Origin of the sequence: Burkholderia cenocepacia, assembly GCF_900446215.1 — a bacterium.
GTDB lineage: Bacteria > Pseudomonadota > Gammaproteobacteria > Burkholderiales > Burkholderiaceae > Burkholderia > Burkholderia cenocepacia.
The window spans coordinates 1-55510 of record NZ_UAQZ01000004.1 but is presented as its reverse complement, the minus strand read 5'-3'; the positions used below and the strand labels follow the sequence as shown (position 1 = coordinate 55510).

Sequence of the window (55510 nt, the reverse complement as noted above, 5' to 3'; positions counted from 1 at the left end):
CGTGCGCGACGTCCCGATCGAGTACGAAGAGGCGGCGTGCATCGACGGCGCGGGGCTCGCGCGGCGGCTCGTGCAGATCGTGCTGCCGCTGTGCGCGCCGGGGCTGATCGCGACCGCGATCTTCGTGTTCATCGCGGCCTGGAACGAATTCCTGATCGCGCTGCTGTTCGTGTCGACGCCGAGCCGCTTCACGCTGCCGCTCGCGATCGCCGGCTACGTGACGGAGAACGGGATCGACTGGGGCGACCTGATGAGCGCGGGGCTGATGGCGTCGCTGCCCACGCTCGCCGTGGCCGGTTACGTGCAGCGCTACCTGTTGCGCGGGTTCGCGGGCGGATTGAAGTGACGCGCGAGGTGACCGCGCCCGGTCCTGCGTCGTCACGCGCAGCTGTTTCGCACCACCTGCGTGACCGGCACGACTCGCGTGCGCGACGGGCCGTCGAACGTCTGCAGCCGGTCCGCAAGCAGGTCGATCGCCGCGAGGGCGAGGCCGCGCGTGTCCTGCCGCAGTGTCGTCAGCCGATAGGCGTCGTACTCGGCGGCGGGGATGTCGTCGAAGCCGATCACGCGCAGGTCGTCCGGTACGCGCAAGCCGAATTCTCGGCGTGCGACGTCGATCACGCCGAGCGCGAGCAGGTCGGACGAGCAGAACACGCCGTCGGGCCGCTCGCCCGTCGCGAACAGTTGCCGCGCCGCGTCGATCCCGCCGGCGTGGGTGTCGGACGGCGTGTCGAGCACGCGGACGAGCGTCGCGTCGAATGCGTCGCGTTGCGCGAGCGCCTGTTCGAACGCCGCGGCGCGCGACCGCGCGCTGTAGCTCGTGCCGCGCGGGCCGACGAACGCGAGCCGGCGCGCGCCGGCCCGCACGAGCCGCTGCGCGGCGTGGACCGCGCCCGCCGCGTTGTCGCTGACGACCACGTCCGCGCCCGGCAGGTTCGCTTCGCGGTTGATCATCACGACCGGAATCCGGTGTTCGAGATACTGCTGCGCGACCGACAGCGGCGGCGACGCGGACGTCATCACGAGGCCCGCGATCCGATAGCTGAGCAGTTGTTCGAGCGATTGCCGGATCTGGCGCGGGTCTTCCGCATTGGTCACGAGCGGCGTGAGCGCGCGCTGCCCGAGCGTGGCCATCAGGTCCGACAGCAGCCGCGCGCGAAACGGGTTCTCGAATCCGGCCGTCACGACGCCGATCATGCTGCTGCGCTGCGTGATCATGTCGCGCGCGATCAGGTTGACCTGGTAGCCCAGCGCCCGCGCGGCGACCATCACGCGTTCGCGTGTTTGCGGCGCGATGCTTGCCGTCGGCGAGAACGCGCGCGACACTGCGGAGCGTGAGACGCCGGCCCGCGCCGCGACATCCGACGCCGTGACCCACGGTTTTCTTTCCTTGTCATTCATCGATTCATGATCCCTTCGAGCCACGATACGTGCGTGCCGCCTGCCGACTGGATGTCGGCGCTCGACGACGCGCGGCCGCTGCATACGCTGACCCTACCGGGCAGCCATGACACCTGTGCGTATACGGTCGACGATTTGCTCGTGCGCACGCAGCGCGCGCCGCTCGAGGCGCAGCTCGCGCATGGCGTGCGGCTGCTCGACATCCGCTGCCGGCACGTGCGCGATGCGTTCGACATCCATCACGGCGGCATCGCGCTCGGCATGACGTTCGACGACGTGCTGGCAACCTGTACGCGCTTTCTCGATGCGCATCCGCGCGAATGCATCGTGATGTCGGTGAAGGACGAATGGCCGGCGCGTGCGTGCACGCGCGGTTTCGATGCGACGTTCGACGCGCATCGCGCGCGGCATCCGCGGCTGCGCTGGCATGCCGGCGGCACGCTGCCGACGCTCGGCGACGTGCGCGGCGCGGTCGTGCTGTTGCGGCGCTTTCGCAGCGGCCGGCCGCTCGGCATCGACCTGACCGCGTGGCCCGACAACGCGACGTTCACGATCGACCATCCGGACGGCGCGTTCGTGATTCAGGACGAGTATCGCGTGCCGGTGGCCGCATCGATCGCATGGAAGTGGCGTGCGATCGACGCGTTGCTGACGCATCTGCCGCTGCCGGACAGCGGCCGCTGGGCGCTCAATTTCTGCAGCGGAACGGGGATGGGCGCGAATCCGTCGGTGGTCGCACACGGCGATGGCCGCGTGCCGGGCATTCATGCGCGACTGGCGGTGCGCTTGCGCGAACAGCGCGGCCCGTACGGCGCGATGCTGCTCGATTTCTGCGATGACGACGACTGGGCGCTGGTGCGCGCGCTGATCGAATGCAACGCTCGCACGCCGGAGCAGGGCGTCTGGCGCAAGGCGTTTCGCTGTTAGCGGGCGGCGGGTCGCCGGGGCTGCCGCAGCTGGCGAACCCCGTGGATCGGGCGTTCGAAACGATACGTATGAGGTTTCGATTATAGTGACGGCCGTCCCGGACTGCCTGCCCGAATTGCCGTCATGCCTGCATCGATCCTGATTCGCCCCGCCACGCGGGAAGACGCGGCCGCGATGGCCGCCGTGGAAGTGGCCGCCGCGCAGCGGTTTCGCGAGGTCGGCATGGCCGACATCGCCGACGGCGAGCCGACCGATGCGGCTGCCGTGCTCATGCGGATCGACGACGGTCGCGCGTACGTCGCGGTCGATTCGCAAGGCACGTGCGTCGGGTTCGCGTTCTACCGGCTGCTCGATGCGCAGCGGCTGTATCTGGAGGAACTGGATGTCGCGCCGTCGCATGCGGGGCAGCGGATCGGCGCGCGCCTGATCGAGCGGATCATGGCGCGCGCCGCGCAAGACGGCATCGTCGAGGTCGTGCTGTCGACGTTCCGCGACGCGCCGTGGAACGCCCCTTATTACGCGCGCCTCGGTTTCCACATCATCGACGACGCATCTCTCGACGACGCGCTGCGCGCGATCCGCGCGCACCACGTCGCGCTCGGTCTCGACGAAACGCAGCGCGTGTTCATGCGTGCCGACGTGCGCGCCTGAACCCGCGCCGTCCTACCGTCAGGCCGCGTCGCTCAGCGCAGGGTAGTCGGTGTAGCCCGTTTCGCCTTCCGCGTAGAACGTCTCCGGCACCGGCTTGTTGAGCGGCGCGCCGATTTCGAGGCGGCGCGGCAGGTCCGGGTTCGCGATGAACAGCTTGCCCCAGGCGATCGCGTCGGCGCTGCCGTTCGCGAGCGCGGCCTGCGCGGTGTCGAGCGTGAACTGCTCGTTCGCGATCAGCGGGCCGCCGAATGCTTCCTTCAGGCGCGGGCTCAACTGGTCGCCCGAATACGATTCGCGCGTGAAGATGAACGCGATCTTGCGGCGACCGAGTTCGCGCGCGACGTAACCGAACGTGGCCGCCGGATCGGAATCGCCCATCGTATGGGCGTCGCCGCGCGGTGCGAGATGCACGCCAACCCGGCCCGCGCCCCACACGTCGATCGCCGCGTCGACCACTTCGAGCAGCAGGCGCGCGCGATTCTCGATCGGGCCGCCGTACGCATCGGTGCGGCGATTGGTGCTGTCCTGCAGGAACTGGTCGAGCAGGTAGCCGTTCGCGCCGTGAATTTCCACGCCGTCGAAGCCCGCTGCCTTCGCATTCTCGGCGCCCTTGCGGTACGCGGCGACGATGCCCGGAATTTCGTCGAGTTCGAGGGCGCGCGGCGTCACGAACGGGCGCGGCGGACGCACGAGGCTCACGTGGCCGCCCGCGGCGATCGCGCTCGGCGCGACAGGCAGGTCGCCGTTCAGGAACATCGGATCGGAAATCCGGCCGACGTGCCAGAGTTGCAGCACGATGCGCCCGCCGGCCGCATGCACGGCCTGCGTGATCTGCTTCCAGCCTTCGACCTGTTCGTCGGACCAGATGCCCGGCGTGTCGGCATAGCCGACGCCTTGCGGCGTGACCGACGTCGCTTCGGTAATGATCAGGCCGGCCGATGCGCGCTCGGCGTAGTAGCGCGCCATCAGCGCGTTCGGCACACGCGTCGCGCCCGCACGGGAGCGGGTGAGCGGCGCCATCACGATGCGGTTCGGCAGGGTCAGGTCGCCGAGGGTAACGGGATCGAACAGCGTGGGCATGACAGATAACCTCTTCACGAAAGGCGGGAAGCCGTCGCGTCGTGTGCGATGGCGCCCCGCATGGCCGGTTCGGCCGTTGGCTAGAGTTCGCGGCGCAGGGCGTCGTGAAATGCGTCGATGACGGCCTCGTTGCGCTGGAAGAACGCCCATTGGCCGATCCGCGTCGACGTCACGAGCCCCGCGCGCTGCAACGTCGCGAGGTGCGCGGAGACGGTCGACTGCGACAGCCCGCAGCGCGCGTCGATCTGGCCCGCGCAGACGCCGTGTTCGTACGGCAGCGTCTGCTGCGGGAAATGCTCGCCGGGCGTTTTCAGCCAGACGAGAATCTCCCGGCGCACAGGGTTCGAGAGCGCTTTCAGGATCGCGTCGATGTCGAGTTCGGTCGGCATGGAAAGGCTGGGTGTTTCGGTCAGGCTGACGGGTATCGTCGATGGGCGAATCATATATCGTGTTTTGACGATATGTTTGTAAGCACTACCGGCAATGGGGTTGATAGCGTGCGACAATCTTGGGGGCGGATCAACGCCGGACGACGCGCCTTCAACGCGGCCGCCCGGATTCAGGTCATCCCGTCGGCGATCTCATCCCGCCGCACGCGTAACATACGTGGCATCGCGCTTTACTTACGGAGTTCTTTCATGTCGGTTCGGGCCGTCATATTCGATTTCGACCTGACGCTGGCGGATTCGTCCGCCGCGATCATCGAATGCACCCGGTACGCGCTGGATCAACTCGACGCCGCCGGCCCGACACCCGCGCAGATCGGCGCCGTGATCGGACTGCCGCTGCCGGACATGTTCCGTTCGTTGACGGGCGAGACCGTGGCGGCGCGGGCCGATGCGTTCGCGCGGCACTTCGTCGCGCGCGCCGACGAGATCATGGTGCCCGGCACCCGCATCTATCCCGAAGTGCCGCCGCTGCTCGCGGCGTTGCGCGAGCAAGGACTTGCCGTCGCGATCGTGTCGTCGAAGTTTCGCTACCGGATCGACGCGATTCTCGAACGCAACGGCTTGCAATCGATGGTCGACGTGTTGATCGGCGGGGAGGACGTGCAACGCCACAAGCCGGACCCGGAAGGGCTCGTGCAGGCACTGGCGCGGCTCGGTTTGCCCGCCGCCGCCGCGATCTACGTCGGTGACCATGCAGTGGACGCGCAGGCGGCCGAGCGGGCCGGCGTGCCGTTCGTCGGCGCGGTGAGCGGGATGACGTCGTTCGACGCGTGGGCGCGCGCCGGCAAGCAGGCGGTAGCGACGCATATCGGCGAACTGCTCGGCATCGTGCAGCAGCTGCAGCGTCGAGCGGGCGAAGCGTGCGCCGACGCCGAACCGGGTGCGCAGCCGGCCGGCTGACCCGTTTTCGGCAACGGGCCGGCAGCGCGCGACGGATTCTGCGACCATCGCCGTTCAAGTCATATTCGCCACCCGAGCCGCCGCCATGTCCGCCATTTCCGCCGCCTTTGCCCGCCTCCGACGCTTGCGTGCGTTGCCGCTCGCCCGAGCCCTGTCGTTCGCCGTTCCGCTCGCGGTCGCCGCCGTCGGCATGCCGGGCGGCGCGCAGGCCGAAGCCGCCACGCCCACGCAGCGCGAACGTCTCGAAGCGCCGGTCAAGGCCGTCGCCGACCAGCGCTTGGCCGTCGACACGCCGCGGGATCGCGCGGAGCTGCCCGTCTACGCGGACCGTCCGCTCGACCAAGCCGCACCCGACGTCACGCGCGTGTTCATCGTGATTCACGGCACGCTCCGTAACGCCGACGCGTATTACGCATCGGGGCGCAAGGTCGTCGAAAAGGCCGGGGCGGCCGGCGCGGGCACGATGGTGGTCGCACCGCAGTTCCTGACCCGTGCCGACGCGCGCGCCTTTTCGTTGTCCGCATCGACGCTCGCGTGGACGCAGGAAGGATGGAAAGGCGGCGAACCGGCGCGCGAGCCGGGCCCGGTCAGCTCGTTCGCGGCGCTCGACGCATTGCTCGCGCATTTCGCCGATCGCGGCCTGTACCCGTCGTTGTCGACGGTCGTCGTGATCGGTCATTCCGCCGGTGCACAGTTGCTGCAGCGTTATGCGGTGGCCGGGCGCGAAGGCGACGCACTGGCGCGTGCCGGCATTGCCGTGCGTTACGTGGTCGCGAATCCGTCGAGCTACCTGTATTTCGACGATGAACGGCCGAATGCCGACGCGCTTGCCGGCGGCGCCTGTCCGCGCGCGACCGAATGGAAGTACGGGTTGAAATCGGCGCCGCCTTATGTCGCGTCGCAGGACGTGCGCGATCTCGAAACGCGCTACGTCGCACGCCATGTCGTGTACCTGCTCGGGCAGGCGGACACGAATCCAACCACGCATTTCATCGACCGCTCGTGCGCGGCGATGGCGCAGGGGCCGTACCGGCTGGCGCGCGGGCTCGCGTATTTCGATTACCTGAAGAAGCGGCATCCGGACGATCTCGCGCAGCAGGTGGTCGAAGTGCCGGGTGTCGGGCACGACGGCGTCGGCATGTTCACGTCCGCTTGCGGGCTGGCCGTGTTGTTCGGGCATGCGCTGCCTCGATCGTGTCCGGTCGTCGCCGGCACCGCGCCGGCGCTGCGCGCGGCGGGGCAGTGAGCCTGCATGCGACGCGCGTGAGCGACGGAAACAGATCGATCAGAAAAATGCAGGAATCCGCACGTTAAATTCATTTCCCGGTTCGGCGCTCGCGGTTCAGGATGACGGTGTTCACAGGAGCGCCCCCATGAACATCACGATCCTCGACGATCATTTCGACACGCTGTGTGCGCGGCCGAGCTTTCGCAAGCCGGATGCGCAGCCGATCCACGTAGTCCACCCGAAGGCGTCCGAGCGCGAAGCGGCGTCGCTCGAGCCGTTGATCGACGACCTGCTCGAATGGATCGGGCCCGCCGCGCGGCCGTACGATGAGGTGATCGATGCGTGGCGCACGTCGTGCCCGCGCCTGCCGGTGTGGGAGGAAGCCTGCGCGCGCGGCTACGTGGTCCGGCGTCATACACCTGGCGGCGTGGCGGAAGTGGCGGTGACCCCGGCCGGCCGCGCGCGCCTGCGGGCCCGGCGGGCGTGACCGACGCGCAGGTGTCACGCGTCCGGGTACGGCGTGCCGTCCTTGTGCAGAAACCGGCCGTCGCGGCTCGGGCTCATCATGTCGATGTCCGGGCACGTGATCACGTCGTCCGGCGAGCGCGAGCCGACCTCGAGATAGACGGCGACCGCATCCGACCGGTTGACCAGATGATGGCCGTTACCCGAATTTTTCGGAAACGCCGCGCAGTCGCCCGCGCGCAGCACGGTTTCACCACCGTCCTCGATCATCACGAGCTCGCCTGCGAGCACGTAGACGAATTCGTCCTCGTCGGAATGCCAGTGGCGCTGCGACGACCAGCCGCCTGGCGGCACGCGCATCAGGTTGACGCCGAAATCGCGCAGGCCGCCGGCGTCGCCGAGACGCTGGCGGATGCGCTGCGCGCACGGCGCATCGAACGGCCGCGGATAGCCGCTGCCGCGGCGTTCGGGCACGGTACCGAGATCGATCCTTGGCATGGACGGCTCCGTCTGCCTCGCGGGCGAAGGGGACGACAGTCATTGTAGGCGGCCGCCCGTCGTTCGCCTGCGGTGCGTGGCGGGCCGCGTCATTCGACGGTGATCGTCTCCTTCATGTACGGATGAATACCGCAGAACACCTTGTAGACACCCGGCTTGTCGAAGCGGAACGAATACGTCTCGTCCTGGTCGAGCGCCTTCGAATGAAAGATGCCGGCGTCGTTGACGACGGTATGCGGCTCCGCGTCGAGGTTCTTCCACGTGATGGTCGTGCCGGCCTTGATCGTGGTCGACATCGGCGAAAACATGAAATTGCGGATCGTCACGAGCGGGCCGTTCGGGCCCTGCGCGAACGCGGCGGGCGGCGTGCAGGCAGCGGCGCCGCACAGGATCAGCACGGCGACGATTCGGTGGCGTTGGAAGCGGATCATGCCGTTCTCCTTATATCGATCACGCGAGCGTCGCATCGTGCAGCGACGACGCGACCGGATGGCCGGCAAACTCGACGGTCGTCACGCCGAGCATCGACGGCAGCCGGTCGTGCGGCACCGTGAGCGGCACGGGGCCCGGGCCGTTGCCGGCCGTCGGCTGCGGGAACGCGGTCGAGCGGGCGGTGTGGAACGTCACGTTGCCCTCGACCTTCGACACGATCTGATGGATGTGCCCGTTCAGGACGGTGACCGAGCCGAAGCGGCGCAGCAATGCCATCGTCTGCGGCGCGTCGCCGGTGCCCCAGCCCCACGGTTCGTAGATGGTCCACATCGGCATGTGCGAGAACACGACGATCGGCGTGCTCGACGAGCGGCCTTTCAGGTCTTGCGCGAGCCACGCGAGCTGCTCGTCGCCGAAGCTGCCGAGCCCGTTCGGCTTGAAGTGCATCACGTTGACGAGGCCGATGAAGTGCACGCCCGCGTGGTCGAAGCTGTAATAGCCGCGGTTGTCCGACGCCTTGCCGAACCGGCCGAAATATTCGGCGCCCGATCCGTCGGTGACGTCGTGTTCGCCGGGCACCGTATGCAGTTCCGTCACGCGCAGCGCGGACAGCAACTGCGACGCGTGATCGAATTCCTCGGGCTTGGACAGGTGCGTGATGTCGCCGGTGTGGATCGTCAGCGCCGGCAGCGCGGGCATCCCGTTGACGAGGTCGATCGTCTGCTTCAGCGTGGCCGACACGTCCGGATTCGCGTCCTTGTTGAAGCCGATGTGCGTATCGCTGATCTGCACGAACAGCGGCCGGCCCGCGTCGGCCGGGCGCGCATCGCCGGCTTGCGCAAGCGCGAGGTCGAACGGCGTGAGGATGCCGCCCGACAACGTGAACAGCGTACCGAGGCCGCCGAAGGCCATGCATTGCAGGGCCTTGCGGCGCGACGGGCGGATGGGGTTCGATGAAGACATGTGAGCCTCGCATTCGTGTGACGAAACCGGACGGCCGGATCGTCCTGGAATAAGCCGGCGCATTCGCGTGCGATACCGGCGAAGCGGCGGATTTATTCCCGCCCGTTACGAGGTTGAACACTCGCATTGACGGCCGACGGGGCGATGCACGATTCCGCCCGGATGAGCCGTCAATGTCCTGTAAGTGACACGTCACATTTGCGTCACGGCCGCCCGATAGCCTCCCACTCCGAACCCCTCTCCGGAGCCCTTCATGCCGAACCTCGCGGCAACGGAAACGGGCGGTGCGGTCGCTCACCGCACACGCGCCCTCGGCCTCGCGCCGCTTTTTCTGATCGTTGCCTGCGGCATCGTCGGTGTCGGCATTCATCCCGGTGCCGGTCTCCGTTTCGTCAAGGATGGTGCGGTGCGGCCGTTCGCGCTGCCGGCCACCTCATACCGGGCACTGCACGGGCTGTTCTGATTCGCACCGCGAGTGCGACGCCCGGCTGCGCGACAGGCGGCCGACCCCATCGATTTTCAATTCCACACAAGACGCTACCGATGGATATCCGTTTCTTCGATCCGAATCGCACTGCCAACGCGTCGGCGTGGCGCGTGCTACCCAACCGCTGGGATGCGGTCGCGTTTCCGCTGATCATTTGCGTGCTGGCGATGGCGATCGTCGGTTTTCACGAGACGATGGCGCCGATCGGCGTACTGCAGACGCAGAAGATCTCGCTCGATCCGTCGAACCTGCCCGAATACGCGCTGCGCACCACGCTGCGGATGCTCGCCGCGATGATCGCGTCGCTCGTGTTCACGCTCGTCTATGGCACGCTCGCGGCCAAGAGCCGCCGCGCGGGCATGGTGCTGATCCCGATCCTCGACATCCTGCAGTCGGTGCCGGTGCTCGGCTACATCTCGTTTACCGTCACGTTCTTCCTCGCGCTGTTTCCGGGCCGCGTGCTCGGCGCCGAGCTGGCCGCGATCTTCGCGATCTTCACGAGCCAGGCGTGGAACATGACGTTCAGCTTCTACCAGTCGCTGCGCACGGTGCCGCGCGACCTGAGCGAAGTGTCGCGCGGCTTTCACCTGACGCCGTGGCAGCGCTTCTGGAAGCTCGAGGTGCCGTTCTCGATGCCCGGCCTGATCTGGAACATGATGATGTCGATGTCGGGCGGCTGGTTCTTCGTCGTCGCATCCGAGGCGATCACCGTCGGCAACCAGACGATCACGCTGCCGGGCATCGGTGCGTATCTCGCGCAGGCGATCGCGGACAAGAATCTCGGCGCGGTCGGCTGGGTGATCGTCGCGATGTCGGTCGTGATCCTCGCGTACGATCAGTTCCTGTTCCGTCCGCTCGTCGCGTGGGCCGACAAGTTCCGGATGGAGAACACCGCGTCGGGCGATGCGCCGCAATCGTGGCTGCTCGACATGATGCGTCGCACGCACCTGATCCATCAGTTGCTCGTGCCGGCCGGCTGGCTGCTGTCGCAGGCCGCGCGGATTCCGCTGCGCGTGCCGTCGCTGGCGGGTACGCGCGTGCGCGGCGCATCATCGCGCCGTTCGTCGCGCATCGGCGACATCGTATGGGGCGCGTTCGTGATCGCGCTGACGCTGTACGTCGTGTGGCGCGTCGTCAGTTTCGTCGCGACCGGCGTGACGATGGGCGAGGTGGGCCACGTGCTCGTGCTCGGGCTGATCACGCTGCTGCGCGTGCTGGTGCTGATCGCGATCGCGTCGGTGATCTGGGTGCCGCTCGGCGTGCTGATCGGGCTGCGCCCGAAGCTCGCCGAGAAGATCCAGCCGCTCGCGCAATTCCTCGCCGCGTTTCCGGCGAACCTGCTGTTCCCGGTGTTCGTGATCGTCATCGTCCATTTCCACCTGAACGCGGACATCTGGCTGTCGCCGCTGATCGTGCTCGGCACGCAGTGGTACATCCTGTTCAACGTGATCGCCGGCGCGATGTCCTATCCGAACGACTACAAGGAAGCGACGAAGAATTTCCGCATCCGCGGCTGGCAGTGGTGGCGCCAGGCGATGCTGCCCGGCATCTTCCCGTACTACGTGACCGGCGCGATCACCGCGTCGGGCGGCGCTTGGAACGCGAGCATCGTGTCCGAGTTCGTGCAATGGGGCGATACGAAGGTCGTCGCGCACGGCCTGGGCTCGTATATCGCGCAAACGACCGCCGCCGGCGATTTCCCGAAGATCATCCTCGGCATCGCCGTGATGTCCCTGTTCGTTACCTTGTTCAACCGCCTGCTGTGGCGTCCGATGTACGCCTATGCGGAATCCCGGCTCCGTCTCGATTGAGAGTAAGCGCGATGCAAAATTCGACCGTTATCAACGCCCCCGTCAAGACGTCCCAGCCGCTGCAGCCGCCGCGGCTCGGTGAAGAAATCCTGCGTGTCGAGCACGTGAACCGCGGCTTCAACAAGACGCAGGGCGAGCTGCTCGTGCTCGACGACGCGAACCTGTCGCTGCGCGAAGGCGAGATCGTCGGCCTGCTGGGCCGGTCGGGATCGGGCAAATCGACGCTGTTGCGCATCATCGCCGGCCTGATCGAGCCGACCGGCGGCGAAGTGACCTACCTCGGCAAGCCGCTGCGCGGCCCGGCCGAAGGCGTCGCGATGGTGTTCCAGACCTTCGCGCTGTTCCCGTGGCTGACCGTGTTGCAGAACGTGGAAGCCGGGCTGGAGGCGCTCGGCGTCGGCGCGCGCGAGCGGCGCGAACGTGCGCTCGCCGCGATCGACCTGATCGGTCTCGACGGTTTCGAGAACGCGTATCCGCGCGAGCTGTCGGGCGGGATGCGCCAGCGCGTCGGTTTTGCGCGCGCGCTCGTCGTCGACCCGACCATTCTGCTGATGGACGAGCCGTTTTCCGCGCTCGATGTGCTGACGGCTGAAACGCTGCGCACCGATCTGCTCGATCTGTGGACGCAAGGCCGGATGCCGATCAAGTCGGTGCTGATCGTCACGCACAACATCGAGGAAGCGGTGTTCATGTGCGACCGGATTCTCGTGCTGTCGTCGAATCCGGGCCGCGTGATCGCCGAGATCAAGGTGCCGTTCAAGCATCCGCGTAACCGGCTCGATGCCGATTTCCGCAAGCTCGTCGACGACATCTACGCGAAGATGACCGCGCGCCAGACCGGCGAGGCGACGAAGAAGGGGCTCGAGCTGGGTAGCTGGATGCCGCGCGTGTCGACCAACCTGACGGCCGGCCTGATCGAAACGCTCGCGATGGCGCCGTACCATGGCCGCGCCGACATGCCGGAAATCGCGCGCACGCTGCATCTGGAGGTCGATGAACTGTTCCCGATCGCGGAAGTGCTGCAGCACCTCGGCTTCGCGGACGTGCGCGAAGGCGACGTGTTCCTGACGCCGCCCGCCCGCGTGTTCGCGGAATTCGGCACGCAGGAGCGCAAGCTGATGTTCGCCGATCACCTGCTGAAGCACGTGCCGCTCGCGGCGCGGATCAGGAAGGTGCTGAACGAGCGTCCGGGCCATCGTGCGCCGCGCGTGCGCTTCGAGCAGGAGCTGGAGGATTTTCTGTCCGACGAGGCGGCGGAGGAAACGCTCGATGCGGTGATCGACTGGGGGCGGTATGGGGAGGTCTTTTCGTATAACGACAAGACGGAAGTGTTCAGTCTGGAGGATGTCGAGAGCTGACCCCTGCCGGCGGAGGGTGACGCGTCGTCACTCCGGCAAATCCCGCCGGCTCACATCCCACTCGATCCCGCCCGCATTGAGCTGCTCGATCTTCTCCATCCGCTGCCGCGCCAGTTCCGGCAGCCGGTTCGTCACACCGATCACCAGCGCTTCGGCGAGCGCCAGCGCCGGCACGTTGGTCTGCAGCATCGCGAAAGGGCGGCCCTGGATGCGCAGCACGATCTCCGCGAACTCGCCGATCGGCGAGCGCCATTCGTCGGTGATCAGCAGGATTCGCGCGCCGAGTTGGTGCGCGGCCTGCGCGAAGCGGATGCTGTCCTTCTGGTAACGGCGAAAATCGAAGATCACGAGTACGTCGTTGCGCCCCATGTCGGCCAGCGCGACGGACGCGAGATTCACGTTCGGCTCGACGTACTGCACGTGCGGCCGCGCATAGGCCAGCGTGAACGAGAACAGCGACGCAAGCGGCGCCGTATAGCGCCCGCCGCCGCAGAAGACGCGCACGTCCGGATCGGCCAGCACCGCCACGGCTGCGTCGAACGCGGCCGCGTCGAGCCCGTCGATCGTCGTCGCGAGCGATTCGGACAGCCGCTGGAAAATCGCCGCGTGACTGTCGCGCATGCCCGTTTCCGAGTGGAACGCATCCATCCGCGCGAGCGGTGAATTCATCGCGGTGTCGATCTCGTCGTGCAGCGCCTGCTGGAACGACGAGTAGTTCGGAAAACCGATCCGGACGACGAAGCGGAACACGGTCGGGTCGCTGACTTCCGCCTGCTTCGCAACCTGCGCGATGGGGCCCAGCCCCAGACTGGGATAGCGATCCAGCAACGCCTGCGCGACCTTCTGTTCCGACGGCGTGAAGCTATCCATTTGGGATAACAGCAACGCCCTGATGCTCGTCCCCATCGGCACTCCGGCTCTCTATCTGAATTGAATGACCCAATGAAACGGCAGACGGGCGTCTGCCGGCAACTGCACGCATGTTAGCCGATCGAGGGGCGGCAGGCCGCGTGCGGTTTCAAATTAGAGGGACGGATCACCTGCCCAGACGATATGTTCATATATGTAATAAATCAAACATACGCCACCCGATGTATCTCGGATGCTTCGTTTTAAATTCAGTGGTTACCCTAGGTTTTGGTACAAAAAAGCGAATGATATGATCGCGGCCTCATTGAAATGTATCGTTTATTACATGTCGAATCGGCAGCGTCGACCAACCAATTGCGCGGTCGACGCATCCCGGCATGGCCCGGTTTATTCGTCTGGAGGATTCCGTCATGAGGCGGCTCGTAGTACTCACCCTGTTGTCGGCGATGAGCGTGTGCGCGTTCGCCGCGTCGGACCCGGCGGTCGAAGCGAAGAACGGCATGGTCGTGTCGTCGCAGCACTTCGCATCGCAGATCGGCGTCGACATCCTGAAGGCAGGCGGCAATGCGGTGGACGCGGCAGTGGCCGTCGGCTATGCGCAGGCCGTGACCAACTCGTGCTGCGGCAACATCGGCGGCGGCGGCTTCATGACGATCCACCTGGCCGACGGTCGCGACCGCTTCATCAATTTCCGCGAGACCGCGCCGGCCGCGGCGTCCGCGAACATGTATCTCGATGCGGCGGGCAACGTGATTCCGGACCAGAGCCTGTACGGCTACCGTGCGGTCGGCGTGCCGGGCACGGTGGCCGGCCTCGATCTCGCGCAGCGCAAATACGGGAAGCTGACGCGCCGGCAGGTGATGGCGCCGGCGATCCGGCTCGCGCGCGACGGCTTCGTGCTGACGCGCGGCGATACCGACATCCTCGACACGACGGTCGAGCGCTTCAGGAAGGATCCGGAAGCCGCGCGCATCTTCCTGCGCCCGGACGGCACGGCGCTGCAGCCGGGCGATCGCCTGGTGCAGAAGGATCTGGCGCGCACGCTCGAGCGCATCGCGGAGCAGGGGCCCGACGCGTTCTATCACGGCGAGATCCCGAAGATCGTGGAAGCGGCGGCCAAGCGCGGCGGCGGCGTGATCACGGCGGCCGATTTCGCGTCCTATCGCGCGCAGGACATGGCGCCGCTGACATGCACGTATCGCGGCTACGAGTTCGTGTCGGCGCCGCCGCCGAGCTCGGGCGGCGTGACGATGTGCGAGACGCTGAACATCCTCGAAGGATATGATCTGCGCAAGCTCGGCTACCACTCGGCCGCGGCGGTGCACTACATGACCGAGGCGATGCGCCATGCGTACGAAGATCGCAACACGCTGCTCGGCGATCCGGACTTCATCGACAACCCGATCGCGAAGCTGACGAGCAAGGAGTACGCGGCGCAGATCCGCAAGAGCATCCATGCCGATACGGCGACGCCGTCGGTCGACGTGCAGCCCGGTGTCGGCGTGCACGAGAAGCCGGAAACGACGCATTACTCGATCGTCGACCACGACGGCAATGCGGTGTCGACGACCTACACGGTCAACGGCCGCTTCGGCGCCGTGGTCATCGCGCCGGGCACGGGCTTCTTCCTGAACGACGAGATGGACGACTTCACCGTGAAGGTCGGCGCGCAGAACCTGTTCGGCCTCGTGCAGGGCACGCGCAACTCGATCGCGCCGGGCAAGCGTCCGCTGTCGTCGATGGCGCCGACCATCGTGAAGAAGGACGGCAAGGTGTTCATGGTGGTCGGTTCGCCCGGCGGCTCGCGCATCATCACGATCACGCTGCAGACCGTGCTGAACGTGATCGACTACGGGATGACGCCGCAGGACGCGGTCGCCGCGCCGCGCATCCATCACCAGTGGCTGCCCGACGCGGTCTATTACGAAACCTACGGCCTGTCGCCGGACACGCTCGCGATCCTGCGCAACATGGGCTACAAGATGGTCGAGCAGACGCCGTGGGGCGCCGCCGAGCTGATCATGGTCGGCCTGCCGGGCACCGAAGCGGTGAGCCGCCAGAGTTCCGGGAACGATTCGTCGGTGTCCGGCAACGTGCGCGTCGGCTTCATCTACGGCTACAACGACCCGCGCCGTCCGGCCGGCTCGGCGATCGGCTACTGACGCGATCGCTTCAAGTTGAATCGCTGCCGCCGGCGTTCGCGTTGCCGCGAATGCCGGTGCGGCGGCAAGCGTGTCCGTCAGCGGGCATCCGGCAGCCGCAGCGGCGCGCCCGGTGCGCACCGAGGCACGGCGCGCGCAGCTTTCTTCCGTCAACTCCATCGCCATGCGGCGAATCCCGTCATGAACAAACGAATGTCTGCAGCAGGGTGGATCCTGCTCGCGATGGCAGCCGGCATCCTGATCGGCTACCTGATCTTTACGCAGCTTCCCGACAAGCAATCGGCCGCGGAAATCGCCGGCTACATCTCGCTCGTGTCCGACGTGTTCCTGCGGCTGATCAAGATGGTGATCGGCCCGCTGGTGTTCTCGACGCTCGTCGTCGGCATCGCGCACATGGGCGATGCGTCGTCGGTCGGGCGCGTGTTCGTGAAGGCGCTCGGCTGGTTCGTCACCGCGTCGCTGATCTCGTTGCTGCTGGGGCTGCTGATGGCGAACCTGCTGCGACCCGGCGAGAACCTCGGGCTGCCGCTGCCGGACATCGGCGCGTCCGCGCATCTCGCGACGTCCAAGTTCACGCTGAAGGATTTCGTCGGCCACATGGTGCCGAAGTCGATCGCCGAGGCGATGGCGAACAACGAGATCCTGCAGATCGTCGTGTTCTCGATGTTCTTCGGCGTCGCGCTCGCCGCACTCGGCGAGCGCGGCAAGATCCTGGTCGCCGCGATCGACCAGCTCGCGCACGTGATGCTGAAGATCACCGGCTACGTGATGAAGCTCGCGCCGCTCGCGGTGATGGCCGCGATGGCGTCGACCGTCGCGATCAACGGGTTGTCGATCCTGCTGAAGTTCGCGGTGTTCATGGGCGACTTCTACGCGAGCCTCGTGCTGCTGTGGGCCACGCTCGTCACGGCCGGGCTGCTGTTCCTCGGTCGCCGCGTGTTCAAGCTGCTCGTGCTGATCAAGGAAGCGTTCATGCTGTCGTTCGCGACCGCGAGCTCGGAAGCCGCGTATCCGAAGATCCTCGACGCGCTCGACCGGTTCGGCGTGCGCCGCAAGATCTCGAGCTTCGTGATGCCGATGGGCTATTCGTTCAACCTCGACGGCTCGATGATGTACTGCACGTTCGCGACGCTGTTCATCGCGCAGGCGTACGACATCCACCTGTCGCTCGGCACGCAGGTCACGATGCTGCTGATCCTGATGCTGACGTCGAAGGGGATGGCCGGCGTGCCGCGCGCGTCGCTCGTCGTGATCGCGGCGACGCTGCACCAGTTCAACATCCCGGAAGCCGGGCTGCTGCTGATTCTCGGTGTCGACACGTTCCTCGACATGGGCCGCTCGGCCACCAATGCGGTGGGCAACTCGATCGCCAGCGCGGTGGTCGCGAAGTGGGAAGGCGAGCTGATGTCGGAGTCGGAAGCGCACGCGCATGCCGCGCATCTCGATGCCGAACTCGAACGGCAGAACGGCGACCCGGCCTATGGCGCCGGTCAGGCCACGTCGACCTGACGGTCAGGCCGCGAGCGCTTCGTCGATGCACGCCGCGAGCACCATCGCGGCGGCGTTGCCCGGCGTCGAGCCGAGCAGTTGCGGCGCGTAGACGCTGTCGCCGATCTCGATCGCGCGCCCCGACAGCGCGCACACGCCGCGCTTGCGCGTCGTGAACAGGCGCCACTTCTGGTAGCCGTAATGCCCGGTGCATGCATCGCACCACGAAATCATCACTGACCCTAGCCCACAAAACTGTCCCATTTGAAAGTGGAAAATTCCGGCATGACGTTGTCATCGAGACCAGGAGGTCATGCCGTGAAGAAGAGCAAGTTCACCGAAGAGCAGATCGCATACGCGCTGAAGCAGGCCGAGCTGGGTACGCCTGTCGCGGAGGTCTGCCGCAAGATGGGGATCAGCGACGCGACGTTTTACAACTGGCGGACGAAGTACGGCGGGCTGTCACCCTCGGAACTGCGCCGGCTGAAGCAGCTTGAGGAAGAGAACGCGAAGCTCAAGCGGCTCGTGGCCGATCTGTCGCTGGACAAGGCCATGCTGCAGGATGTGCTGTCAAAAAAGCTCTGAAGCCTTCCCGGCGCCGTGATCTGGTCACGGACTTGATGCAGCGTTTCGGCGCGAGCCAGCGGCAAACCTGCGCATTGTTGCAGTTGTCCCGCACGGTCTACCGTTACGAATCGGTCGCGCGGGATCAAAGCGCGCTGGAGATGCGCATCAAGGAGATCACGGAAGTGCGGGTGCATTATGGTGCGCCCCGCGTGTACGTGATGCTTCGCCGGGAAGGCTGGCGAGACAACCATAAACGCGTCGAACGCGTGTATCGGGAACTGGGGCTTTCGTTGCGCCACAAACGACCTCGACGGAACAAGTCGGCCCGGCGCCGGCAGCCAAAGCAGTCAGTGAGCGCAATCAACGAAATCTGGAGTATGGATTTTGTCGCTGACGCGCTGTTTGATGGTCGACGCTTGCGCACGCTCACGATCGTGGACAACTACACGAGAGAATGCCTAGCGATTGAAGTCGACGGTTCATTGCGTGGCGAGCACGTTGTCGCCGCGCTGACCCGGCTTGCGCAGCATCGTCCGCTTCCCCGCTATATCAAGGCAGACAATGGCAGCGAGTTCATTTCGAAGACGCTCGACAAATGGGCGTACGAGAACGGCGTGGAGATTGACTTCTCGCGTCCTGGCAAGCCGACCGACAACGCGAAGAATGAATCATTCAACGGACGCTTTCGGGAGGAATGCCTCAACGCACATTGGTTCTTGTCGCTCGAGGACGCCAGACGCAAAATCGAGGTCTGGCGCGAGTACTATAACGAGGCGCGCCCTCATTCTGCGCTGCAGTGGATGACACCGGCGGAATTCGCCCGCCAGTGCACCGATCGGGCCGATCCGGCCCGCCCCGAAGAGCCGGAATTTTCCAACTAAGACCGGGACGGAAATTGGGCCAGCCTCAGCCGAACCGATGTTCGACGCGCTGCGTGCGTTGCGCACGTCGCCGCTGCCGCATCGCGACCGCGTGCGGCGCGCGCTCGAGCTGTGCGTCGATCACGAATTCGCGGAACCGGATATCGGCATGTTCTTCTCGACCGCGGCGACGGAGGAAGGCGGGCGGCTCGATCGGCTGCAGGAACGGATCGTGCGCCCGTATCACGACGCGATGTTTCCGCTGCTGGCGGACGCGGTCGAGGCCGGCACGATCCGGCCGGTCGATCCGAACGTGCTGTTCTTCATGATCGCGAGCGCGATCGGCACGACGGTGTCGTACAGCCACATGATGCTGGAGTTCACGTCGTTGCCGACGCGGCCGGAGGCGTTCCGGCAGGCCGTGCTCGGCGTCGCGTTCAACCTCATCGGCGACTGAGCGCCGCGCGCGACGCGCGCGGTCACGTCGCGGCGACCAGCCCGAGTTCGCGCACCGCGTTGCGCGCGCTCTCGCGCAGCGCGTCGACGAGCGGCGACGGCGTGCGGTACGCGAGCGCCAGTTCGTATGCGAGCGGGCTGCCCGCATCCTTCAGTTCGCAGAACGTAATGCCTTGCGGCTGCATCGGCACGAACAGGCGCGGCATCAGCGCGACGCCGATGCCGCCCGCGACGAGCCCGGCCGTCGTCTGCATCTGGCGCGGCTGCTGGACCACCCGCGGCGCGAAGCCCGCCTGCGCGCACGCCGTCACGATCAGCGCATGCATGCCGGGCCCGTGGTGCGCGGCGAACATGACCCACGGTTCGTCCGCCAGCTCGGCCAGCGCGATGCGGCGGCGGCGCGCGAGCCGGTGGCCGTCGGGCAGCGCGGCGACCATCCGGTCGCGCAGCAGCGGTTCGACGTGCACGTCGCCGGCATCGGCTACCGGCAGCACGACGAGGCCGGCGTCGGTGCGGTCCTGACGCAGCGCGAGCACCTGCTCGGCGGTCGTGCCTTCGTCGAGCTGGAAATCGACGTTTGGATGCCGTTCCTGGAATGCCCGCAGGATCAGCGGCAACAGCGCGTTGACGGTGCTGTCGACGAAGCGCAGCCGCAGCGTGCCGCCGAGGCCGGCGCCCGCGCGGCGCGCCACGGCCACCGCGCGCTCGGCCTGTTCGAGCGTGCGCCGTGCTTCGAGCAGGAAGGCTTCGCCGGCCGGCGTGAGCCGCGAGCCGCGGTTGTCGCGTTCGAGCAACGCGACGCCCACTTCGTCCTCGAGCTTGCGGATCGCCGCGCTGAGCGGCGGCTGGGCCATGTGCAGCCGCTCGGCCGCGCGCCGGAAACTGAGCGTTTCGGCGACCGCGATGAATTGCCGGAATTGGCGCAGATCGATCATGCGATACCTTCCATGTATCAGTAGATCATCGAATTCGTATTTTACCTATCACCCTGCGTTACCGAGAATGGGGTTGTCATCCACCATCGAGATTCGGGAGGGCAGGTCATGACCGGCAATCAACAGCAGCGAACGGCGATCGTCACGGGCGGGTCGAGCGGGATCGGCTTCGCGATCGCGCACCGGCTGGTGCAGGACGGGTATCGCGTCGCGATCGTCGGGCGCGACGGGGCGCGGCTGGCGGCGGCCGTCGCGCGTCTCGGCGGCGCGGCGATCGGGCAGGCCGGCGACCTCGGCGTGCGGCGCGAAGCGGAAGCGGCGGTCGCTGCGATCGTCGCGCGCTGGCCGCGCATCGACGTGCTGGTCAACAACGCGGGGCTGACCGGGCGCGTCGGCGCGGATACCGAAGCGGCCGAGGCCGAGTCCGTCTGGGACGCGGTGCTCGACGCGAACCTGAAAAGCCTGTTCCTGACGACGATGGCCGTGCTGCCGCACCTGGCCGAGCACGCGGCGCGCATCGTCAACATCGGCTCGATCGCGGCGCGCGCCGGCAGCCTGTTGCCGGGCGGCCTTGCGTATGCGGCCGCGAAGGCCGGCGTCGAAGGCTTCACCGTCGCGCTGGCACGCGAACTCGGGCCGCGCGGCGCGACGGTCAATACGGTCGCGCCCGGCTATATCGCGGATACGCGTTTCTTCGGCGACGGCGGGGTCGCGCCGGCCATCGCGGCGACGATCCGCGAGCAGACGCCGGTCGGCCGCGCGGGGCAGCCGGACGACATCGCGGACGCGGTCGCGTGGCTCGCCGGGCCGCGCGCGTCGTTCGTCACGGGCGCGACGATCGCGGTGAACGGCGGCTGGCGCGTCGGGTGATGCAGCGCGTGCCCGGCCGGCGCGTCATTCGCAATCGGTCGGCGGCTTGTCGCCGAGCCAGCGCCGCGCGCCGGGCCCGTTGCGGCCCGCGCGGTCTTCCGGGTTGGTCAGCTTGCAGCGTTTCAGCGACAGGCAGCCGCAGCCGATGCATTCGTCGAGGTTGATGTAGAGTCGCTGCAGTTCCTCGATCCGGCTCGCGACGCGCTGCTTCCAGCCGCGCGACAGCCGCTGCCAGTCCTTGTTGCTCGGCGCGGTGTCCTCGGGCAGGCTGACGAGCTGCTCGGCGATTTCGTCGAGCGAATAGCCGATCTTCTGCGCGAACACGATGAACGCGATCAGCCGCAGCACCGCGCGCGAATAGTGGCGATGGCTCGAGCCGTTGCGGTGCGACTTGATCAACCCGCGCGTCTCGTAGAAACGCAGCGTCGACGCCGGCACGCCGCTGCGCGCGGCCACTTCGCGGATCGACATCAGCGGCCATTGCGGGGTTTCCTGGATACCCATGACGCCCTCCGGGAAAGCTTGACTTGAAGTTAACTTCAACTTTTATGCTACGCGGCAGTTTAACCCGTCGCGAGGCATCATGCTCTCCTTTTCCCTACGCAGGACGTCGCCTTTGGGCGCGGCTTGCGCCCTGTTGCTGGCGTTGTCGGGCTGTCACGACGGCAAAGGCACATCGTCGGCTCATCCCCTTCCCGAAGTCGGCGTCGCCACCGTTGCGCCACGCACCATCCGCCTCGCGGACGAATTTAACGGGCGCGTCGAAGCGGTCGACGCGGTCGAACTGCGGCCGCGCGTCAGCGGCTATCTGCAGCGCGTCGCGTACAAGGAGGGCGATGTGGTCGCGCAGGGCGCGCTGCTGTTCGAGATCGATCCGCGCCCGTACCGGATCGCGCTCGATCGCGCGAATGCGCAGCAGCAGCGCGCGCGTGCGGCCGCGAGCCTCGCGAACGTGCAGCTCAAGCGCGTGCAGACGCTGATCGATGCGCATGCGACGTCGCAGGAAGAACTCGACAACGCGCGCGCCGCCGCCGAGCAGGCGCGCGCCGATCTGCAGGCGGCCGATGCGGCCGTGGCCGACGCGAAGCTCAATCTCGGCTTCACCGAAGTGCGCGCGCCGATCGCGGGCCGTGTCGGCCGCGCGGTCGCGACCGTCGGCAACCTCGCACGCGCGGACGACACGCTGCTGACGACCGTCGTGTCGCAGGACCCCGTCTACGTGTATTTCGATTGCGACGAGCAGAGCTACCTGCGCTACAACGCGCGGCGCGCCGATCCGAAGCATCGCGCGATCGGCGCCGATCCGGTGCGCGTCGGCCTCGCGAACGAAACGGGCTTTCCGCATGCGGGCACCGTCGATTTCCTCGACAACCGGCTCGATCCGCAAACCGGCACGATCCGCGCCCGCGTGCGGCTGCCGAATGCGGACCATACGTTTACGCCGGGCCTGTATGCGCGCGTGCAGCTCGTCAGCGGCCGCGACCAGGATGCATTGCTGGTCGACGACAAGGCCGTGCTGACCGACCAGGACCGCAAGTACGTCTACGTGATCGGCCCCGGCGACAAGGCGTTGCGCCGTGACGTGACGATCGGCCGCGAGTTCGACGGCGAGCGGATCGTCGAGAAGGGGCTGCAGTCGGGCGACCGCGTGGTGGTCGACGGCGTGCAGCGCATCTACTATCCGGGCGCGCAGGTCAAGCCGAAGGCGCTGCCCGCGCGCGCCGACGCGGGCAACGCCACGCAGGCGGTCGCCGATGCCGGCGCGCCTGCCGCGCAATGACGGGAGCGAGACGATGGATTTCTCCCGTTTCTTCATCGACCGGCCGATCTTCGCGGTCGTGCTCTCGATCGTCATCTTCGCGCTCGGCCTGATCTCGATTCCGATGCTGCCGGCCGGCGAATACCCGGAAGTCGTGCCGCCGAGCGTCGTCGTGCGTGCCACGTACCCCGGCGCGAACCCGAAGGAAATCGCCGAGTCGGTCGCCGAACCGCTGGAAGAGGCGATCAACGGCGTCGAAGGCATCATGTACATGAAGTCGGTCGCCGGGTCGGACGGCAGCCTGCAGGTCGTCGTCACGTTCCTGCAGGGCGTCGATCCCGACACGGCCGCCGTGCGCGTGCAGAACCGCGTGAGCCAGGCGCTGTCGCGCCTGCCCGACGAGGTGCGGCAGTACGGCGTGACCACGCAGAAGCAGTCGCCCACGCCGCTGATGTACGTGAGCCTCTATTCGCCGGACAACAGCCGCGATTCGCTGTACCTGCGTAATTACCTGACGCTGCACGTGAAGGACGAGCTGTCGCGGCTCACCGGCATCGGCGACGTCGGCGTGTACGGCTCCGGCAACTACGCGATGCGGCTGTGGCTCGACCCGAACCGGCTCGCGTCGCGCGGGTTGACCGCGAGCGACGTGATCGCGGCCGTGCGCGAGCAGAACGTGCAGGTGTCGGCCGGCCAGCTCGGCGCGGAGCCGTCGCCGAAGAAAAACGACTTCCTCGTGTCGATCAACGTGCGCGGCCGCCTGCGCACGGTGCAGGAATTCGGCGACATCGTGCTGCGCAACGGCGACGACGGCCAGGTGGTGAAGCTGTCCGACGTCGCGCGCATCGAGCTCGGCGCGGGCGACTACACGCTGCGCTCGTATTTCAACGACAAGCATTCGGCCGTGGTCGGCATCTTCCTGTCGCCGGGCGCGAATGCGCTGGACGTCGCGAAGGCCGTGTACGCGAAGCTCGACGAGCTGTCGAAGCGCTTCCCGCCCGGCGTCGCGTACCGCCCCGTGTGGGACCCGACGGTGTTCGTGCGCGAATCGATCCGCGCGGTGCAGCACACGCTGGTCGAGGCCGTGGTGCTGGTCGTGCTCGTCGTGATCCTGTTTCTGCAGACCTGGCGCGCGTCGATCATTCCGCTCGTCGCGGTGCCGGTGTCGGTGGTCGGCACGTTCGCGTGGCTCTACCTGCTCGGCTATTCGATCAATACGCTCACGCTGTTCGGGCTCGTGCTCGCGATCGGCATCGTCGTCGACGATGCGATCGTGGTCGTCGAGAACGTCGAGCGCAACATCGCGCAGGGGTTGAGCCCGCGCGATGCCGCGCACCAGGCGATGCGCGAGGTGTCGGGGCCGATCGTCGCGATCGCGCTCGTGCTGTGCGCGGTGTTCGTGCCGATGGCGTTCATGTCGGGCGTCACCGGCCAGTTCTACAAGCAGTTCGCGGTGACGATCGCGATCTCGACGGTGATCTCCGCGATCAACTCGCTGACGCTGTCGCCCGCGCTCGCGGCGAAGCTGCTGCGTCCGCACGGCGCGCCGAAGGATGCGTTGACGCGCGGGCTCGATCGCGCATTCGGCTGGCTGTTTCATCCGTTCAACCGCTTCTTCGAGCGCAGTTCCGACCGCTACCACGGCGTCGTCGGGCGCACGCTGAAGCGGCGCGGCGTGGTGTTCGCCGTCTATGCGGCGCTGCTTGCGGCGACCGCGCTGCTGTTCAACGCGGTGCCGGGCGGCTTCATCCCGGTGCAGGACAAGCTATACCTGTTCGCGGGCGCGAAGCTGCCGGAAGGCGCATCGCTCGCGCGCACCAGCGCGGTGACCGAGCAGATGACGAAGATCGCGCTCGGCACCGACGGCGTCGAGATGGTGCCGGCGTTCGCGGGGCTGAACGCGCTGCAGGGCGTGAACACGCCGAACATCACGAACTCGTACGTGATCCTCAAGCCGTTCGACCAGCGTCACCGCAGTGCCGCGCAGATCAACGCGGACCTGAACGCGCGCTTCGCGGCGATCGACGGCGGCATTACCTATGCGCTGATGCCGCCGCCGATCCAGGGCCTCGGCAACGGCTCCGGCTACTCGCTGTACCTGGAGGATCGCGGCGGGCTCGGCTACGGCGAATTGCAGAAGGCGCTCGGCGCGTTCCAGGCCGCGGTCGCGAAGACGCCGGGGATGAGCTATCCCGTCAGCTCGTACCAGGCGAACATTCCGCAGCTCGAGGTGAAGGTCGACCGGCTGAAGGCCAAGGCGCAGGGCGTCGCGCTGACCGATCTGTTCAATACGTTGCAGGTGTATCTCGGCTCGATGTACGTGAACGACTTCAACGTGTTCGGCCGCGTGTATCGCGTGATGGCGCAGGCGGACGCCGGCCACCGGCAGACGGCCGCCGACATCGCGAACCTGCGCACACGCAACGCGAAGGGCGAGATGGTACCGATCGGCTCGATGGTGACGGTCGGGCCCGCGTACGGCCCCGACCCGGTGGTCCGCTACAACGGCTATCCGGCCGCCGACCTGATCGGCGACGCCGATCCGAAGATGATGTCGTCGTCGCAGGCGATCGCGAAGCTGCAGCAGATCGCGAAGGAGGTGCTGCCGCCGGGCATCACGCTCGAATGGACCGACCTCAGCTATCAGCAGGTCACGCAGAGCAACGCGGCGATCGTCGTGTTCCCGCTCGCGGTGATGCTGGTGTTCCTGGTGCTTGCGTCGCTGTACGAGAGCTGGACGCTGCCGCTCGCGGTGATCCTGATCGTGCCCGTGTGCATGTGCGCGGCGCTGTTCGGCGTGTGGCTGTCCGGCGGCGACAACAACGTGTTCGTGCAGGTCGGCCTTGTCGTGCTGATGGGGCTTGCGTGCAAGAACGCGATCCTGATCGTCGAATTCGCGCGCGAACTCGAGATCCAGGGCAAGGGCGTGGTCGAAGCCGCGCTCGAGGCGTGCAAGCTGCGGCTGCGTCCGATCGTGATGACGTCGGTCGCGTTCATCGCGGGCTCGGTGCCGCTGCTGATCGGCAGCGGCGCGGGCAGCGAGGTGCGGGCGGCCACCGGCATCACCGTGTTCGCCGGGATGCTGGGCGTCACGCTGTTCGGGCTGTTCCTGACGCCCGTGTTCTATGTGGCGATCCGCAAGCTCGCGGGCGGCACGCCGGCCGTCTGGAGCGAACAGCACGGCACCCTCGAAGGAGAAAACCGATGAGCGCCGCGTTCCGTCTTTCCGCGCTCGCGATGTCGGTGACGCTCGCCGCATGCGCGGTGGGTCCCGATTTCAAACGGCCCGACACCGCCACCGCCGCGCGGTTCGCGCGCGACGCCCACCCGGCGACGCAGCACGATGCGGCGCCGGCCGATACGGCGCCCGAGACGCCGCCCGACGCGTCGGCTGCCGCCGATGCCACGTTCTGGCGCGGGTTCGGCGATCCGACGCTGACGCAGTTGATCGATGCCGCGCTCGCCGCGAACCAGGACCTGCAGGTCGCCGTATCGCGCTACGACGCATCGAATGCGCTGCTGTCGCAGGCCACGTTCGACCGCTATCCGACGATTACCGCGAGCGGCCAGATCGGCCATCGGCTGATGAGCAAGGACCAGGCGTTCGGTGCGCCGCGCAGCCAGCGCGATGCGCCGACGTCGAGCATCGGCATCAATGCCGCGTGGGAACTCGACCTGTTCGGCCGGGTGCGCCGCTCGATCGAGTCGCAGCGCGCGGAAACGGCGGCCAGCGCGGCCGACGTGCGCGCGGTGCGCGTCGCGATCGCGGGCGAGGTCGCGAGCACGTACGTCGATCTGCGCGGCTCGCAGGAGCGCTTGCGGATCGCCCGCGAGAACGCCGACAACCAGAAGCAGACGCTCGCGCTGATCAATGCGCGCGTCGGCGCGGGACGCGGCTCCGAACTGGATGCGGCGCGCGCGCGTGCGCAGTACGAATCGACGACCTCGCGGATCGCCGTGTACGAAGCCGCGATCGGCGTCGACGAGCATCGGCTCGCGGTGCTGACCGGGCAGACGCCGGATGCGCTGATCGGCCGGTTCGACCTGCCGGGGACGGCCGCGTCGACCGGCACGCCGGTGCTGCTGCCGGCGCTCGCGGCCGACATCGATCCCGGCGCGCCGGGCGAACTGCTGCGCCGCCGGCCCGATGTCGCGGCCGCCGAGGCGCGGCTGCATGCGGCGACCGCGCGCGTCGGCGTCGCGACCGCCGACCTGTTCCCGCGCTTTACGCTGTCGGGGCTGCTCGGCAGCGCGACGAGCAGCTACGGGTTCTTTCGCGCGGGCAGCGACACGAACCTGATCGCGCTCGGCATCGACTGGTCGTTCCTCGACGTCGGCCGCGTGCGCGCACGGATCGCCGCGAGCGACGCGGAAGCGGCCGGCCAGCTTGCGCAGTACCGGCAGACCGTGCTCGGCGCGCTGGAGGAAACCGAGAACGCGCTGCTGCGTGTCGCCCGCACGCGCGACGAGACCGCGCACCTCGTGCGCGCGGCCGACGACAGCGCGCGCGCCGCGCAGCTCGCGCAGGCCCGGTTCTCGGCCGGCGCGATCGACTACTACGAAGTGCTCGACGCGCAGCGGACGCTGCTGCAGGCGCAGGACGCGGCGGCCGACGGGCGGATGCGCAGCGCGGCATCGACGGTCGCGCTGTACAAGGCGCTCGCGGGCGGCTGGCCGTCGGGCACGGGGCAGGGCGCGCCCGGTCCGCTCGCGCGGTCGGGGCAGTAGCGCCGGCGGCGCGGCAGGCCGATGCGATGCAGCCTGCCGCGCGCCGCATGACTACACGGTGGCCGGATCGACCTTGTCGATATCGATGCCGTAACGCCGGATCGCTTCGCCGACGCGAACCCGTTCGATCACGCCGTCGTCGGCGAGCGCCTTCAGCGCGGCGATCACGATGAAGTGCCGGTCGACCTCGAAGAACGTGCGCAGCGCCTCGCGCGTATCCGAGCGGCCGAAGCCGTCGGTGCCGAGCGACACGAAGCGGCGACCGTCGACGAACGCCCGGATCTGGTCGCCGACGATCTTCATGTAGTCGGTCGCGACGACCACCGGCCCCGCGCGGCCGTCGAGGCATTGCTGCACGTACGGCACGCGCGGCGCCGCGTCCGGATGCAGCAGGTTCCAGCGTTCCGCGGCGAGCCCGTCGCGGCGCAGCTCGGTCAGGCTCGTCGCGCTCCAGACGTCGCTCGACACGCCGAAGTCCTGCGCGAGCAGGTCGCTCGCGGCAAGCGTTTCGCGCAGGATCGCGCCGCTGCCCATCAACTGCACGCGCGGCGCGTCGGCCGCGTGCGGCGGGCCGTCGCGCAGCAGGTAGAGCCCCTTCAGGATGCCGGTTTCCGCACCGTCGGGCAGCGCCGGATGCGGATAGTTCTCGTTGAGCAGCGTGATGTAGTAGTAGACGTCCTCCTGCTCCGCGAACATCCGCCGCAACCCGTCGCGCACGATCACCGCGAGTTCGTACGCATAGGTCGGGTCGTACGACACGCAGTTCGGAATCACCGACGACAGCACGTGGCTGTGCCCGTCGTTGTGCTGCAGCCCTTCGCCCATCAGCGTCGTGCGGCCCGACGTCGCGCCGAGCAGGAAGCCGCGCGTGCGCGCGTCGCCGGCGGCCCACGCGAGATCGCCGACCCGCTGCAGCCCGAACATCGAATAGAAGATGTAGAACGGGATCGCCGGCAACCCGTGGTTGCTGTACGCGGTGCCGGCCGCGATCCACGACGCGATCGCGCCCGATTCGTTGATCCCTTCCTGCAGGATCTGCCCGTCCTTCGCTTCCTTGTAGTAGCTGAGCTGGCCCGCGTCCTGCGGCGTATAGAGCTGGCCGAGATGCGAATGGATGCCGATCTGGCGGAACAGGCCCTCCATCCCGAACGTGCGCGACTCGTCCGGCACGATCGGCACGACCAGCTTGCCGAGCTGCGGGTCCTTCAGCAGCGTGCCGAGGATGCGCACGAACGCCATCGTCGTCGACAAGCCGCGCTCGCCGGTGTCCTTCAGTTGCGCGTCGAATGCGGCGAGCGGCGGCGTCGGCAGCGGCGCGACCGCGTGGAAGCGGGCCGGCACGTGGCCGCCGAGCGCGGCGCGGCGTTCCGCGAAATAGCGTGCCTCGGCACTGCCCGGTTCCGGCTTCAGGTAAGGCAGCGCGTCGAGCTGCGCGTCGCTGACCGGCAGCGCGAAGCGGTCGCGGAATGCACGTACCGCATCCGCGCTCATCTTCTTCAACTGATGGTTCACGTTCTGGCCTTCGCCGGCTTCGCCCATCCCGAAGCCCTTGACCGTCTTCGCGAGCACGACGGTCGGCCGGCCGTCGGCGCGCATCGCCTGCGCATAGGCCGCATGCACCTTCTCCGGATCGTGGCCGCCGCGCGCCAGTTTCCAGATGTCGTCGTCGGACAGGTCGGCGACCAGATCGAGCAGTTCGGGGTACTTACCGAAGAAATGCTCGCGCACGTAGGCGCCGCTTTGCGACTTGAAGGTCTGGTAGTCGCCATCCACGCATTCCATCATGCGCTGGCGCAGCAGGCCCGTCGTGTCGCGTTCGAGCAGGCGATCCCAGCCGCCGCCCCAGATCACCTTGACGACGTTCCAGCCGGCCGCGCGGAACGTGCCCTCGAGTTCCTGGATGACCTTGCCGTTGCCGCGCACGGGGCCGTCGAGGCGCTGCAGGTTGCAGTTGACGACGAAGATCAGGTTGTCGAGCCGCTCGCGCCCGGCCAGCGAGATCGCCGCGAGCGATTCTGGCTGGTCCATTTCGCCGTCGCCGAGAAACGCCCACACCTTGCGGCCCTGATGCGCCTTCAGCCCGCGATATTCGAGGTAGCGCATGAAACGCGCCTGATACGCGGCCGTGAGCGGCCCGAGCCCCATCGACACGGTCGGGAACTGCCAGAAATCGGGCATCAGGCGCGGATGCGGATACGACGACAGTCCGTCGCGGCCGGCTTCGCGGCCGGTCTCGCGGCGGAAATGGTCGAGCTGCGCGTCGGTGATGCGGCCTTCCAGGTACGCGCGGCCATAGATGCCGGGCGCCGAGTGGCCCTGGATGTAGACCATGTCGCCGTCGAACGTATCGGTGCGGCCGCGGAAGAAGTGGTCGAAGCCGACGTCGTACAGCACGGCCGCCGACTGGTAGGTCGCGATGTGGCCGCCGACGTTCGAATGCCGGCCGGCGCGCAGCACCATCACCATCGCGTTCCAGCGAATCATCGCGTTCAGCCGCCGCTCGAGCGCGAGATCGCCCGGGTAGGCCGGCTGCCGCTCGCGCGGCACCGTGTTCACGTACGCGGTCGTCACGCGGCCGTGCAGGTCGCCATGCCGGGCCGCGTCGAGATCGGCGAGCTGGTCGAGCAGATAGTGCGCGCGCGGACGGCCTTCGAGCGCGATCACGGATTCGAGCGCATCGAGCCATTCGCGGGTTTCCTGCGGATCGATGTCGGGTAACGCGAGAGGTGCGGTCATGCAATGTCTCCAGAAGCATCAGGCAGCGCGCAGCGACGGTCGTGGCGCCGCGTCGCGCGACGAAACGCCCGCCGGTTGGCGGGCAAGTAGTTGCAATTGCAATCGTATGACGGGCATTGTTATCGAGGTAAAATTTAATTGCAACTGCAATTCAACGAAAGGAACGACCTGACATGAGCGCACCCGAACCCGATCTGTGGTTCTCGTTCGTCCGCGCGCACCGGACGATGATTCGCGAGATCGAGCGCCGCCTTGCGGCGGCCGGCCTGCCCGCGTACGCGTGGTACGACGCGCTGTGGGGGCTCGAAAGCGGGCCCGACGGCACGCGCCGCATGCACGAACTCGCCGACGTGCTCGCGATCGAGCGCTACAACCTCACGCGGCTCGTCGATCGGCTCGAACAGGATGGGCTCGTCACGCGCGCGCGGTCGGCCGACGATGGCCGCGCGGCGTTTGCGAGCATCACCGACAAGGGGCGGACGCTGCGCAAGAAGATGTGGAAGGTGTACCAGTCGACGGTCGCGGAGCTGTTTCTCGACCAGTTCACCGGCAAGGAGCAGGCGACGATGGCCGCCGCGCTCGATCGCGCGACCGCCGCCGCGCGCGACGCGGCGGCCGACGCGAAGTAACGGCGTCCGGCGCGCATCAGCTGCGCGCATGGCCGCGCATCGCCTGCGCGGCCCAGTCGGCCGGCACGCGGCCATCGTCGGCCAGCAGGCGCAGCGCGACCGCGACGATCCAGCGCGCTGTCGGCGCGCGTGCGCCGGGCCCGGCCGAATCCGCGCCGAGCGCCGTGAAGCGGGCCGGCACGAACGCACCGATCTGCGCGGCAATGTGCCGTGCATAGCCGGTCACCGCGAGCACCGGCGTGCCGCCTTCGCCGAGGCAGGCCCGCACGTGCGGAACGCGCGGGGCGTCATGCGGATGCAGCAGGCTCCAGCGTTCGGCCGCGCGACCGTCGCGCGCGAGCTGCGTATAGCTCGGGCAGCTCCAGATCGTCGAGTCGATTCGCCATTCGTCGTGCAGCAGGTCGGCCGCTTCCCTGACCTGCGCGAGCGTGCTGCCCGCGCCGCACAGCCGGATATGCGCTGCCGCGCCGGCGGCGGCACGCCGGCCGGCCCGCACCATGCCGTTGAACGCGTCGCGGGCGGCCGACGCCGACAGCGGCTTCGCATCGGGCTCGCAGTCGTCATGGCTCGCGAGATAGACGAAGCCAGGCTGGCCGGCGACGTACAGCGTGCGCAGCGCGTGGCGCAGGATCGCGATCGCTTCGTGTCCCGACGCCGGATCGTACGGCGTGCACGCGGCGTTCGCGGCGAGCCAGTGCGGGACGTCGGGCGTCACGCCCTTCGGCCATGACGATGCGGCCGTTTCCGCGTCGTTCACGAAGATCCCGCGATCAACGGTTTCGATCGACGCGAGCCGCAACCGGTCGATCGCGCGCGCATGCAGCAGGTACAACAGCGGCCGCTCGAAGCGCTTGCCCGGATCGAGAAACCGCAGCGGCCACGCACTGATGTGGCGATGCGCGTGCGTGCCGGAAACCGGCTCGCGCGCATCGGCGCGGACGATCCACACGCGCTTCGACGTCGCCGCATCGCGTTCGAGACACTCGGCGGCTGCCCGCATCGCGCCGAGCGGTGAGACCGCCGCGCCCGGCGGCACGAGCCGCCGCGTGGTCAGCCGTTCGAGGCAGGCCGCCGCGGCGCGGCGGGTATCGGGCGTCCGCACGGGCGGACCGGATCGCGCAGTCTGCATGTCCCTCCTTCGAGTACTGGCATGGCGCCGGCGTCATCGATTCCGGCATAGGATTGCAATTGCAACGATTGTAGTTGCAACGATAACCCGATGACAAGGACCGACATGACCTCGACGCACTCCCTCACGTTCTATACGGCCGACACGCCGAACGGGCACAAGATCGCGATCTACCTGGAAGAGGCCGGGCTCGCGCACGATCGCGTGCTGGTGGACCTGTCCGCCGGCGAGCAGCGCAGCCCGGCGTATCTCGCGATCAATCCGAACGGCAAGATCCCGGCCATCGTCGACCACGACACGGGGCTCGCCGTATTCGAATCCGGCGCGATCCTCGGCTATCTCTCCGCCAAGACCGGCTGCCTGCAGCCTGACACGCTGGCCGAGCGCACGGCGGTCCAGCAATGGCTGCATTTCCAGATCGGCGGGATCGGGCCGATGCTCGGCCAGCTGTGGTGGTTCCTGCATGCATCGAAGACGGTCAATGCGGAAGCGATCGACCGCTACCGGAAGGAGGCGCTGCGGCTCTACGGGGTCGTGAACGGCCGCCTGTCGGAATCGGCGTATCTCGCGTCGTCGCGGTATTCGATCGCCGATATCGCCGCGTTCCCGTGGCTGCGCACGGCGGCCGAGCTCGATCTCGACGTGACCGGCTTCCCGCACGTCGAGCGCTGGCTCGCCGAGATCGCCGCGCGGCCGGCCGTGCAACGGGGCCTGATCGCATGCCGCGCGCCGGCCGCCGAGGCGGCGCACTGACGTCGCATCGCCCGCGCCGGATGGACGGCGCGGGCGCCGGCCGCTTGGCCGCCGGGAAAACATTGTTCTCCTTCGTCGTAAACGTCTCGAATGCGTGATATTTGCGCGGCCCGATCCGGTTTAGAGTGGCCGCGAATCGATGACGATGTGTCGTATGGCCGCAGCCCCGGGCCGTACCGACGCACGAGGAGCTGGAGACAAAATGAGTGAAGGCAGGATTACGCAGGTCGAGTCGTTCGGTTTCGAGCGCATTCCCGATGCATCGCGCTATGCGCGGCCGATCGATCTGTTCCGGTTGCTGTTCGGCGGTTGCAATACGTTTTCCACATCGGTGCTCGGCAGCTTTCCCGTGCTGGTCGGCCTGTCGTTCAAGGCGGGCGTCTGCGCGATCGTGCTCGGCGTGCTCGCCGGCACCTGCATCCTCGCGCCGATGAGCCTGTTTGGCCCGCGCAACGGCACCAGCGACCCGGTGTCGTCCGGCGCGCATTTCGGCATCCACGGCCGGATCGTCGGCTCGTTCCTCGCGCTGCTCACGTCGATCGCGTTCTTCTCGCTCGCGGTGTGGAGCTCGGGCGACGCGCTCGTCGGCGGTGCGCACAACCTGGCCGGCGTGCCGGTCAACGGCTTCACGCTCGGCGCCGCGTACCTGGTGTTCGCGGTGCTCGTGCTGATCGTCTGCATCTACGGCTTCCGCTTCATGCTGTGGGTCAACAAGATCGCCGTGTGGGCCGCGAGCGTGCTGTTCGTCGCGGGCCTGTTCGCGTTCGCCGGCCTGTTCGACATGCGCTACGCGGGTACGCTGCAACAGGGCAGCGCGGGCTTCTGGGCCGCGTTCGTCGGTGCGGTGCTGGTCGCGCTGAGCAACCCGGTGTCGTTCGCGTCGACGCTGGGCGACTGGGCGCGCTACATTCCGCAGCACACGCCGAAGCGTCGCGTGATGGGGGCGGTGTTCGCCGCGCAGATCGCGACCTTCGTGCCGTTCTTCTTCGGCCTCGCGACCGCGACGATCATCGCGTCGAAGGCGCCCGCGTTCATCGCGTCGAACGACTACGTCGGCGGATTGCTCGCGATTTCGCCGCGCTGGTTCCTGCTGCCGATGTGCCTGATCGCGATCATCGGCGGGATGTCGACCGGCACGACCGCGCTGTACGGCACGGGCCTCGACGTATCGAGCATGTTCCCGCGGGTCCTGAACCGTGTGCGCGCGACGCTGCTGATCGGCACGATCGCGATCGCGTTCATCTTCGTCGGGCGTTTCTGGTTCAACCTCGTCGAAAGCGTCGCGACGTTCTCGACGCTGATCGACACGTTCAGCTGCCCGTGGATGGCGATCATGGTGATCGGCTACGTGACCCGCCGCGGTTACTATCTCGCCGACGATCTGCAGGTGTTCAATCGCGGGCTGCGCGGTGGCCACTACTGGTTCACGCACGGCTGGAACGTGCGCGCGATGGGCGCGTGGCTGCCGGCCGCGTTCGTCGGGCTCGCGTTCGTGAACCTGCCGGGCCAGTTCGTCGGGCCGCTCGGCAACCTCGCGGGCGGGCTCGACCTGAGCGTGCCGCTGTCGCTGGCGGTCGGCGGGATGCTGTACTTCGCGCTGCTGACGCTGTATCCGGAACCGGACGGCGTGTACGGCCCGCACGGGCGCCGTTTCGTGCGGGGCGGCAAGCGGAAGGCGCGCGAGGTCGGCGCACCGGCGATCCAGCCGAAGGGATACTGATTGCTGGTCGACGGATTGCACCTGATCCGGAAACGACAACGCCGCCGTGCGGGCTCAGCCGCCGGCGGCGTTGTCGTTTGGGTTGACGTTTGTGGCGAAGCGCCGCGTTGTGTCAGTGGAACGTGCTGCCCGCGAGCAGCCCGCCGTCGACGATGAATTCCGAGCCCGTGCAATACGTGGATTCGTCGGACGCGAGGAACAGCACGAGGCTGGCCACTTCGTCGGGCTTGCCGATGCGCGCGATCGGCAGGCCGCTGTAGATCGACGACGGATCGAAATCCGCGAACTCGGGCGGGCGCGCCATCACCGTATCGATGCCGCCCGGATGCACCGAGTTCACGCGAATGCCGTAGCGGCCGAATTCGAGCGCGGCGGCCTTCGTCATCCCGCGCACCGCGAACTTGCTCGACACGTAAGCGCTGCCGCCCGCGACGCCTTCCATCCCGGCCGTCGACGACACGTTGACGATCGACCCGCCGCCCGCATCCTTCAGCGCGGCCAGTGCCGACTTCATCCCGAGCCAGCAGCCGACCTGGTTCACGTCGATCACCTTGCGGTAGTCATCGAGCGAGCACGCTTCGATCGGCACGAGCTTCAGGATCGCCGCGTTGTTCACGAGAATGTCCAGCCGGCCGAACTGCGCGAGCGTGGCCTGAACGGCGGCGTGCCAGTCGGCTTCGTTCGTCACGTCGAGATGCTGGAAGCGTGCGGCATCGCCGAGTTCGGCCGCGACGCGCCGGCCGGCGTCGTCCAGCACGTCGGCGATCATCACGCGTGCGCCTTCGGCGACGAACCGGCGCGCTTCCGCTTCGCCCTGGCCGCGGGCGCCGCCCGTGATCAGCGCCACCTTGCCTTCGAGTCGTTTCATCGTGCTTGCTCCTGTGAGTGAAAGGGGGCGTGCGCGGCTCGCGTGGACGCGGCCGCCGCGTTCACGCTGCGGACCGGATCGCCACCGCGCCACGCGCGGGCTTCGGCGATGCCGTGCGCGATCAGGTCGCGCATGCCGGCGCCTTCGATCACTTCGATGCGCACGCCGGGATCGTCGGCGTCGTCGAGATACGCGACGCGTGTGGCCGCGTTGTGCGCATCGAACACGACGCGCAGGCCGCGGGCGGCGAGCCGTGCGACCGCCGCATCGAGATCGTCGACGACCCACGCGACGTGATGCAGGCCGACGAGCGGCTGCCCGTGCGCGTCGCGATACGGCGACGGCGTGTCGTTCGTCACGTGTATCAGTTCGATCTGTAGATCGCCGCGATACGCGAGCCCGACGTCCATCGTGACCGTCACCGGTTCGCCGAGATGGCAGCCGTCGAGCCGCACGTTGCGGAACACGGTCCACGGGCCGACCTCGTGGCGGGCGCGCCAGCGCGCGATGCTGCGGCCGAGGTCGGCGACTACGTAGCCGATCTGGTCGATGGGGCCGAGGGCGGGGTCGTGCATGTCGTCTCCGTGGCGGACGCACCGGTGCGTGCCGTGCGATGCATGACGGCCATGATCGCAACAAAGCGCGTGTTTCGTGCCATCCAAACGGACGAGTAGGCGCACGCAGCGTCGTGCGATGCGGCGCCCCGACGCAACGCGTGCGCGAGCTGAAAGGCGGGCAATGCGCTCGACGCGTTACCGCGCGTTCGGCCCGTTGACCGTCAGCCGGCACACGGTCGCGAGCGCGAGCAGGTTCGGGTCGCGCTCGCGACGATGCAGGAAGCACAGGCCGATCGTCTGGCGGATCGTCGGTCCGGCGATCTCGGCGTCCCGGTCGGGCAGCGCCATCAGCGACGCCAGATAGGGCCACGATCCATCGGCGCGGGCCACAGGCGGGGTATCGGGCGAGCCGATGATGAGCATCGCGGCCGGCCATCTACCGCGGCGGCCGCCGCGTCATTACGCTTGGGCGATCGTCCACTCTGTCAGGAAGGTCGCCATGTCCCGGCTCGACTACACACTGCTCGGCCCCTGCCTGCTCGCCATCGCGCTCGACGCGATGGGGTTCGGGCTCGTCTATCCGATGATGTCCGCGATCTTCAGCGATCCGCACGCGGGCATCCTGCCGGCCGACGCCGGCGCGCATGCGCGCAATTTCTATCTCGGCCTCGGCTACGGGATCTACCCGCTGTGCATGTTCTTCGGTTCGTCGCTGATGGGCGAGCTGTCCGATCGCTACGGCCGCCGCCGGATCCTGCTGCTGTGCGTGCTCGGCCTCGCGGCCGGCTACGCGATGATGGCGGCCGGCGCGTGGCGGGCCAGCATCGCGCTGCTGCTGGCCGGCCGTGGGCTCACGGGCCTGATGGCCGGCTGCCAGGGCATCGCGCAGGCGGCCATCACCGATCTCAGCACACCCGACACGAAGGCGTACAACATGAGCATCATGTCGCTCGCGTTCAGCGCGGGCGTGATCGTCGGCCCGGTGCTCGGCGGCGTCACGTCCGACCGGACGATCTCGCCGCTGTTCGACTACGGCACGCCGTTCGTGCTGGTCGCCGCGCTGTCGCTGATCTGCGCGGGCTGGACCTGGGCGTCGTATCGCGATTCCGCCGCGCCGCGCGGCGATACGCGCATCGATCCATTGCTGCCGCTGCGGATCATCTGGGAGGCCGCGCGACAGCGCAACGTCGCGTTCCTGTCGGTGGTGTTCTTCCTGATGCAGGTCGGCTACGGACTCTACCTGCAGACCATCATGCTGCTGTTGCAGGCGAAATTCGGCTATACGAGCGCGCGGCTCGGGCTGTTCAGCGGCGTGATCGGCATCTGTTTCGTGTTCGGGCTGCTGTGTGTCGTGCGGTTGATGTTGCGCGTGTGGCGTGTGATCGATATCGCGAAGACGGGCCTGCTCGTGGCCGGCCTTGGCCAGATCCTGTCCGCGCTGTTTCCGCACGAACCGGTGCTGTGGGCGCTCGCGATGGTCGTCGGCTGCTTCGACATGGTTGCGTACACGACGATGTATACGGCGTTTTCCGATGCCGTCAGCGACGATCGGCAGGGCTGGGCGCTCGGCGTCGCGGGCTCGGTGATGGCGGTCGCGTGGGTCGTGACGGGCGCGCTGACGAACCTGCTGCCCGTATTCGGCGAAATCGGACTGCTGCTGATCGGCGGCGCGGGTTTCCTGCTCAGCTTCGCGATGATGGTCGCGTACGGCCGCACGCGGCCGGGCGCGCGAACGGCCGCGCTGTCGTAAGTTGCTCACACGTACGTTGGCCCGATCCTGTCGGAGGTTGTCCCGCGCGCCGCTGTCGCATCGCGCCGCGCGGCCCGACACTGGCGCGTCGCGGCCGGAGAGGTTCCGGGCCGCGTGCGGCGGCGCCGGCCGGGCCGGCGCGCCGTTTCGTCAACGTACCCACCGAGAGAGCATGTCATGCAACATCCGACCATCCGTACCCTGGCCGGCGCGAGCGCGCCGACGTCGATCGCCGCCGCCCGCACCGCGCTGCTGGTGATCGATTTCCAGAACGAATACTTCAGCGGCCGCCTGCCGATTCCGGACGGGCCGCGCGCGCTGGGCAACACGCAGCGCGTGATCGCGTTCGCCGATCGCGCGGGCATTCCGGTGTTCCACGTCCAGCACGTCGATACGGCCGACAGCCCGATCTTCGCCGACGGTAGCGACGGCTTCCGTTTTCATGCGGACCTGCAGCCGGCGCCGCATCACGCCGTCGTGAAGAAAACGTCGGTGAGCGTCTTCCCGACGACGGATCTCGATGCGCGGCTGAAGGCGGCCGGCATCGACACGCTGATCGTCACCGGCCTGATGACGCATGCGTGCGTGGCCGGCGCGGCACGCGATGCAGTGCCGCTGGGCTATGCGGTGATCGTCGTCGACGATGCCTGTGCGACGCGCGACCTCGACGTCGCGGACGGCGGCACGGTGCCGCACCGCGAGCTCCATCGTGCGACGCTGGCCGCGCTGTCGGACACGTTCGGCGACGTGCTGACGACCGAGCAGGTGCTGGCGCTCGGCGTCGCGTGACGGCGGCCGGTTCGCGCGTCACTCGGCCCAGCCCGGCGCGGCGTACACGACTTCGCCGCGGAAGCACGTTTCGATCACGCGGGCCTGCGCGAACGTCTCGACCGGGTGCGCGAACGGATTGCGGTCGAGGATCGCGAAGCTCGCGTCCTTGCCCGCTTCGAGCGAGCCCGTGCAGTCGTCGAAGCGCAGCGCATACGCGGTGTTGACCGTGTAGGCCTCGAGCATCGTGAGCAGGTCGAGCCGTTCGTGCGGATTCCACGGCGGGCTGTCCGGCTGGTCGATCAGCCGGTGCGTGACGCCCGTCTGGATGATCTGCATCGGGTCCATCGTGCTGACTGACCAGTCCGAACCGGCCGCGAGCATCGCCCCCGCGTTGCGCAGGCTGCGGAACGGATAGTTGCGCGCAGTGCGCTCGGCGCCGAGCAGGTCGCGGTAGAGCTGTTGCTGCTCCTCGCGGGCGGCGGTCCACAGCGTCTGCACGCTCGCGATCGCGCCGAGCCGGTTGAAGCGGCTCATGTCGGCCGGATCGACGAGTTGCAGGTGCGCGAGCTGCGCGCGCCGGTCGCGCATCCCGTTGCGGCGCTGGACGGTTTCGAGCGCGTCGAGCGTCATGCGCACCGCGCGGTCGGCGAGCGTGTGGAAGTGCAGGTCGAAGCCGGCCGTATCGGCGAGCAGGCAGATTTCGTTCAGTGCGTCCTGGCTCCACAGCGCGAGGCCGCAGTCGTCGGTGCCGGCGTACGGCTCGAGCAGCGCGGCGGTTTTCGAATCGGGCACGCCGTCGACGAAGATCTTCACCGTATGCAGGCGCAGGTTGTCGCGCTCGTACTCACGGCGCCACGCGACGAAGCGTTCGACCTGCTCGCGCGGATCGCGGCGCGGGTTCGCATAGAGGCCCGCGCTCATGTAGGCCTTCAGCGTGCCGGCGCGCTGCGCGTCGGCGTAAGCCTTGAGTTCCGCCTCCTCGACGCGTGCGTCGAACCAGCCGGTGATGCCGTAGCCGTGCGCCATCGCATGGGCTTTCGCGAGCGACTTCGGGTAGCCGGCCGGGCTCAGTTGCGGAATGATCGGGCAGACGCGGTAGAACGCCGCTTCATGCACGACGCCGGTCGGCGCGCCCGACGCATCGCGCTCGATCACGCCGCCGGACGGATCGGGCGTATCGGTGCGGATGCCGGCCGCTTCGAGTCCTTTCGTGTTGAGGCAGCCGCTGTGCACGTCGAAGCCGACCACGAGCAGCGGCCGGTCGGGCACGACCCGGTCGAGCCGTTCGCGGGTCGGATACGCGCCGAACGCGGCGAGGTTCGCGCCGCCGAGATAGACCCACGGCTCGTTCGGCGTCGCATCGGCGCATGCGCGGATGCGTTGCACGATCGTGTCCGGATCGTTGATGCCGGACAGGTCGAAGTCGCCGAGGATCTGATGACCTTCGAGCGGGTGGACGTGACCGTCGATGAAGCCGGGCAGCATCAGCCGGCCGGCGAGGTCGACCGTGCGCGTTGCGGGGCCGGCCAGCGGGCGGATGTCGTCGTCGCGGCCGACCGCGACGATCTTGCCGTCCTTCGTCGCAAGGGCCTGCGCGAAGCGGCGCTGCGCGTCGCCCGTGTAAAGCAGGCCGTTCAGATAGACGGTATCGGCGTGTTGCATGTGTCTCCTCCGGATGGGGGCGTGTCGACGGGCGCACGCGTCCGACGGGCGGGCCGTGTGGCTCGTCCGGTCGCATGAACCCGGTCGGGTTGGAATGGGATGCGGAGCGTTATGTCCCGGCGCCGCGCGGCAGAGGTGGGGCTGCGCGGGGATGAAGGCCGACCACGGCTACCGGAGCGTCATGCCGGGTTCGTCGACGAGCGCGTATCGGTACAGCGGCGGTCGACGTGCACGCGGCCGCGCGGGCCGGCGTCCCTCCGGTATTCGGCATTGCGTGTCTCCGTGGCATCCGACGCGTTCCTGTCGTCGGTGGAGACAGATACTAGGAGCGGGAGCGGCGGCTGTCTGTCATCGTTTTGAGGACAACGCGCGACAAAGGAGGACGGACGGTGGAAGTCACGACGCAGTGGTGGCGGCTAGTTGCCGCGGTCTTCCGGCGTTGCTTCTTCCTCGACGCACCACGCGAAGAGCCCGGCCCGGTTCGCGACGCCGAGTTTCGCGAGCGCACGGCCGAGATAGGTGCGTACGCTGCTCGGCTTGAGCGCGAGCGTGTCGGCGATCCGCGGAACAGGCTGGCCCTGCAGCACCGCGCGGCACACGAGCCGTTCGCGCTGCGACAGCGTCGCGCCGCTGCGCGCCAGGCGCTGTTCGAAGCGCTGCAGCAGCGCGCCGTCGTCCGAGCGCGGTGTCAGGCGGGCGAGCCGCGCATGCTGGATCAGCAGCGGCAGCACGAAATCGCCGAGCTGACGCAGCAGTGCCAGTTCGGCCAGCGTATAGGACGGCTGGCCGCGCCGGCGGAACAGCGAGAACGCATAGACGTAGTCGCGTTCGCTGCCGAGCAGCGTGCAGTCTTCGCCGAGCTCGCCGAGCGCGAACTGGCGGCCGTACTCGGTCGCCGTGTCGATTTCCTCGTTGCACGAGAACACGAGCTGCGAATCGGTCGCGCGCTCGATGTGCGGAAGCAGCGTGTCGGAGCGCCAGTCGCCCTGTGTATACAGATCGAGCGCGTGGCGCGTGCCGTCCGGATCGTCGCCGCCGGCGAAGAACAGCACGTCGACGCTGTCGACCGAGTGCGACGGCGCGTCGCGACGGTAACGCGTCGCGACGCTGTAATGGGACTGCGGGTCGACGGTTTCGCGCAGCCACGCCCAGAGCCGGGCGGGAAACTGCGGACTGCCGAGGCTGGCGACCAGGTCGCCGGCGTTGCTCAGGGAAATATGGGCGGGGCTCATCGTTGACACCGTCTTCGCGAACGGCCGCGCGTGCAGGCCGTGCGTCGCGTGCGGCGGCACGGTGGCCGGCATTGCGATCATGCGAGACGGAGGCCGGCGCGGCGGCGAAGCACGATTGTAGGGGAGTTCGCCGCCGCGGGGCATCCGCGCTTGCCCGGCGGCCGGCCGACGCTCCGGTGAGCGCGATGCGGTGCCGGTCGCGGCGTGCCGCGCGCCGGCCTCGTGCATCAGGACAATCAGAACATCGTGTTCCGGTTCGCGGACGTTTCGGGTACCGGCTGGATCACGTCCCAGTGTTCGACGATCTTGCCGTCCTTCACGCGGAAGATGTCGACCACCGCTTCGCCGCGATCGCCCGGCCGCTCGGTCGCATGCACGTGCAGGTAGACGAGATCGCCGTCGGCCGCGCTGCGGACGATGCGCGCGCGCGAAGCCGGGTTCTTCTGGAACGCGCCGACGAAGTACGACACGAACGGCTGCTTGCCGTCCGGCACGTGCGGGTTGTGCTGTTTGTAGTCGTCCGCGACGACGGCGGCGGCTTCGACTGCTTCGTGCCGGTTGAAGAAGCGGTCGTAGAACGTCAGCACCAACTGGCGGTTGGCTTCCTCCGCGGCCAGGTCGCGCGTGGCCGGGCCGGCAGCCAGCGCGGCCGCCGATGATGCGGCCAGCAGAACGAATGTGGCAACGGCGCGAGCGGGGGAGCGGAACGATGACATGTAGCGTTTTCCTTGTCTGACGGTTCGTGGAGGGATGCGCGAGCGAGACGGCGGCTTTGCGCGGCGCGCGACGATCGGCGGTCGGTGCGGGCGGGGCGCGACGTGCACGCCGTATCGGCATCAACGGCGCGCCGACGAGACCACGTTGCCGCTGCCGGTATTGCGACGCCGCGGGGCATCGTCATGCTTCGTTGAACTGGCGAATCCGGGCGGCTGTCGGCCGATCGAATGGTACAGTTGCCGCGAACCCGTCACAAGAAGTCATCGCGGTGTGAACAGGTCACGCCGCGGTGACCGCGCATCGCCCTTGAAAGAGAATGCCGTCATGCCGCTTCCGTCCGCCGACGAATCCGTCGAACTCGATCAGCCATGCCCGATCCGCGATGTGCTCGACCGCATCGGCGACCAGTGGAGCCTGCTCGTACTCGAGGCGCTGGCGGGCGGAACGATGCGCTTCAACGAACTCGGCCGTACGATCGGCGATGTGTCGAACCAGATGCTGTCGCGCACGCTGAAGCGGCTCGAACACGACGGTTTCGTCAGCCGCACGCTGTTCGCCGAAGTGCCGCCGCGTGTCGAATATGCGTTGACTGACCTCGGGCGTTCGTTCCTGACGCCGATGCAGGCGATGATCCGGTGGGCCGACGAACATCATCGCGCGATCTGCGCGGCGCGCCGTCGGGCGCGCGAGCAGGAAGGCGGCGGGCGTTGAGTGCGCTGCGTGCATCGGTTCGTTGACTGGCGGTGCGCGGCAGGCGAGCTCGACGGGTTGAAGCGTGTGCGGATGCATTCGCATCGCCATCGCGTGACTTCGTTATCCGAAGGATGGCGTCGGAATGGATAGCCCGACGATAGGTTGATTTGGCACCCTTGCCGTGGCGACTGATTCCGTGGCGCGAGCGGCGGCGGTTCTCGCGCGCCGTCCGGCCCGGGCGCTTCATCGGCCGGTATCGAGCCGCTGCTTACCGCCACGAACCGTCGACGTAGACCCAGACCGGCCCTTGGCGGCGCCAGTAGCCGGGCACCCAGCGGCGCCCGGGGCGCCGTGCGACCCAGCGACCGGACACCCATATATAGCGACCGCGCTGCCAGCGCCAGTAGCCGTCCGTCCATATATAGCCGTGCGGCCGCGGCGGCGGCGGGCGACGATCGTGGCGTGCCGCCGGCGGTGCGAAGCTCGGCCGATCCGCATAGGGCGGCCCGCCCGGTACGCGGTTCGGACCGGAGGGGCGATACACGGGCGGGGCGGGCTGGGCCGAGGCGGCGCGCAGCCAGCCGGTGCCGACGAAGGCGGCAGTCAATCCGATGGCGCGCAGCAACGAGCGTCGATTCATGGCGGTTCCTGTTCGGTATTCGAGGCCGCCTTACATTAGCCTGCCGGCCCACGCGCCGGGTTACGCGGGCGGTTAAGGCTGTTACCGCGTGTCACGGCGGGGGCGAGCCGCCTGTTTTGCTTTCCGATGGCTGACGGATCTCGCCGTGGCGCAGGCGCCGCTCCCTGTTTAGGGGGCGACGCGGACGTTTTAGATGCGGGATGGCCAATATTTGAGATTGAATCGGGTAAAAATTACCGTTTTCGGGGTGCCGAACCGAATCCGCTTGTTGTTTCTATGCAACCGTCAAGACGATGACATGAAAGAATGATGCGATGAAAGCCTCCAAAAAGCCGTCGTCAAGAAGTCAAAAATAGACGTTAAAACAAATACTTATGACGCGGCCCCACTTTCATTATTTCTAGTTCTGGAAAAGCTTATTTCTTTATTTGCGGATCGCTCCCCTAGGGTACACCCCTAAACTCACGGTTCCCAAACGGGCAACTATCCGGGCGCCGCCAGCAGTACCGATGGCGCTCCCGGGCGGTTGCAGACCGTTTATGAACAAGGTCGCGAGACCTGCCTCTTTTTAGAAGGGAGCTCCACGAATGAACAAGACTCTGATCGTTGCAGCAGCTGCAGCATCGTTCGCTACCGTCGCTCACGCGCAAAGCAGCGTCACGCTGTACGGCGTGCTGGACGCAGGCATCACCTACCAAAGCAACGTCGCCAGCAAGTCGCTGTGGTCGATGGGCTCGGGTATCGACCAGAGCCGTTTCGGCCTGCGTGGTTCGGAAGACCTCGGTGGCGGCCTGAAGGCAATCTTCACGTTGGAAAGCGGCTTCAACATCGGTAACGGCCGTCTGGGCAACAACGGTGGCATGTTCAACCGTCAAGCATTCGTCGGCCTGTCGAGCCAGTACGGCACGGTCACGCTGGGTAAGCAATACGACGCAACGCAAGACTACCTGGCGCCGCTGACGGCAACGGGTTCGTGGGGCGGCACGTACTTCGCTCACCCGCTGAACAACGACCGCCTGAGCACGAACGGTGATGTCGCGCTGAACAACTCGATCAAGTACACGAGCGCTAACTACGCTGGCCTGCAATTCGGCGGCACGTACTCGTTCTCGAACAACCAGAACTTCGGCAACAACCGTGCATACAGCGGCGGCCTGTCGTACCAGTTCCAAGGCCTGAAGCTGGGTGCAGCATACTCGCAAGCAAACCTGGGTGACGGTACCAACGCCAACGGCGCGACGAACATCGCTGCACAAGGCCGTGTCCGTACGTACGGTGCTGCTGCTGGCTACGCATTCGGCCCGGCACAAGTCGGCGCTGCATGGACGCAATCGCGTATCGACAACCGCGCTGCAGGCGTTCCGTCGCTGCGCGCTGACAACTACGAAGTCAACGCAAAGTACAACCTGACGCCGGCTCTCGGCCTGGGTGCTGCTTACACGTACACGAACGCGAAGGTTGATGGTTCGAGCGCACACTGGAACCAGTTCGGTCTGCAAGCTGACTACGCACTGTCGAAGCGCACGGACGTCTACGCACAAGCTGTGTACCAACGTGCTTCGAAGAACGCTGGCGGCGCGTCGATCTACAACGGCGACCTGTCGACGGCTCCGAGCTCGTCGATCAACCAAACCGCAGCAACGGTTGGTCTGCGTCACCGCTTCTAAGCGTGACGGGCGGGGTAACCCGCTTCGCAGCATCAAAAAAGGCGCCTTCGGGCGCCTTTTTTTCGTCTGTTGACCCATCCTGAAATAGGTTGACACTTTTTCGCCGAGACGAAGAGGTGGCAAGTGGAGCAAGGGATCAAGCGGACGCAGCGAGATTACAGCCTGGCTTTTAAGCTGTCAGTGGTGGCGCAGGTCGAAAAAGGCGAACTGACGTACAAAGAGGCGCAGCGGCGCTACGGCATCCAGGGTCGCTCGACGGTGCTGGTATGGTTACGCAGGCACGGCTTGCAGGATTGGGCCGATCCATCCGGCCGTGCGCAATCGGGTTCCACCATGCCAAAGCCAGACTCAAAGCCGCTCACACCCGAGCAGCGCATCAAGGAGTTGGAGACGCAGTTGCGAGAGGCGCAGGAGAAAGCGGCGCTATTCGAGGCGGTGCTCGACGTGATGCGCAAGGACTACGGGATCACCGTAAAAAAGCCTTCGGGCAGGTCGTCGCGCAAAAGCGGATCGAAAAGCTGAGCGTCGAGCGAGCCTGCCGCTACATGGGCATCAGCCGCCAAGCGTATTACAAGCGATGTCGCAGCGAGCAGTGCCGTTGCTCGCAAGCTGAGACCGTGGCGACGCTGGTGCGGGACGTCCGGCTTCGCCAGCCGAGGCTCGGAACACGAAAGCTGCATCATTTGCTCGGGCCTGCATTGGTGGAGCGTGGGATCAAGCTGGGACGGGATCGGCTGTTCGACGTGCTGCGCGCCGCGCGCCTGCTGGTCGTGCCGCACCGGGCGTACCACAAGACGACTCAAAGCCATCATCGCTTCCGGCGTCATCCGAATCTGCTGAAACCCGGGCCGGATCAAATCGTGCCGACCGGCCCCGAACAGGTATGGGTGGCCGACATCACGTACCTGCCGACGGCTGGCCCGTTTGTGTATTTGAGCCTCGTCACGGATGCGTTCTCGCGCAAGATCGTCGGCCATCACGTTCACGAGAGCCTGCAAACCGAGCAGGTCAGTCAGGCGCTGAAGAAGGCGTTGCGCAGGCGCCAGACCCGCCAGCCCTTGATCCATCACTCCGATCGCGGGGTCCAGTACTGCGCGACCTACTACCAGGACATCCATCGGCGTCACGGCTTGCGATGTTCGATGACGGACGGCTACGACTGCTATCAGAACGCGCTGGCCGAGCGGGTCAACGGCATTCTCAAGGGCGAGTTCCTGCTGCAACGTCCCGCTGACCTCGAGCAGGCCGCCAAGATGGTCGAACAGTCCATCCGCATCTATAACCACGAGCGACCGCATGCTGCGCTGAAATACAAAACGCCCGATGCGGTGCATCGGGCGTTCTAGCGTCTGGATACTGTCAACCTATTCCAGGACTTGACATGTTGAACACGATGGCGGCAATCCGGATCGTCCGAATGCAAAAAAGCGAGGCCGGTGCCTCGCTTTTTCCGTTTTGCGCCCGTATCGCGCGGCGCTGGTCGACCGGCGGCTCAGCGCGTGTATTCGCCGTTGGCTTCCGGCTGGAACACGATCGCGGCGACCTTCATCAGCTTTTCGGCGCCGCTCGGCTGCATCACCTTGACCATCTGGCCGCGTTGCGTGCCCAGCAGCGCCATGCCGACGGGCGAGAAGACGTTCAGGCGGCCGAGTTCGAGGTTGGCGGCGTCCGGATAAACGATCGTCCAGGTGGCCTGTTCCTGGGTCGCTTCGTCGAGCAGCGTGATCTGCGAGTTCATCGTGACGACGTTTGCCTTGATGGCGTCGGGCTGAACGATATCGGCGCGTTCGAGCAGCGTGTCGAGCATCGTCTGGAAGCGCGGATTGTGCTCGGCGTGCTTTTCGAGGCGAGCGACGTCGAGTTCGGTCAGCTGGTAAAGGCGTTGTTTCATGGCAGTTCTCCAAATGATCGGCAGGGGCAGGCGTGGCGTGCCTATGAGGATCGCCCGGAGCCTGTCTAACCTGGCTCCGGGTGGAGACCGAGCGGTCAGATCAGGCGCCGGGCAGGGGCGAGCGGCGCCTGGGCCGTGCGTCGAGCGAGGGGGTGTGCCGGCTGGCCGGCACGCGCGCGCACGCCGGCCGGGCCGGACGGCGAAACCGAAAGGGGCGTGAGCGCGTACATGGTGGATGGAATATCGACTGGCGGATAGAACCTTACGATTCTACAACACAACCTTCCGGACAGGTGATCCGGCTGTTGGCCTTTCGTCAGCGATTGTTGTGTAGATGAAGCAAGTTGCAACGACCCTGTCTGGAAACAGTGTGCGATTTTTTCCAAAAATGCAACGCTGTATATTCAAACTAAGGGTTTCCCCTTGGAATGGCGCGCACTACACTGAATTCAATCGCTTCAGACAGTCCTGCCGAGGCGACGTCAAAAGAGAACATATTCCGGAGGTAAATCATGAAGTCGATCATCTACGCAGCTATCGCCGCATCCGTCCTTGCCGCTCCGATTGCATCGTTCGCGCAGTCCGAGCAGGGGTTGACCCGCGCTCAGGTCAAGGCCGAACTCGTGCAACTCGAGCAGAACGGCTACAAGCCGCTGGCGAGCGATTCGCAATATCCGAGCAACATTCAGGCCGCCGAGCAGCGTATCCAGCCGAACCAGCCGATGCTCGCGCAAGCCGACACGAGCGGTTACGGTGCCGTGGCCACGGGGGCCGCGCAAGCCGGCCGTCGCGTGACGCGGGAAGCGCCGAATCCGGTGAACTCGGTCTACTTCGGTAACTGATTGAACGTCCCCGGTCCTGCCCGAGCGCACCGCTGAATTGACGAGACGCGCGCCCGTTGCGCGCGTCGTTCGCCCGCAGGAGCAGAACCTCCGTCGCCGCATGCCGGCGGCTTTCCGCCCAGACGCTGACGCGTTTGGGCCTTTTTTGCTGGGCCGGATCAGGCGGACGTGACGGTGGGCGTGCCGTGGATATAGTGTTCGAGCTGGCTGATCGTGAACTGCTGATCGGCGATCACGCTCTTCACGAGGTCGCCGATCGAGATGAGACCGACCAGCTTGCCGCCGTCGAGCACGGGCAGGTGGCGCATCCGGTGCTCGGTCATCAGCGCCATGCACTCGTCGGTGGATTGTGACGGTTCGACGTAGCGCACCTTTGCCGTCATGATTTCCTCGACGCGGGTGGCTTTCGACGAGCGGTCCTGCAGGACGACCTTGCGCGCGTAGTCGCGCTCGGTGACGATGCCCGCGATGTCGTCGCCGTCGACGACCAGCAGCGCGCCAATGCCCTTTTCGGCCATCAGCTTGATGGCGTCGTAGACGAAGTCGCTCTTCGTGACGGTGTAGATGGTGCGGCCCGAATCCGGCTTGGCCTTGAGAATTTGCGCGACAGTCGTGCTCATTCGCTTTCTCCGTGTGCAGGTCGATGCAGGGCAGGCGGGGCGTGATGCGCGTCACCCGGTGAGCCCAGTATAGCCGGGCGGGCGGCGGCAGTCGCGTGACGTTTCCAGATTAGCGGTAAACTCCCGTCACGCACCATCCACACAACTCCTACATTCCTGAACGTTTCGATTGAATTCATGATGTCTTCGCGTCCCCAATCGCCCACGCCGGGCAAATCGAAAGTCTCATAGGAACATTCCTATCCCGGTTTTGCTCTTTTTAAGACCTTGATTTATAAGGTAAATTTACAGACCTCCGCCTCTGGCGGGGTTTTCGCGGAAGTGGTCTAAAAAAGTGGAAGTTACGCGGAAGTTACGCGGTGCGGTAAGATGATGACTATTGCTCATCATCGGGGGAACCGTGGCAGCGTCAAAACCAAGCATCCAGTCACGTACTGCTCGCGTCAAGCTTGCGCATCAGAATGAGCCGTATTGGCATAGCATTCGACGCGGATTACACCTTGGCTATAGAACGTCCACGTTAGGCCCCGGAACATGGGTCGGACGGCTGTATCTCGATAAGCGATATCACCACACAACCTTAGAGACGGTTTCATAAAGACTGGTCGGCCCGCCGAAGGGTATTCCAGCAGATCAGGCAGCAACCGAGTTTGAGGAACGCGCCGTGAATGTCTGCACGGCGCTCGAAACGAATGCGGAGACGACGGAAGTGATGCAGCCAGGCATGCGTGCGTTCAACGACCCAGCGATATTTTCCAAGGCCGCTGCCATGTTCGGTGCGGCGCTTGGCGATAACCGGCTCGATACCGCGATCGCGCAACGCGCGTCGATGCCGCTCAGAGTCGTAACCGCGATCGGCGTAGACCACGCGCGGTCTCTGCAGTGGGTGGCCGCGCAACCCACGAATTGGCGGAATCGCATCGATCAGCGGCAGCAGCTGCGTGACATCGTGAACGTTCGCGCCGGTCAGGATCGCCGCGAGCGGCGTGCCATTGGCGTCGGTGACGATGTGGTGCTTAGAACCTGGTCGCGCGCGATCGGTGGGGTTTGGCCCAGTTTTTGGCCCGCCCCAACGGCGCGAATCGATGAGGAATCGACTGCGGCTCGCGAGAAATCGATTTGGTCTGCTGCTCGCAGCTTCGCAAGCAGCAATTCGTGCAGGCGATCCCATACGCCCGCAGCCTGCCAATCGCGTAGCCGTCGCCAGCAAGTCACGCCCGAGCCGCAGCCCATCTCGGCGGGCAGGTCGCGCCAGCGCAGTCCGGTCTTGAGAACGAACAGGATGCCGGTCAGCGCGGCGCGATTCGAAACAGGCAGGCGGCCTGGGTTTTTCTCGCGCCGCGGCTTGGGTGGCGGCAATAACGGCTCGATCAATGTCCACAGTTCGTCGTCAATGATCGGCTTGGCCATCTCCTCGGTCTCAGTTGTTCCGATGCCTGAGGTTAACAGCTCGCCGCGCAAGTTAACAGCCCCACCGGGCCTTTTTGAAACCGTCTCTTAGATGGACACCCCGAATTTGAGGAAGCCCTTAAGCTGATCGGGAAATGGGCTGACAACGTTATCAGTGGCGAGCAGGAACGCAAAAGCGATCCCACTAAGCCCATAACGGTGGAGGATGCCTGTCGGGCTTACGTGATCGAGCGAAGGGCAAGTAAGGGCGATAAAACGGCCTATGACGCTTCCAATCGATTTGAACGCCTTGTCTTTGGGAAGCCGTTCGGACGTATCAAGCTGACCTCGCTTAGGGAGTCAGACGTAACGACGTGGCGTAATGCTCAATTGAGCGGGGCGGAGGACAAGCGCAAGGCTAAGGACTCCATCAATCGAAACCTGAAATCTCTTAAAGCGGCACTCAACGCGACCAAGATAAGCCATGTGCGTAACGAGCTGAAAGACGTTAAGTATTTCGCAAAAGTGGCGCAGCGGAGACAGGGATGGTTGAACGCGGATCAGCGCAATACGCTACTCGCATCTATGTCTGACGACCTGAAACAGTTTGCCACCGCGCTGTTCTTGCTCGGTTGTCGTCCCGGCGAACTGGCTAAGGCCAATGTATCTAACTACGACGCGAATAGTGGGGAACTATTACTATCTGGTAAGACGGGGCCGCGCTTTATTCGAGTGTCAGATAAGGCGCGCGAGTTGTTCGATGCGCTTGTAAACGATAGAGCGCCTAACGCGCCTCTGTTTCTCACCAATTCGCATAAGCGATGGACAGTTGACACTTGGCATAGTCGCTTTGTTACGGCGCGCGATAAAGCGAAAATGCCGACAGCTACGCTGTACTTCGCGCGTCACTCGTTCATATCTGAAGCTTTGACACAAGGAATCCCGATTCTTGATGTGGCCCGATATACGGGAACATCGGTAAAGATCATTGAACAGAACTACGGGCATCTGACTAAAGAGGGGGCGGACAGAATCAACAGAGTTGCGATTCTCTGAGTGGTGACGTTCGGGTTCCTGTCCGGATAGTTGGGCTTCGAATGCGCGAAGAATAACACTCCCCTGTTGTCGCAAGAAGAACTATTAAGTCTGTAAAATACCCTTGCTGCAAACTTGACCGGAACAAGCATCAAGATTATCCGGAAGAACTGCCACGGATACACAGCAGATATTGAAGCGCGATTGAGTAACGTTGCGCTTCCGTAAAAAAGGCCCGCTCAAGGGCGGGCCTCGTTATTTGGTTGCGGAAAACGCGCACGACTCGTCGTCCATGAACGGCAGTTGCGGGAAGTCTTCCGCCTCTTGGATAAGGTTATCAACAGAGGTATTCTGTTCCTTCTCAATAACCGTAACTTCCGCACTGAACGATGCATGACGTGCGCCGCGTTTGCCTTGCCACGAAGTGCGACTATTTAGCTCGTAGACGTTCGATTTACCCGACTTCGAAATCCGGATGAACTTGGCGTCTTTGAGCGTATCAATGGCATTACGCACCGTCCGCTCCGCAATATCCATGCATTGCGCTATCGCAGCGTGACTCATGAGCACTGCGTTAGAGCCGCGATTGGTGCGCGACATAAGAAAGAACAGAACCGCAATCGCGCTTGGTTGTTGAATCGCGAGTTTCGAGATTTCTACGCATGTGCGTTTATCTACTTGCGTCCATCCCTGAACATTTCCCCGAGCGTCCGAATTTGGATTAGGAAGGGCTACATTTTGTACCATCAACGTACCAAGTTTGTGTCGTTAAGATGCCGCTATCTTAGCGATGAATTTGTGCGGGATACAGAAACAAATCTGCATCTATGGCCTTGACATTTCATCGGGTGTGAATTTTTAAGACTAAAAAGTGTCGTCAGAATGCCGGATATCCGGCAATCCGGTGCCGGTATCTGAATGTGCCTCAAAGCCTTGCCCGTATTAGCGTTGCAGCCGATTTGTCGGAGTTTTTGGCCTATTCTTATGTTGGTCCTCTCTTTCGATATCGCTGTTTAACCGCAGTAACCCCTTGCGGGGGCAGTGTGCCCTTCGGGCAGATTGATTCTCGAATAACTCGGTTTTACAGACCTTTTTGTGCTGTACAACTTCATTCCGGTATGGTGGAATTTCGACCTATCAAAACCAAACGGGGAAATGTGATGAGAGGGATTCTGGTTGCGGTATTGGCGTTTGCTTTCGGTGCCGCAAATGCTGCGCCGTCGGATAACGAGATTGCTTACGGCATGTTCCAAGATATGCGCTTCCCGCCGGGAACGGACGAGAGCATGTGCGACGTGTATTCGAAAGCGGCAAGTCAAATCACGGAAATGCGAAACGACCGTATCACGCTCGCCGTCGCGCTTGAGGACGTAGGCCGGATTGACGTGGTAGAGCAACGTGTCGTGTTGTCGCTGATGACGCGGGCCGCATACTCGAATCAGGGACGCAAGGCATGGAAAGACCCGCGTTCAGCCGAATGGTCGGTTATGCGTAAATGCACCAACTGGCTTTACAAGACCGGCACGAAGCGGCAGGGGGACACTCCACGCAAATCCATTGCCCCGTCGCAGACAGTGAGCGTTCCAGATACGGGCGGTCCTGACTTGTCCGCGATCAAGGGCGGGGTCAATCCGCGCAACAATCCTGCGCTCATGACGGATACGCTCGATGCCAGTATGCGCGCCAACATGCAGGGGGCCGCGCAGCGCGGAATGGACATTACTAACGTCTGTGTTGGGTATGCGCGCGATTATGGAATGACAGCGCTTAATGCTCAGATAGCGAACTATCGGAAACAAGGCGGGGCAGGCGGAGCGGCAGAAGCGAGCCAAACTCCGCAATTTCAAGCGTATGCGGACGAAGTATCGAATGCCGCATACGATTATTGCGCGCGAGTAGGGGTAAAGCTCGGCGGGCAGGTATCAAACGATGTTGTATATGCCCGAAAGTGGTAATAACCTTCACATGCCGGATTAAGTGCGATACAGTGGTTGGGATTCGTATGGAGAATTGGGGTTATGGCCGTAACTATCGATTTAGGTTCCGGGAAGCGCGCAACGCTGTCTAGCGACAGTGGTTCAATTCGAACTGCGGAACAGCGCGCGAATGTCTCAGAATTAATGCTCCACTGGCCGAGGTATCCGGGACTTACGAGCGGCGCAATCGGATATCTGCGTGAGTTGGGGCTTGCCGGGTCGCTATCGGGCGATCCTGTCGCCGCGCTCAGGGCTGCGATAGAGGACGGCCGGGTATCAGTGTCGATCGACACTCCTGTAGTGGGTGGTGGCGCTGGCGGGGGCGGCGGTGGGCCGTCAACTCCACCATTCCCCAAGGCGAGCAGGTTCGCCAGTGTGCCGGGGGTAGCAGCGCTTCCTGCGGACAAGCCGCTACCATCTTGGGCCGTACCAAGCGACGTGTCAGCGGGTGAACTTATGAGTTACCTTCAAAGCGTCGTTGCCGGTACTGGCGGCGCACTGGCTGGCGGTGCGCCTCAACTGGCAAACTCGTTTGGGTCGGGGTCGCCGCTAGGTGATGCGAGTGTGTTTGACTACGCCGATAGCCCTTTGAGTGGTGACATTCAAGAGCTGGCCGCGAGCACGACCAACCCGAACTTTGCGGCAAAAATGCTTGGGTATCAACGTAAAATCTTCGGCAACATGATTCACCAAATGAAGGACGCGAATGACTTGGGAGGGGCCGATAACGTTCTCTGGCACGACAACGGAGACGTTGAATTCCAAGGCGTCGTGATCGACAACATGCACAACTACGGAGACTGACGGGCCATGAAAAAACAGCAGCTTGCACATGCGTCATTCTCTATTTCCGGTGATCGCGTCATTCCCGAATTTTGGACCGACTATTTCCGAGTCGTGCCCGATACGGCGGTGATCAAAGGGGACCGGGTAAACGATCCGACAGGACAGGCGCGGGTGATCACGCGTCGTACGGGTGTGTGGGCGGTTCGCAGTGAGAGCGCTGTCGAGAGCGATCAACTGGAACCCCATCTGCGCTACCTCATCAAGCATCTGTCTCTGCCGCGCCCGGACCTACGCGAGCTTATCGAGAGCGCGGGCGCTCGGGTCCGTATCCGCTGCTATTGGGACAACGAGAGCGGGGAGCGTGTGCCGGACGTGCCGGACGATATCCGCGCGCTCATGGAATCGATTGGAGGCGTTGTCGAAATCGATGAATATCGATAGAGCGGACCAACACGCCACTGACAACCTCTGACGTGTTCACCAAACGAAAAGCCCCCGAACCTTCACAGGCCGGGGGCTTTCGTTTTACTGCGTCACTTCGGGTTGTGCCGGTGCTGTGTCCACGGCGGTAGCCGCGTCTACAGCGGCCGTAGCGGCTTCTGTCGCGCTGTCCGACACCGAAGCATCGGGAGCCGTTGCAACGTCGGCCGGGGCGTCTGCCTCTGAATCGTCGCGGAGCAAGTCCTCAACGAACTCGACAACCTCAGAGACAACTTCTTTAACTTCCTGAATGATATCCATAATCGAAAATCCTTTAATTAACTAAAATGACACCGCGTAGCGCGGCTTCTTGATCTACCGTCGTCTGACCTGTGCACACGCGGTTCTCAGCTTCACGGCGCAACCGCAATCCCTTCACTTCCTGCAACGAACCGCCCGGACCCACGCGCGCGTACTTGTACTCAAGAATCTTCGCACATGCCTTGTTCACGTCGCCACGCAAGAGAAGGGGGCGCAACGATCCGGCATTCAACGCGCCAATTCCGAGGTTGTGCACGAAGTCGATCAAGATGACTTCCTGCCCCTGCGTAAGCGGCACGTCGTAGCCAATCGAGGCTCGTAGCTGCGCCTCGTCCTTGTTCAAATCCTTGATGAGAATCCGGCCGCATTCCTCGTTGGTGTAGGTCTGCTTGGTGATATTCTCGGTGCCGATCCTGTCGGTATGTCCCGCGCACACGGTAGAAACGCCGCCCTGATCCTTGTAGACCGTGTTGCGCCAGCCTTCCCACCCCGTGACAAAGGGCGCTGCCGCAACCACTGCTGCGCTCGCCGCACCTACCAACCATTTTCTTGATAACTGAAATGCCATATCGTGTCGCTTGTAGTCTAAAAAAATCAGGACACCCGAATGATCTTCCACAAAGCAACATACGGGTTGAGGACACCCACCGGAGTTCCGTTTCCAGTGTTGCCGACAGTGACGTTGGCGTTAGCGCCCCACGTATCGATTTCCGTGTGGAAGTTTTGGATGCTGATGTTCGCGCCCGATCCGTTAATAGATACGTTCGCGTATTGCGGCTGAATCCAGATACCCGTACCTGCCCCGTCTGTGATGCCGTCGAACTGTCCGTCCCATGAAGTGTTTCGGCCTCCACCCGTCAACGCGTTTGAACCGGCCGAATCTGTGTTTTGGGCGATTACGTGGTATGCGTGCTGGTGCCCCGGATCGTTTACGCCGTGACCGTGCGGAGACTGAGAAACGCCGTGCGCGTGTCCGCCGTCGTTGACGCCGTGCGCGTGATCCCACGCCAAGTGATGGGTGTGGGGCGTTTGTGATGCAGGGTGGCTGTGCGCGGGCAGGTTCTCCACGGCGAGCGCAACCGTCGTTGCGCCGCCAACAGCCCCTTTCTGATAGCTCAGACCTGCGCCAATCGTCATCCGGTCGCGCAAATCCGGCGTGCCGTTAGATCCGTCTGCGACCTGCCAGCCCGGACCGTACTTCGTCACGATATCCGCTTGATTGCCCCAGAAGTCCAGAACCGTCCCAATCGGAAATGATTGGTTGTTCGAAACGTCAGTGACAAACCGTTGACCGTCGAACAGGAAGCGGTACGTGCCGCCCGATTTGATGCCAGTTGCTTGGATCGCATTACCGTCCGATG

General features: G+C 65.7%; 53 protein-coding genes and 3 pseudogenes (1 of these 56 cut by a window edge). 30 read left to right on the top strand and 26 right to left on the bottom strand.

Annotation, left to right across the window (positions count from 1 at the left end; translation table 11 throughout):
• Positions 1-346: the 3' end of a carbohydrate ABC transporter permease gene (locus DTA15_RS12810; RefSeq protein ID WP_020979708.1), read on the top strand. Its footprint begins 515 nt before the window's first position; only the last 346 of its 861 coding nucleotides appear in the window; its start codon lies off the left edge, out of view; its stop codon occupies positions 344-346.
• A gap of 32 nt (positions 347-378) precedes the next feature.
• Here the strand turns inward: DTA15_RS12810 and DTA15_RS12805 are convergent, their stop codons facing one another.
• On the bottom strand, positions 379-1401 hold the full coding sequence (locus tag DTA15_RS12805; protein WP_006493904.1) for a LacI family DNA-binding transcriptional regulator: 1023 nt from the start codon (positions 1399-1401) through the stop codon (positions 379-381).
• Positions 1402-1407: 6 nt separating this feature from the next.
• On the opposite strand from DTA15_RS12805, the gene DTA15_RS12800 reads away from it, so the two are divergent.
• Complete coding sequence (locus DTA15_RS12800; RefSeq protein WP_152332076.1) at positions 1408-2328, top strand: phosphatidylinositol-specific phospholipase C; 921 nt, start codon at positions 1408-1410, stop codon at positions 2326-2328.
• Positions 2329-2451: 123 nt separating this feature from the next.
• Positions 2452-2979, top strand: coding sequence for a GNAT family N-acetyltransferase (locus DTA15_RS12795; RefSeq protein WP_006484423.1), 528 nt, complete (start codon positions 2452-2454; stop codon positions 2977-2979).
• 18 nt (positions 2980-2997) lie between these two features.
• On the opposite strand, the gene DTA15_RS12790 is transcribed toward DTA15_RS12795, so the two are convergent.
• The gene (locus DTA15_RS12790) at positions 2998-4059 is read right to left on the bottom strand and encodes an alkene reductase (RefSeq protein ID WP_006484418.1); all 1062 of its coding nucleotides are present in this window, start codon (positions 4057-4059) and stop codon (positions 2998-3000) included.
• An 80-nt stretch (positions 4060-4139) separates the two neighbouring features.
• Complete coding sequence (locus tag DTA15_RS12785; RefSeq protein WP_006496873.1) at positions 4140-4448, bottom strand: ArsR/SmtB family transcription factor; 309 nt, start codon at positions 4446-4448, stop codon at positions 4140-4142.
• 249 nt (positions 4449-4697) lie between these two features.
• On the opposite strand from DTA15_RS12785, the gene DTA15_RS12780 reads away from it, so the two are divergent.
• The 3 genes from DTA15_RS12780 to DTA15_RS12770 all read left to right on the top strand — a co-directional run bounded on the left by DTA15_RS12780 (position 4698) and on the right by DTA15_RS12770 (position 7123).
• Positions 4698-5408 carry an HAD family hydrolase gene (locus tag DTA15_RS12780; protein ID WP_006484434.1) on the top strand — a complete coding sequence of 237 codons (711 nt, stop codon included), beginning with the start codon at positions 4698-4700 and terminating at the stop codon, positions 5406-5408.
• Between the two features lie 85 nt (positions 5409-5493).
• Entirely contained in the window at positions 5494-6654 is a 1161-nt protein-coding gene (locus DTA15_RS12775) for a hypothetical protein (protein WP_006484427.1), read from the top strand.
• Between the two features lie 127 nt (positions 6655-6781).
• Positions 6782-7123, top strand: a complete 342-nt coding sequence (locus DTA15_RS12770; RefSeq protein ID WP_006484438.1) for a hypothetical protein — start codon at positions 6782-6784, stop codon at positions 7121-7123.
• Between the two features lie 14 nt (positions 7124-7137).
• Here DTA15_RS12770 and DTA15_RS12765 read toward each other — a convergent pair whose 3' ends face one another.
• From DTA15_RS12765 to DTA15_RS12755, 3 genes are all read right to left on the bottom strand, one after another.
• Positions 7138-7599, bottom strand: a complete 462-nt coding sequence (locus DTA15_RS12765) for a cupin domain-containing protein (protein ID WP_006484426.1) — start codon at positions 7597-7599, stop codon at positions 7138-7140.
• Positions 7600-7688: 89 nt separating this feature from the next.
• Positions 7689-8030, bottom strand: coding sequence for a cupredoxin domain-containing protein (locus DTA15_RS12760; RefSeq protein ID WP_006484420.1), 342 nt, complete (start codon positions 8028-8030; stop codon positions 7689-7691).
• 19 nt (positions 8031-8049) lie between these two features.
• Complete coding sequence (locus DTA15_RS12755) at positions 8050-8994, bottom strand: metallophosphoesterase family protein (protein ID WP_006493905.1); 945 nt, start codon at positions 8992-8994, stop codon at positions 8050-8052.
• Positions 8995-9247: 253 nt separating this feature from the next.
• Between DTA15_RS12755 and DTA15_RS12750 the strand changes: the two genes are divergently transcribed.
• The 3 genes from DTA15_RS12750 to DTA15_RS12740 all read left to right on the top strand — a co-directional run bounded on the left by DTA15_RS12750 (position 9248) and on the right by DTA15_RS12740 (position 12650).
• Positions 9248-9457, top strand: coding sequence for a hypothetical protein (locus DTA15_RS12750; protein ID WP_006484431.1), 210 nt, complete (start codon positions 9248-9250; stop codon positions 9455-9457).
• An 80-nt stretch (positions 9458-9537) separates the two neighbouring features.
• Positions 9538-11292 carry an ABC transporter permease gene (locus DTA15_RS12745; RefSeq protein ID WP_006484435.1) on the top strand — a complete coding sequence of 585 codons (1755 nt, stop codon included), beginning with the start codon at positions 9538-9540 and terminating at the stop codon, positions 11290-11292.
• A gap of 11 nt (positions 11293-11303) precedes the next feature.
• Positions 11304-12650 (top strand): ABC transporter ATP-binding protein, encoded by a 1347-nt coding sequence (locus tag DTA15_RS12740; protein ID WP_006484429.1) that lies wholly within the window; start codon positions 11304-11306, stop codon positions 12648-12650.
• A 27-nt stretch (positions 12651-12677) separates the two neighbouring features.
• Here the strand turns inward: DTA15_RS12740 and DTA15_RS12735 are convergent, their stop codons facing one another.
• A complete protein-coding gene (locus tag DTA15_RS12735) occupies positions 12678-13556 on the bottom strand; it encodes a MurR/RpiR family transcriptional regulator (RefSeq protein WP_006484428.1) in 879 nt (292 codons plus the stop codon).
• Positions 13557-13930: 374 nt separating this feature from the next.
• Here DTA15_RS12735 and ggt point away from each other — a divergent pair, with 374 nt between their 5' ends.
• Complete coding sequence (gene ggt, locus DTA15_RS12730; RefSeq protein WP_006484432.1) at positions 13931-15682, top strand: gamma-glutamyltransferase; 1752 nt, start codon at positions 13931-13933, stop codon at positions 15680-15682.
• 180 nt (positions 15683-15862) lie between these two features.
• On the top strand, positions 15863-17191 hold the full coding sequence (locus DTA15_RS12725; protein WP_012493448.1) for a dicarboxylate/amino acid:cation symporter: 1329 nt from the start codon (positions 15863-15865) through the stop codon (positions 17189-17191).
• Between the two features lie 3 nt (positions 17192-17194).
• Here the strand turns inward: DTA15_RS12725 and DTA15_RS12720 are convergent.
• Positions 17195-17410 (bottom strand): annotated as a pseudogene (locus tag DTA15_RS12720) (DUF3331 domain-containing protein); the annotation flags it as partial.
• A gap of 78 nt (positions 17411-17488) precedes the next feature.
• Here DTA15_RS12720 and DTA15_RS12715 point away from each other — a divergent pair.
• Together DTA15_RS12715 and DTA15_RS12710 are read left to right on the top strand one after the other, a co-directional pair.
• A protein-coding gene (locus DTA15_RS12715; RefSeq protein ID WP_085964349.1) for an IS3-like element ISBcen15 family transposase occupies positions 17489-18618 on the top strand; the annotation gives its coding sequence in 2 pieces (ribosomal slippage) (positions 17489-17741 and positions 17741-18618; 1131 coding nt in all).
• A gap of 28 nt (positions 18619-18646) precedes the next feature.
• Positions 18647-19054: pseudogene (locus DTA15_RS12710) on the top strand (TetR/AcrR family transcriptional regulator); the annotation flags it as partial.
• A 22-nt stretch (positions 19055-19076) separates the two neighbouring features.
• Here DTA15_RS12710 and DTA15_RS12705 read toward each other — a convergent pair.
• Complete coding sequence (locus DTA15_RS12705) at positions 19077-19988, bottom strand: LysR family transcriptional regulator (protein ID WP_006484425.1); 912 nt, start codon at positions 19986-19988, stop codon at positions 19077-19079.
• 108 nt (positions 19989-20096) lie between these two features.
• Here DTA15_RS12705 and DTA15_RS12700 point away from each other — a divergent pair, with 108 nt between their 5' ends.
• Complete coding sequence (locus tag DTA15_RS12700) at positions 20097-20858, top strand: SDR family NAD(P)-dependent oxidoreductase (protein ID WP_006496892.1); 762 nt, start codon at positions 20097-20099, stop codon at positions 20856-20858.
• A 24-nt stretch (positions 20859-20882) separates the two neighbouring features.
• Here DTA15_RS12700 and soxR read toward each other — a convergent pair whose 3' ends face one another.
• On the bottom strand, positions 20883-21362 hold the full coding sequence (gene soxR, locus DTA15_RS12695) for a redox-sensitive transcriptional activator SoxR (RefSeq protein ID WP_006485131.1): 480 nt from the start codon (positions 21360-21362) through the stop codon (positions 20883-20885).
• Positions 21363-21441: 79 nt separating this feature from the next.
• Between soxR and DTA15_RS12690 the strand changes: the two genes are divergently transcribed.
• The 3 genes from DTA15_RS12690 to DTA15_RS12680 are packed head-to-tail and all read left to right on the top strand — an operon-like array spanning position 21442 to position 27345.
• Positions 21442-22638, top strand: a complete 1197-nt coding sequence (locus DTA15_RS12690; protein ID WP_006485134.1) for an efflux RND transporter periplasmic adaptor subunit — start codon at positions 21442-21444, stop codon at positions 22636-22638.
• Between the two features lie 13 nt (positions 22639-22651).
• Positions 22652-25825, top strand: a complete 3174-nt coding sequence (locus DTA15_RS12685) for an efflux RND transporter permease subunit (protein WP_006485132.1) — start codon at positions 22652-22654, stop codon at positions 25823-25825.
• Positions 25822-27345, top strand: a complete 1524-nt coding sequence (locus DTA15_RS12680; protein WP_012493447.1) for an efflux transporter outer membrane subunit — start codon at positions 25822-25824, stop codon at positions 27343-27345. The genes DTA15_RS12685 and DTA15_RS12680 overlap by 4 nt, the downstream gene beginning before the upstream one ends.
• A 51-nt stretch (positions 27346-27396) precedes the next feature.
• Here the strand turns inward: DTA15_RS12680 and aceE are convergent, their stop codons facing one another.
• Complete coding sequence (gene aceE, locus DTA15_RS12675) at positions 27397-30081, bottom strand: pyruvate dehydrogenase (acetyl-transferring), homodimeric type (protein WP_006485424.1); 2685 nt, start codon at positions 30079-30081, stop codon at positions 27397-27399.
• Positions 30082-30254: 173 nt separating this feature from the next.
• Here aceE and DTA15_RS12670 point away from each other — a divergent pair, with 173 nt between their 5' ends.
• Positions 30255-30710, top strand: a complete 456-nt coding sequence (locus DTA15_RS12670) for a MarR family winged helix-turn-helix transcriptional regulator (protein WP_006485425.1) — start codon at positions 30255-30257, stop codon at positions 30708-30710.
• 16 nt (positions 30711-30726) lie between these two features.
• On the opposite strand, the gene DTA15_RS12665 is transcribed toward DTA15_RS12670, so the two are convergent.
• On the bottom strand, positions 30727-31839 hold the full coding sequence (locus DTA15_RS12665; RefSeq protein WP_012493446.1) for a transketolase-like TK C-terminal-containing protein: 1113 nt from the start codon (positions 31837-31839) through the stop codon (positions 30727-30729).
• A 105-nt stretch (positions 31840-31944) separates the two neighbouring features.
• Between DTA15_RS12665 and DTA15_RS12660 the strand changes: the two genes are divergently transcribed.
• Entirely contained in the window at positions 31945-32592 is a 648-nt protein-coding gene (locus tag DTA15_RS12660) for a glutathione S-transferase family protein (protein ID WP_006486025.1), read from the top strand.
• Between the two features lie 202 nt (positions 32593-32794).
• Positions 32795-34312: a purine-cytosine permease family protein gene (locus DTA15_RS12655; protein WP_006486042.1), complete on the top strand. Its 1518-nt coding sequence runs from the start codon at positions 32795-32797 to the stop codon at positions 34310-34312.
• A 112-nt stretch (positions 34313-34424) separates the two neighbouring features.
• Here the strand turns inward: DTA15_RS12655 and DTA15_RS12650 are convergent, their stop codons facing one another.
• From DTA15_RS12650 to DTA15_RS12640, 3 genes are all read right to left on the bottom strand, one after another.
• Positions 34425-35180, bottom strand: coding sequence for a glucose 1-dehydrogenase (locus DTA15_RS12650; protein WP_006486031.1), 756 nt, complete (start codon positions 35178-35180; stop codon positions 34425-34427).
• Positions 35177-35755 carry a VOC family protein gene (locus tag DTA15_RS12645; protein WP_006486029.1) on the bottom strand — a complete coding sequence of 193 codons (579 nt, stop codon included), beginning with the start codon at positions 35753-35755 and terminating at the stop codon, positions 35177-35179. The genes DTA15_RS12650 and DTA15_RS12645 overlap by 4 nt, the downstream gene beginning before the upstream one ends.
• Positions 35756-35932: 177 nt before the next feature.
• Complete coding sequence (locus tag DTA15_RS12640; RefSeq protein ID WP_006486038.1) at positions 35933-36127, bottom strand: hypothetical protein; 195 nt, start codon at positions 36125-36127, stop codon at positions 35933-35935.
• Between the two features lie 109 nt (positions 36128-36236).
• Here DTA15_RS12640 and DTA15_RS12635 point away from each other — a divergent pair, with 109 nt between their 5' ends.
• A complete protein-coding gene (locus DTA15_RS12635) occupies positions 36237-37487 on the top strand; it encodes an MFS transporter (protein WP_006486032.1) in 1251 nt (416 codons plus the stop codon).
• A 177-nt stretch (positions 37488-37664) separates the two neighbouring features.
• A complete protein-coding gene (locus DTA15_RS12630; protein WP_006492743.1) occupies positions 37665-38276 on the top strand; it encodes a cysteine hydrolase family protein in 612 nt (203 codons plus the stop codon).
• 18 nt (positions 38277-38294) lie between these two features.
• Here DTA15_RS12630 and DTA15_RS12625 read toward each other — a convergent pair whose 3' ends face one another.
• From DTA15_RS12625 to DTA15_RS12615, 3 genes are all read right to left on the bottom strand, one after another.
• Positions 38295-39920 (bottom strand): amidohydrolase, encoded by a 1626-nt coding sequence (locus tag DTA15_RS12625; protein ID WP_006486024.1) that lies wholly within the window; start codon positions 39918-39920, stop codon positions 38295-38297.
• 416 nt (positions 39921-40336) lie between these two features.
• A complete protein-coding gene (locus DTA15_RS12620) occupies positions 40337-41233 on the bottom strand; it encodes a helix-turn-helix transcriptional regulator (protein ID WP_227743163.1) in 897 nt (298 codons plus the stop codon).
• Positions 41234-41388: 155 nt separating this feature from the next.
• A complete protein-coding gene (locus DTA15_RS12615) occupies positions 41389-41868 on the bottom strand; it encodes a nuclear transport factor 2 family protein (protein ID WP_006486035.1) in 480 nt (159 codons plus the stop codon).
• A gap of 325 nt (positions 41869-42193) precedes the next feature.
• Between DTA15_RS12615 and DTA15_RS12610 the strand changes: the two genes are divergently transcribed.
• Entirely contained in the window at positions 42194-42580 is a 387-nt protein-coding gene (locus DTA15_RS12610) for a winged helix-turn-helix transcriptional regulator (protein ID WP_006486039.1), read from the top strand.
• Positions 42581-42830: 250 nt separating this feature from the next.
• On the opposite strand, the gene DTA15_RS12605 is transcribed toward DTA15_RS12610, so the two are convergent.
• The gene (locus tag DTA15_RS12605; protein WP_020979551.1) at positions 42831-43202 is read right to left on the bottom strand and encodes a YXWGXW repeat-containing protein; all 372 of its coding nucleotides are present in this window, start codon (positions 43200-43202) and stop codon (positions 42831-42833) included.
• A gap of 587 nt (positions 43203-43789) precedes the next feature.
• Here DTA15_RS12605 and DTA15_RS12600 point away from each other — a divergent pair.
• A complete protein-coding gene (locus tag DTA15_RS12600) occupies positions 43790-44869 on the top strand; it encodes a porin (RefSeq protein ID WP_006486033.1) in 1080 nt (359 codons plus the stop codon).
• Between the two features lie 123 nt (positions 44870-44992).
• A protein-coding gene (locus DTA15_RS12595) for an IS3-like element ISBcen7 family transposase (RefSeq protein WP_085964357.1) occupies positions 44993-46215 on the top strand; the annotation gives its coding sequence in 2 pieces (ribosomal slippage) (positions 44993-45358 and positions 45361-46215; 1221 coding nt in all).
• Positions 46216-46361: 146 nt separating this feature from the next.
• On the opposite strand, the gene DTA15_RS12590 is transcribed toward DTA15_RS12595, so the two are convergent.
• Positions 46362-46760, bottom strand: a complete 399-nt coding sequence (locus tag DTA15_RS12590) for a GreA/GreB family elongation factor (RefSeq protein WP_006486027.1) — start codon at positions 46758-46760, stop codon at positions 46362-46364.
• A gap of 512 nt (positions 46761-47272) precedes the next feature.
• Here DTA15_RS12590 and DTA15_RS12585 point away from each other — a divergent pair.
• A complete protein-coding gene (locus tag DTA15_RS12585; RefSeq protein WP_006486030.1) occupies positions 47273-47602 on the top strand; it encodes a DUF4148 domain-containing protein in 330 nt (109 codons plus the stop codon).
• 158 nt (positions 47603-47760) lie between these two features.
• Here DTA15_RS12585 and DTA15_RS12580 read toward each other — a convergent pair whose 3' ends face one another.
• Positions 47761-48222: a CBS domain-containing protein gene (locus tag DTA15_RS12580; RefSeq protein WP_006486040.1), complete on the bottom strand. Its 462-nt coding sequence runs from the start codon at positions 48220-48222 to the stop codon at positions 47761-47763.
• Between the two features lie 592 nt (positions 48223-48814).
• Positions 48815-49632, bottom strand: a protein-coding gene (locus DTA15_RS12575) for an IS5-like element IS402 family transposase (RefSeq protein ID WP_085964347.1) whose coding sequence is annotated in 2 segments (ribosomal slippage) — positions 48815-49284 and positions 49284-49632 — 819 coding nt in all. Because the reading frame shifts where the segments join, the coding sequence is not laid out codon by codon here.
• 222 nt (positions 49633-49854) lie between these two features.
• Between DTA15_RS12575 and DTA15_RS12570 the strand changes: the two genes are divergently transcribed.
• On the top strand, positions 49855-50667 hold the full coding sequence (locus DTA15_RS12570; protein ID WP_127837579.1) for a tyrosine-type recombinase/integrase: 813 nt from the start codon (positions 49855-49857) through the stop codon (positions 50665-50667).
• A 234-nt stretch (positions 50668-50901) separates the two neighbouring features.
• Here DTA15_RS12570 and DTA15_RS39025 read toward each other — a convergent pair whose 3' ends face one another.
• On the bottom strand, positions 50902-51210 hold the full coding sequence (locus DTA15_RS39025) for a hypothetical protein (RefSeq protein ID WP_034195663.1): 309 nt from the start codon (positions 51208-51210) through the stop codon (positions 50902-50904).
• Positions 51211-51806: 596 nt separating this feature from the next.
• On the opposite strand from DTA15_RS39025, the gene DTA15_RS12560 reads away from it, so the two are divergent.
• The 3 genes from DTA15_RS12560 (at position 51807) to DTA15_RS12550 (ending at position 53849) form a co-directional block, all read left to right on the top strand.
• A complete protein-coding gene (locus tag DTA15_RS12560; protein WP_227743162.1) occupies positions 51807-52601 on the top strand; it encodes a hypothetical protein in 795 nt (264 codons plus the stop codon).
• A 477-nt stretch (positions 52602-53078) separates the two neighbouring features.
• Positions 53079-53426, top strand: a complete 348-nt coding sequence (locus DTA15_RS39020; protein WP_227743161.1) for a hypothetical protein — start codon at positions 53079-53081, stop codon at positions 53424-53426.
• A 6-nt stretch (positions 53427-53432) separates the two neighbouring features.
• Positions 53433-53849, top strand: a complete 417-nt coding sequence (locus tag DTA15_RS12550) for a DUF4279 domain-containing protein (protein WP_012493440.1) — start codon at positions 53433-53435, stop codon at positions 53847-53849.
• A gap of 84 nt (positions 53850-53933) precedes the next feature.
• Here DTA15_RS12550 and DTA15_RS12545 read toward each other — a convergent pair whose 3' ends face one another.
• The 3 genes and pseudogenes from DTA15_RS12545 to DTA15_RS12535 form a co-directional block, all read right to left on the bottom strand.
• Entirely contained in the window at positions 53934-54149 is a 216-nt protein-coding gene (locus tag DTA15_RS12545) for a hypothetical protein (protein WP_034178565.1), read from the bottom strand.
• 13 nt (positions 54150-54162) lie between these two features.
• Entirely contained in the window at positions 54163-54768 is a 606-nt protein-coding gene (locus DTA15_RS12540) for a lysozyme (RefSeq protein ID WP_006482782.1), read from the bottom strand.
• A pseudogene (locus DTA15_RS12535) lies at positions 54744-55510 on the bottom strand (hypothetical protein); the annotation flags it as partial. The pseudogene DTA15_RS12535 and the gene DTA15_RS12540, both read right to left, overlap by 25 nt.

Coding starts and splice junctions, on each gene's coding strand:
- DTA15_RS12805 (WP_006493904.1), bottom strand. CDS start 1,401: ATGAATGACAAGGAAAGAAAACCGTGGGTCACGGCGTCGGATGTCGCG.
- DTA15_RS12800 (WP_152332076.1), top strand. CDS start 1,408: ATGATCCCTTCGAGCCACGATACGTGCGTGCCGCCTGCCGACTGGATG.
- DTA15_RS12795 (WP_006484423.1), top strand. CDS start 2,452: ATGCCTGCATCGATCCTGATTCGCCCCGCCACGCGGGAAGACGCGGCC.
- DTA15_RS12790 (WP_006484418.1), bottom strand. CDS start 4,059: ATGCCCACGCTGTTCGATCCCGTTACCCTCGGCGACCTGACCCTGCCG.
- DTA15_RS12785 (WP_006496873.1), bottom strand. CDS start 4,448: ATGCCGACCGAACTCGACATCGACGCGATCCTGAAAGCGCTCTCGAAC.
- DTA15_RS12780 (WP_006484434.1), top strand. CDS start 4,698: ATGTCGGTTCGGGCCGTCATATTCGATTTCGACCTGACGCTGGCGGAT.
- DTA15_RS12775 (WP_006484427.1), top strand. CDS start 5,494: ATGTCCGCCATTTCCGCCGCCTTTGCCCGCCTCCGACGCTTGCGTGCG.
- DTA15_RS12770 (WP_006484438.1), top strand. CDS start 6,782: ATGAACATCACGATCCTCGACGATCATTTCGACACGCTGTGTGCGCGG.
- DTA15_RS12765 (WP_006484426.1), bottom strand. CDS start 7,599: ATGCCAAGGATCGATCTCGGTACCGTGCCCGAACGCCGCGGCAGCGGC.
- DTA15_RS12760 (WP_006484420.1), bottom strand. CDS start 8,030: ATGATCCGCTTCCAACGCCACCGAATCGTCGCCGTGCTGATCCTGTGC.
- DTA15_RS12755 (WP_006493905.1), bottom strand. CDS start 8,994: ATGTCTTCATCGAACCCCATCCGCCCGTCGCGCCGCAAGGCCCTGCAA.
- DTA15_RS12750 (WP_006484431.1), top strand. CDS start 9,248: ATGCCGAACCTCGCGGCAACGGAAACGGGCGGTGCGGTCGCTCACCGC.
- DTA15_RS12745 (WP_006484435.1), top strand. CDS start 9,538: ATGGATATCCGTTTCTTCGATCCGAATCGCACTGCCAACGCGTCGGCG.
- DTA15_RS12740 (WP_006484429.1), top strand. CDS start 11,304: ATGCAAAATTCGACCGTTATCAACGCCCCCGTCAAGACGTCCCAGCCG.
- DTA15_RS12735 (WP_006484428.1), bottom strand. CDS start 13,556: ATGGGGACGAGCATCAGGGCGTTGCTGTTATCCCAAATGGATAGCTTC.
- ggt (WP_006484432.1), top strand. CDS start 13,931: ATGAGGCGGCTCGTAGTACTCACCCTGTTGTCGGCGATGAGCGTGTGC.
- DTA15_RS12725 (WP_012493448.1), top strand. CDS start 15,863: ATGAACAAACGAATGTCTGCAGCAGGGTGGATCCTGCTCGCGATGGCA.
- DTA15_RS12705 (WP_006484425.1), bottom strand. CDS start 19,988: ATGATCGATCTGCGCCAATTCCGGCAATTCATCGCGGTCGCCGAAACG.
- DTA15_RS12700 (WP_006496892.1), top strand. CDS start 20,097: ATGACCGGCAATCAACAGCAGCGAACGGCGATCGTCACGGGCGGGTCG.
- soxR (WP_006485131.1), bottom strand. CDS start 21,362: ATGGGTATCCAGGAAACCCCGCAATGGCCGCTGATGTCGATCCGCGAA.
- DTA15_RS12690 (WP_006485134.1), top strand. CDS start 21,442: ATGCTCTCCTTTTCCCTACGCAGGACGTCGCCTTTGGGCGCGGCTTGC.
- DTA15_RS12685 (WP_006485132.1), top strand. CDS start 22,652: ATGGATTTCTCCCGTTTCTTCATCGACCGGCCGATCTTCGCGGTCGTG.
- DTA15_RS12680 (WP_012493447.1), top strand. CDS start 25,822: ATGAGCGCCGCGTTCCGTCTTTCCGCGCTCGCGATGTCGGTGACGCTC.
- aceE (WP_006485424.1), bottom strand. CDS start 30,081: ATGACCGCACCTCTCGCGTTACCCGACATCGATCCGCAGGAAACCCGC.
- DTA15_RS12670 (WP_006485425.1), top strand. CDS start 30,255: ATGAGCGCACCCGAACCCGATCTGTGGTTCTCGTTCGTCCGCGCGCAC.
- DTA15_RS12665 (WP_012493446.1), bottom strand. CDS start 31,839: ATGCAGACTGCGCGATCCGGTCCGCCCGTGCGGACGCCCGATACCCGC.
- DTA15_RS12660 (WP_006486025.1), top strand. CDS start 31,945: ATGACCTCGACGCACTCCCTCACGTTCTATACGGCCGACACGCCGAAC.
- DTA15_RS12655 (WP_006486042.1), top strand. CDS start 32,795: ATGAGTGAAGGCAGGATTACGCAGGTCGAGTCGTTCGGTTTCGAGCGC.
- DTA15_RS12650 (WP_006486031.1), bottom strand. CDS start 35,180: ATGAAACGACTCGAAGGCAAGGTGGCGCTGATCACGGGCGGCGCCCGC.
- DTA15_RS12645 (WP_006486029.1), bottom strand. CDS start 35,755: ATGCACGACCCCGCCCTCGGCCCCATCGACCAGATCGGCTACGTAGTC.
- DTA15_RS12635 (WP_006486032.1), top strand. CDS start 36,237: ATGTCCCGGCTCGACTACACACTGCTCGGCCCCTGCCTGCTCGCCATC.
- DTA15_RS12630 (WP_006492743.1), top strand. CDS start 37,665: ATGCAACATCCGACCATCCGTACCCTGGCCGGCGCGAGCGCGCCGACG.
- DTA15_RS12625 (WP_006486024.1), bottom strand. CDS start 39,920: ATGCAACACGCCGATACCGTCTATCTGAACGGCCTGCTTTACACGGGC.
- DTA15_RS12620 (WP_227743163.1), bottom strand. CDS start 41,233: ATGATCGCAATGCCGGCCACCGTGCCGCCGCACGCGACGCACGGCCTG.
- DTA15_RS12615 (WP_006486035.1), bottom strand. CDS start 41,868: ATGTCATCGTTCCGCTCCCCCGCTCGCGCCGTTGCCACATTCGTTCTG.
- DTA15_RS12610 (WP_006486039.1), top strand. CDS start 42,194: ATGCCGCTTCCGTCCGCCGACGAATCCGTCGAACTCGATCAGCCATGC.
- DTA15_RS12605 (WP_020979551.1), bottom strand. CDS start 43,202: ATGAATCGACGCTCGTTGCTGCGCGCCATCGGATTGACTGCCGCCTTC.
- DTA15_RS12600 (WP_006486033.1), top strand. CDS start 43,790: ATGAACAAGACTCTGATCGTTGCAGCAGCTGCAGCATCGTTCGCTACC.
- DTA15_RS12590 (WP_006486027.1), bottom strand. CDS start 46,760: ATGAAACAACGCCTTTACCAGCTGACCGAACTCGACGTCGCTCGCCTC.
- DTA15_RS12585 (WP_006486030.1), top strand. CDS start 47,273: ATGAAGTCGATCATCTACGCAGCTATCGCCGCATCCGTCCTTGCCGCT.
- DTA15_RS12580 (WP_006486040.1), bottom strand. CDS start 48,222: ATGAGCACGACTGTCGCGCAAATTCTCAAGGCCAAGCCGGATTCGGGC.
- DTA15_RS39025 (WP_034195663.1), bottom strand. CDS start 51,210: ATGAGTCACGCTGCGATAGCGCAATGCATGGATATTGCGGAGCGGACG.
- DTA15_RS12560 (WP_227743162.1), top strand. CDS start 51,807: ATGAGAGGGATTCTGGTTGCGGTATTGGCGTTTGCTTTCGGTGCCGCA.
- DTA15_RS39020 (WP_227743161.1), top strand. CDS start 53,079: ATGAGTTACCTTCAAAGCGTCGTTGCCGGTACTGGCGGCGCACTGGCT.
- DTA15_RS12550 (WP_012493440.1), top strand. CDS start 53,433: ATGAAAAAACAGCAGCTTGCACATGCGTCATTCTCTATTTCCGGTGAT.
- DTA15_RS12545 (WP_034178565.1), bottom strand. CDS start 54,149: ATGGATATCATTCAGGAAGTTAAAGAAGTTGTCTCTGAGGTTGTCGAG.